Raw genomic sequence first — 57,671 nt, forward strand, 5'->3', positions numbered from 1 at the left:
CGCCCGAAGTTACGCAGTAATTTTTCTTTATCCGGCAAATCTGCCATCTTTCGCCTCTCCGTTAGCCCAGCAACTGGTGAATGCGTTTAAGCCCCGCCACCAGCCTGTCGACCTCTTCCGTTGTGTTGTACATCACCAGCGATGCGCGGCACATCGCCGGCACCTGGTAAAACGCCATCAACGGCATAGCACAGTGGTGTCCGGTGCGAACGGCCACGCCGTAATTATCGAGGAAACTGCCCACATCGTATGCATGGTGTTTACCCAGATTGAACGCAATTACCCCCTGGCGGTCCGCCGGGCCATACAGGGTCAGCGCCGGTACGCTGGCAAGCTCCTGCAGCGCGTAGTGCATCAGCAGTTGTTCGTACTCCTGAATCGCGTCAAGGCCAACAGACGTGACATAGGCGATGGCCGCTCCCAGCCCGATAATCCCGCCGGTATTCGGCGTGCCAGCTTCAAAGCGCCACGGCGCGCGTGCATAGGTGGTCCCTTCCGACAGACTGACGGTCGCGATCATCGAGCCGCCCCCTTCCCACGGTGGCATCGCCTGCAGAATATCTTCTTTCACGTACAGCACGCCAATCCCGGTCGGCCCATAGAGCTTGTGCCCGGAGAAGACGTAGAAATCGCAGTCCAGCGCCTGGACGTCGACCGCGTGGTGCATGACCGCCTGCGCACCATCAATCAGCACCTTCGCGCCAGCCTGGTGGGCTTTCTCAATAATCGCTGCCACCGGGTTCTCGGTTCCCAGCACGTTAGAAACCTGGGTCACGGCCACCAGCCGCGTACGCGCATCCAGCAACGCGTCAAGTTGCTCAAGCTGCAGGGTGCCATCAACGTTCAATGGGATCACCCTCAGTTGCGCACCGACACGCTCACAGAGCATCTGCCACGGCACGATATTGGCATGGTGCTCCATCTGGGTGATGATGATGTTATCCCCCGCGTGGACTTGTGCGTTGCCCCAGCTGTTGGCAACAAGGTTGATCCCCTCGGTGGTACCACGCACAAACACCAGTTCCTCTGGCGAGCGTGCATTGAGGAAAGTGGCGATTTGGGTACGCACATTTTCCATACGCTGGGTCGCCTCCGCACTCAGGGTGTGGATCCCCCGGTGCACGGCGGCATAACCGTGGCGGTAGAATTCCGCTTCCGCTTCGATCACCTGATTCGGTTTCTGCGCGCTGGCCGCACTGTCCAGATACGCCAGGGGCAGACCGTTCACTTCACGGGTCAGAACCGGAAAATCTGCCCGTACTTTCTCTACGGGAAAACTCATGCTTCGCCTCCAGGCAGACGCTGCCCGATACGGGCCAGCACCTGCTGTTTTAACAGGCCATCGTGCAGCGCTTCCGTCAGTTCAGCGGCAAACGCATAGATAATCATTTGCTGCGCCGCCTGCTGGTCGATACCGCGGGAGCGTAAATAGAACATCTGTTCGTCATCAATTCGCCCGACCGTCGCGCCATGGCTGCACTTCACGTCATCAGCATAGATTTCAAGCTGTGGTTTGGTGTCCACTTCCGCCAGGCGTCCCAACAGCAGGTTGTTGTTGGTCATCTGCCCGTCGGTTTTAATCGCGTGCTGCGCCACGTTAATCAGGCCGTTAAACACCGCCCGCCCTTTGTCGCTGACAATGGTTTTGTGCAGCTGGCGACTGTTACAGTAACCTTTGTTGTGCTCAAGCCAGGTGCGTGTATCGCACACTTGCGTTTTAACCGGCATCGCCAGGCTGTTGATGCGAAGCGTTGTATTCTCGCCGTTAAGCTGCGTGCTGGTGTTGTGGCGCAGTACTGCGCCGCCCAGCAAAAAGCTGTGGCTGTATACCGCGGCATCTTGTCCAAGCAGCATGTCGTTATGCGCAAAGTGGTGGCTTTGCGGGTTTTCAAACGCCAGTTTGATATGGTGAAGTTGGGCATTGGCGGCAACATGCATTGTCAAACGCGCCCCGGTAAAGTGCCGGGCCTCGTTGAGGCTGACGTAATGCTCAATCACCGTGGCCTCCGCCCCTTCCGCCAGCTCAAGGTGGTGGCGATAGTGAGCAGTGTTGATCTCGTCGCCGTCTGCTCCCTGAGTGATGTGCATCAGCAGCAGTGGTTTTACCGGACGCTGGTTACGCTTAACGCGAATATGCGTCACGCTCCGCGCCAGGCTTTCGGTGAGATGCAGGAAGACCTCGGGCTGTACCGGGGTGCTCAGGCTCTGACGGTCATCGTTAATGGCAATCTCAAACCCGCTGTCCTGGGTGCTGTCACTCAGCTCAGGGCGGAACTGACCATCGACGAAGACCAGACGCACGGCATCCACGGTCAATGCCAGGGCATCGCGCTGCGCCGGGCTGATGTCTGCCAGGCGGGTGACAAACTCGCCGTTCAGCAGGCCATCAAGCGGCGTGTATTTCCAGTTCTCCTGCTTGCGTGACGGCAAACCGAGACGCAGCATCTGCTGCAGGTGCTGTTGCGCCTGTTCCGAGCGCGTATTGCCCTGCGCTTCAAACAGACGGTGCCACTGCTGGAGCGCATTACTGCTGTTCGGTAAGCCAGCCATAACCCTGCTCCTCCAGTTGTTTAACCAGCGTGAAATCACCGGATTTCACAATACGCCCCTGGTAAAGCACATGGACGTAATCCGGCTTGATGTAATCCAGAATACGCTGGTAGTGAGTGACGATGATGAACGCGCGTTTGCCGTCGCGCAGGGAGTTCACCCCGTCGGCGACAATCTTCAGGGCATCGATATCCAGACCGGAGTCGGTTTCATCCAGAATGCACAGTTCAGGCTCAAGGACCGCCATCTGCAGAATGTCGTTACGCTTTTTCTCACCGCCTGAAAAACCGACGTTGACCGAGCGGGTCAGCAGGTCTTCCGGCATTTTCAGCAGCTTAATCTTCTCTTCCATCAGGTCCTGGAAATCAAAGCGGTCCAGCGCCTCCAGTCCGCGATATTTACGTACCGCGTTCAGCGCCGTTTGCAGAAAGAACTGGTTACTCACCCCCGGGATCTCCACCGGATACTGGAAGGCCATAAAAATACCTTCACCGGCCCGCTCTTCCACCGACATCTCCAGCAAATCTTTGCCGTTAAACTCGACCGACCCGTGGGTCACTTCGTAATCTTCGCGTCCTGCCAGCGTCGCGGAGAGCGTACTTTTCCCGGAGCCATTGGGCCCCATAATGGCGTGGACTTCACCCGGTTTGACGTCAAAATTGAGACCACGCAGGATCTCTTTGTCTTCCACGCTAACCTGTAAATCTTTAATACTTAACATGTGCTTTCCTTAACCGACGCTGTGTTCAAGACTAATGGCGAGGAGTTTCTGGGCTTCAACGGCAAATTCCAGCGGCAGTTCAGAGAACACATCCTTACAGAAGCCGTTCACAATCATTGAGATGGCATCTTCCTCACTGATCCCGCGCTGCAGGCAGTAGAAGAGCTGATCTTCCCCAATACGTGACGTCGTCGCCTCGTGCTCAAGCTGGGCGGTATTGTTACGGCATTCAACGTACGGGAAGGTGTGTGCCCCGCAGTCTGCGCCAATTAACATTGAGTCACACTGGGTAAAGTTTCGGGCATTGGTGGCCGTCGGCATGATTTTGACCAGCCCACGATAGCTGTTCTGACTGTGCCCGGCGGAGATGCCTTTGGAAATAATGGTCGATCGGGTGTTTTTACCGATGTGGATCATCTTGGTACCCGTATCTGCCTGCTGATGGCCGCTGGTCAACGCCACGGAGTAGAACTCACCGATCGAGTTATCCCCACGCAGAATACAGCTCGGGTATTTCCAGGTGATCGCAGAGCCGGTTTCCGACTGGGTCCAGGACATTTTGCTGTTTTCGCCTTCGCACAGCGCACGCTTGGTCACGAAGTTCAGAATACCACCGGTGTTGCCATCGCCCGGGAACCAGTTCTGCACCGTGGAGTATTTCACCTCGGCATCTTTATGGATGATGACTTCAACCACCGCGGCGTGAAGCTGGTAGCTGTCACGGACCGGTGCGGAGCACCCTTCAATGTAACTGACGTAGCTGCCTTCATCGGCCACCAGAATGGTGCGTTCGAACTGACCGGTTTTTTCGGCGTTGATGCGGAAATAGGTCGACAACTCCATCGGGCAGCGAACGCCTTTTGGCACGTAGATAAAGGTGCCATCAGACGCTACCGCCGCATTAAGCGCGGCAAAAAAGTTATCGTTACTTGGCACCACGGTGCCGATGTACTTTTTCACCAGCTCAGGGTGCTCGTGAATCGCTTCGCCGAAGGAGCAGAAAATAATCCCCTGCTCTGCCAGTTTTTCACGGTAGGTTGTCGCCACTGAGACGGAGTCAAAAATGGCGTCCACCGCCACCTCTTTCCCTTCGCGAACGGGCACACCCAGCTGGTTAAACGCCTCTTCCACTTCTTTGCTCAGGAAGCTGTTGTCCGCACCGGTTTGCTGCACAGCGCCAGGCTGTGAGGCGCAGGTGTCGTCGCAACTCCCGCAGGATGGCGCAGAGTAGTAGCTGTAATCCTGATAGTTCAGCTTGTCATAATGCGCTTTCAGCCAGTGAGGTTCTTCCATTTCCAGCCAGGCCCGGAAGGCGCTCAGACGAAACTCCAGCATCCATTCAGGTTCATTACGTTTGGCCGAGATCGCCCGGACGACATCTTCATTGATGCCTTTCGCCAGTTCATCGGTCTGCAGCTGGGTAAAGAACCCCTCTTTATAATTGAGGTGGCCGCCGCTCCAGGTGTTAACATCACTCGTTGCTTCAGTATTACGTGACATAGTACCGCCTATACCCCAAAGCTTTCGCCGCACCCACATTCGTTCTGGGCTTTCGGGTTATGAAATTTGAATAACTGGTTTAAACCTTCACGTACGTAGTCCACTTCCGTGCCGTCAATAAACGGCATGGCCTGCAGGGCGACATACAATTTTGCGCCGTCAGTTTCGAATACCAGATCATCTTTCTCGGGTTCTGTGACGGTATCGAGCACGTAACCGAATCCTGCGCAGCCGGTCTGTTTCACCCCCAGGCGCACGCCGAGGATATCTGGCTTTTTCGCCACCAGTTCGTGAATATGTGCCGCCGCCGCTGGCGTGAGCGTTAAGCCACGCCAGGCGAAGTCGGCAGGATTGAAGGTTTCTGAATGCAGTTCCATAGGTCCACCTCATCTAATAAGCCCCAGGGCATAACACCATGTTAGTGATAACGATTATCACTTCAACCCTCTGTCAGCAGGGGCATTGGGCTAAATCGCCCTTTTTGCATACTTTTATTAAGCATAGACCCTGTCAGCGGATGCGGGCGGGATGGATTTAATTGTGCAATACTTTGAAAAATAATGGGTTATCGAATCAGAAAAGCGGAGTAAAGGGGAAAAGTAAAATATGCATCGGAAATGCCTATTTTTAAGATAGATTTTATCCAGAGAAACGACGGGCAAAAAAAAGGCCTTCAAGGCCTGCGGAAATTAATGATGAAAGGAGACAACAAAACCCTGTTCACGCCAGTGGTCAAGCAGTTCCTGCTGACGCGGCGTCGGCGCTTTACCGGTCCAGACGAAAATTCTTTGCCCAGGAAAAAGTTCCGGACGAGGGGAATCAATCGGGTCGGCCAACACGTCAATATGCCACCCCTTTTGTGCCAGACGCGCAGCCTCAAGCCACAAGTGGGTGCGGTCATCGCACTCCCAGCCAATAAGCAGAGCATCTTTACCGGCTTTCTTACGTGACTCCGCCAGGCTTGCGACAGCAAACTCTATCAGCACACCGTCAAGCAGGCTCGCCATATGACGCACCGTATTTTGATCCTGATTCATTCGCTGACGAACGGGAGAAATAATATTATCGATAAGCGCATCCATCGCGTGATCGCGGCGGAACTCGCCTATTTTGGCGCGCAGCTTTGCCGGGCTGGCATAACGCAAAACCGTCATCATCTCTTCCTGGATTGATGCCCAGTTACCCTGAGTCATCACTTCTTTGTTTTCCAGCAAGCCTTTGACTTTGCCGACCGAAACGCCGCTTTTCATCAGGCGTTTGATCTCTTCAATACGCAGGATATCTTCATCGTCAAACTGACGATGGCCCCCTTCGCTTCGCTGCGGCTTCAACAATCCATAACGGCGCTGCCAGGCACGCAGCGTAACGGGGTTGATACCGCATCGTTCGGCCACTTCGCCGATACTGTAATAGGCCATTAACTCCCTCACGCTTAGAACTTCCATACCCAACCAGACCAACCTTATCAGATTGTACAAACCATTTGTATAACTAAGGCCTCTTTTTGAGCGGGTGAAGGGTATACAAGTTCCTTCACCCGTTAATGTATTGTTGTACAAATTTTGCCGCGCGTACAGTCAAGCTTGCAGGTTTATGTACAGCTTTCTCAAAATTCAAACTTCTTCTCTGGCCACGCGATCGCCGGAATTCCCCCGTGACGCGGGCTGGCAAACAGGTGCCCCTGGAACTGGGAAATGCCTGCAGACTCCAGCCACATCCACTCTTCAGGCTTCTCAACGCCGACGGCACAGAACTGGATCTCCAGCGAGGAACAGCAGGTGATAATCGCCTGAATGATGGCCTGCCGCGGGCCGCTTTTGTGCACATTCGCGACCAGATCGCGGTTAATCTTAATTCTGTCAGGCTGGAATTGCGCCAGTAACTGTAGACCGGCAAAACCGGCACCAAAGTGATCGATGGTTACGCTGATACCGGCACTTTTTAACTGCCTGACCGAATGGGTAAACTCTTCAAAACGGGAAATCGCTTCGCTCTCGGTGAATTCCACCACAATCTGCTCCGGCACAAAGCCATTTGCGTCAATGGCCGTCAGCAGGAAATCCACGGCGCCAGGCACGTTGACCAGCGTCATGGGCAGCAGGTTAATGGATAATGTCTGATCCTGTAATCCCAGAGCGCTCGCCATGGAGAGCGCAACCTGCTTGCTTTTCAAATCAGAGGCGTACACCTCTTCACGAGGAATTTGGGCAAAATAGGTTCCGGGCGATTCACCGGTGGGCGTGCGGATCAAGGCCTCCCAGGAGACGACCTGCTGCATAAACGGATCCACGATAGGCTGGAACGCAAAGCTGCAATCCGCACCTTTAGCCACCACCTCCGGTTGCGCCGATAAAGGCGTCTCTTCCGGGATAAAATCCCAGGCATCTGCAGGCGGCAGTTCAAAATAGTTGGCTTTCTCCGTGGCCTCCACGAAGGTGCGGAAAAACTGCAGGGCGCGATCGCTATATGTCAGTTGATACCTGCTGGTGCCTTTGTCAAGAACCTGCTGAAGCACCTCTTCCCTGTCGAACTGACGCAAGTCAAAAAGCTCCATGCCAACCTTGCCGAAGCGTCGGGAGGGGCCGTGATCGCGCATCAGCTCCACCACGTTATGGTGGCGCGTGTCCTGGCAAATCTGCTCGTAAATGGATGAAACGTTTTCCGCTGGGCCTTCGAGCAACTGAAAAAAATGCGTGCCGTTAAACAGCAAGATCCCCGTGACATTGGATTGCCGGTTTTTACTATTTGCAGCAGCTACCATGTTTTCCAGCGCTTTCACTGGAACGTCCTCGCAGATATGACTGCGGTATATGATGGTTGTAAGCATGCTTATCCTGAAGGGGGTTAGGGGTTGGCCACAAAAACACGTCGGTAAACATCTGTTATAGCATATTAATTACGTGACAAATAATTTACATCTCAACCATTTACGGCACCTAACGCATCCGTTTCCTGCGTTGTACAACTTATCCATCACCGTGCGTATTGTACAATATATTCTGTAACGAAAATGCTTCATTTTTATGACTCAACTGCCTGATAAACATAGAATTTATAAAATATATCACAATTATTTTAAAAAATTGTACATTTTCTATGTACAGATTTGGAAATTATGTATACCTTAAATGTAACGTTAGTGATTACATTTTTTTACAGGAGCGAAACATGCAGCAGAAGGATTATGTCGCAGATTCAGCAGCAGCGATCGCGCACTACTTCGAGAAGGCCGCGCTTCCTACCCAACAGGAGACGCTTGGTCAGGTCGTGGTTGAGATTCTTAGCGACGGGCGAAATCTGAATCGCAAATCGCTCTGTACCAAACTCTTAAGCCGCCTCGAAAAGGCCGATGGGCCTGAAGAGGAACAGCATTACCACATGCTGCTTGGTCTGCTTTTCGAACGGTAATGTTATGAACAGCAGTGATGCAGACCGACTGATTGACCAGCTTATCGGTGAAGCCGTTCTTTCTCTTTTGAAAGAGCGAGGCCCCGTCACAACCGAAGCTCTGGTCCAGCGTCTGCGTGATATGAAAGCGCATGAAAAGGATCCCCAGCGGCGGGAGACACTTGCGATGGTGATTGCCGACATCGGTTCAAACAACATCGCCCTGAAACGTCGCAGAACCGCGCAAGGACGAACCGATAGAGAGGGATCTCTCAACGTTAAAAGAGACAATGTAGTGCCGTTATTTGGAAATGGAAAACCGTCCGATCCCAGGAAAATACATTGACTGCAATTTTACAGCTACGGTGAGAACAAATGAGACAAAATATTCAGCTTCAACCCGAATACCATTCCGCTTTTTTAGAAAGCGCGCTGTCGGAATATTTCCGTCACGCAGGCGATCGTTTTGCTGAAGAGTCCGCTGTTTTTTCTACTGCAGTACGCTGTGTTCTGGCTTCTGAAGGACACCTGTCCAACAAAGCGATCATTTTGTGGCTGATCCAGACGCTGGAATCCACAAACGACGTTGTGCAGGCAGATGTCATTCGTAAGACCCTGGAAATCGTTGTGGGTCACACCATGGACGATCTCTAAAAACCCTCCCCTCTGTGAAGGCTAACGTGTCATCGTCAAAACTGACGATCGGGCTGACGATGACACGTTCCCTCCTCGTATAACACCCTGTAAAACCTACAAAGTAAATATGGCATGGTTCCTGCTTACTCCCGTTTACGGGACTGGGCTACCCAGTCAACTTTGCTTCATTTCTTAACAGGTCTGTTATTGATGAAAAAAATCGCCAGCGTCTGCCCCTACTGTGGTGCAGGCTGCAAATTAAACCTTGTCGTCGAAAATAACCGTATCCTCCGTGCCGAAGCGGCCGAAGGCGTAACAAACCAGTGCACCCTGTGCCTGAAAGGCTTTTATGGCTGGGACTTCCTGAACGATACGCGTCTGCTTACCCCCCGTCTGACTCAGCCCATGATCCGCTACCACAAGGGAGAGGCTTTTACCCCCGTCACCTGGGAAGAGGCTATCCGCTATACCGCCCATAAACTCAGGAGCATAAAAGAGCAGTATGGCCCACGGTCCATCATGACCACCGGTTCCTCCCGGGGAACAGGGAATGAAACGAACTATGTGATGCAAAAATTTGCCCGTGCGGTGCTGAATACCAACAACGTGGACTGCTGCGCGCGCGTCTGTCACGGCCCTTCTGTTGCCGGGTTACAGGAAACCCTCGGCAACGGTGCAATGAGCAATTCCATTAACGATATTGAAAACTCAAAATGTCTGCTGGTGTTTGGCTATAACTGCGCCGATTCGCACCCCATCGTCGCCCGTCGGGTCTTAAAAGCGCGCGAAAATGGCGCGAAAATCATCGTCTGCGATCCCCGTCGCATTGAAACCGCACGCATTGCCGACCAGCACCTGCAGCTGAAAAACGGCAGCAACATGGCGCTGGTCAATGCGTTTGGCTATGTCCTTCTGGAAGAGGAGCTGTACGACAAAAACTACGTCGCGCGCTTTACCGAAGGGCTTGACGCTTATCGGGAAACGGTCAAAGACTACGCGCCCGAAAACGTCGAACATCTCACCGGCATTCCAGCCCGGGATGTGCGTCAGGCGATGCGGACGTTCGCGGCTGCGCCTTCCGCCACCGTCATGTGGGGCATGGGCGTAACACAGTTTGGTCAGGCTGTAGACGTGGTCAAAGGTCTCTCCAGCCTGGCACTGCTGACCGGAAATCTTGGTCGACCTGCTGTCGGCGTTGGGCCAGTACGTGGTCAAAACAACGTTCAGGGCGCGTGTGATATGGGCGTTCTGCCCAATATGTTCCCGGGGTATCAGGACGTTACGAACCCGGCGGTCCGGCAGAAATTCGCCGCTGCCTGGGGAATCGATGTCGGGATTATGGACAAAGAGGTTGGAACGCGTATCACCGAAGTCCCTCACCTTGCGCTGGAAGGCAAGGTAAAAGCCTATTACATCATGGGCGAGGATCCGCTGCAGACTGAAGCCGATCTGGGGCTGGTGCGCCGCGGTTTTGAAGCACTCGATTTTGTGGTGGTTCAGGACATCTTTATGACGAAAACGGCGGAAGTGGCGGATGTTCTGTTACCTGCCACATCGTGGGGAGAACACGGTGGCGTCTTTACCTGTGCCGACCGTGGTTTCCAGCGTTTCGGTAAAGCCATTGAGGCCAGCGGCAACGTGAAACGTGACTGGGAGATCATCAGCCTGCTTGCTACCGAAATGGGCTATCCGATGCATTACGCATCCAACCAGCAGATCTGGGACGAGATGCGCGAGCTCTGTCCGCTATTCTATGGCGTGACATACGAAAAAATGGGTGAAATGGGCCATGTGCAATGGCCGTGTCCAACGCTCGATCACCCGGGGACGCCGTATCTCTATAAAGATAACCAGTTCGATACGCCGAGCGGCAAAGGCCAGCTTTTTGCGGCAGCCTGGCGCGCGCCTGCCGAGATCCCGGACGAAACGTATCCGCTGGTGCTCTGCACCGTGCGTGAGGTCGGCCACTACTCCTGCCGTTCAATGACCGGCAATTGCGCCGCGCTGCAAAGCCTTGCCGACGAACCAGGCCGTGTACAAATGAACCCCCTTGATGCGGACAACCTGGGCATTAAAGACGGACAGCTGGTGTGGGTGCATTCCCGTCGGGGCAAAGTCATTACCCGTGCCAGCATCAGCGAGCGCATCAACGCCGGTGCGGTTTATATGACCTACCAGTGGTGGATTGGTGCCTGTAACGAACTGACGCAGGATAACCTTGACCCGGTCTCCAAAACCCCAGAAACCAAGTATTGTGCGGTTAAGCTTGAGGCGATTGAAGACCAACGCTGGGCGGAAGACTTTGCGGCGTCGTCTTATCAGACCATGAAGACGCGGTTAATCACGGCGGTGAACGTCTGAGGAAAAAGAGGCTCGCCACGGCGAGCCTCTTTATACGTTAGCCAATCAGCAGCAGGCACGAGAGGTCGTCCCCACCGTTAATCTTATCGATAGCAAAATCCATACGGGCATCAATGGTCTGATTGTGCAGGGTCTTTTCTGAGAAGCTGGCGATGGTTTTCATGACCATCTGCTGGTCCAGTCGTTCATCCATTGATTTGACGCTCAGGAAAACTTTCAGGTAGAAAAAGTCCAGAACGATGCGATAAAACTGACGCATAATGGTGGCAGTATTCTTACCCGGAAAATAGCCGCTGTAGAGTTTGTACAACAGATAGTTGCGTAATACGTACGGCTCTGACAAACAGGATTCCTGGCAAAGTTTCCCCCACTGCTGGTTAATCGCGTCGAATTTCTGCGCCAGCCTGGCGGGATCGCTGTCATGGCTGAAATTCAAAAAGTCAGCAATTTGCCGATGCCCTTCGTTGATATACCCATCCCGTGCAGAATCTCGCGCCACATTCGTGCCGAGGATCGACAATGCCAGATATTTCATCGCATTTGATCGCCCGACATTGCTTTCAGAGAGCAGCGATTTACCGCTCTGCAACGCTTCCAGCAAGGCTTCGTAAAAGCGTTCAACCTGCTCATACTGATTGTGCAAATCGAAGTTCACATGCTGTAAGGTCAGGATCAACTGAGCCAGCGCCATCAAATTTTCTTCAACATTCCTCGCTGGCGACTGGATTATTTTCCACGCAAGGAGATGAATGACCTGGCTGCTTTGAGGCATAGACTGACGCTGACCAATCAGATTGGTTTTATAAACGGCCAGCAGTTCATCCTGCTCCTGCAATAACATCGCGTCGGGGTCGAAGAGAACCCGCCTGACCACTTCCGGACATGAAAGGGTCATGCTGTGGCGAGTTTCATCCAGATAGCGGGTTGAGCTTCGGGGATAAGTACTGCAGGTGTGCGATAAGGCACTTTCACCTAAATCACGGTGTACCATACAGAGCTTATTTTCATCGATAAACGGACACTCCCCTTTTTCATCCAGTTTAATACGGGAATAGTTTACTTTGCCTTTACGCTGCAGAATCAGATTGTCTTTGGCTATTGCAGCGATACCGGGATGCGTTGATGAAAGATATTTTTGATGTGTTTTTTTATCAATGGAAATTGTCCAGCCGCGGCAGCAGGAAATTAAACATTCCGGCCCCACACACTTGAACCTGGTCACAAAAATCGGTTTCAGGGTTTTATGAATTTGCATCGCTAATTAATCGTTATATAAAACGTAAAAATAACATGCTGCAGATGCAACTCTAAAGTTTCATAAACGAACACTTGTTTCCGTTATTCCTGTCATCAATAAAAGTGTCTTTACGCCTCCAGACAGGGGCGGTCCTGTAAACCCTGTCTCACAGAATCACGAAAAATATTGGGGGTGCCGTTTTTCTTCACCATCCTGTTGAGCAGCGCGATAAGCTCATAATCACTTCGCAGGTTAAATTTTTGCATGATCATGTATTTGTGCGCAAAAACGGTCTTATAGCCGATCTGTAACGCGTCTGCCGTCTGCATAACGGATAAGCCTTTATACAGGTTCATGACGATGCGTATTTGCTGCGGTGATAATATCTTATGCTCGCAATCGAAACAGGACGTTTTCTGCAGCACATGCCCCTTCAACTGCGCTTTACGCCACGCGCACCATACCGTCTCGCCAATCATGTCAAGAGAGGCCCTGCGGGAGATGAAAATAATATCCTGATAACAGGATTGCGACGCCGTAGACCGTTGCTCATCGTCAACCCAGCCGATCACAATGCCTTTTTGCCGTGACTGTAATTCCGGAAAACAGGTCAGGGTTTCTCCCTGGCATAAAGAGAGGACAATAATATCCGCCGTGCTGACGTTATGCGGCGTCATTTCATAATCAAAGTGAATACAGTCATTAAAATTACGCCAAAAGAAATCCATAAAAAAATACTGCAGACCAGACTGAAATAACGAATCCGTCTCGCTAATTAAAATATTCAACATAGACCACACCGACGGGAAGCAAAAATGCGCGTGAAATCCCGCGCGACTTAATTGTATTGCAGCGTAATGACCACCACTGCGCTGAGGGTGCCGGCCGTCGCCCTGCCTCCGGTGGATATAACCGCAGCCTGCATGGCCATCTTCGCCGTCCGGTCTGAGGCGACATATTCCGTCATGCTGGAGCCGTTCCCTTTCAGTATGCCACTTCCGGCCTCGCGCATTGCTATCGCCACGTGGGTGGCCGTACCGCGGTTAATGTAATAGTCGGCGCCGGCAACAGGGTCGGGTGTGCCCGTAAAGGTAGCGGTGACGCTACGCGTCCCCACCGGACATTGGGTAAATAACAGATCAAACGTAACCGGGTCAGAGGATGATCCTGGCGTCACCATATTACTCGCCTGGATATTGCCCAGATTAATATCGAGATTCGTATTGCCGTTATTAAACAGGCAGGGTGAGGCCACGATATTTCCGGTGACCCCGATATTTACGCTGTCTGCACATAGCGCTTTGCCGCACAGTAAACCCGACACAAGCAACGCCGCGGGAATTATTTTCATCATCTCACCGGTTATTGATAGGTTATCGTAAGCGTGGCTGACGCATTTGCCGAGCCTGATTCCACGGTGGTTAACGTCTGGTAATAGCGCGCGGTTAACGGGAGCGTCTCCTGTCCTCCCGCAGACTGTTTTAATAACAGGCGACCCGTTCATTACCAAAGGAGAACCGTTATAAAGTAGCTGAACCCCTACCCCTTTTGCCGTACCGGCATTCCCCTGACCGGTTAATGCCATGACGCTGGTATTGGCGCTGTCCGGATTTTGCATACCGCTGAGTGACACACTGATATTGGTGCCGGCACTGCAGGTTAACCCCAGATTTTGCGTATTTTGGGCGCCGGATGGCGTGGTTCCAATAACGGAGCCAAACGATGAGGCCGGAATATCGCCTATCGGGAACGTCAACTGCGCCGTCGTTATCGTGCATGCCAGCGCATTAATTGTGCCGTCAGTTAACTGGACCGTCAGACCGTCACGATAAACACCGTCACTTCCCTGAAGCGCCACGGTTCCGATAACCCCCGGCGTTAAAGCGCCCGACGTTACCGGGCCGGTCACCACCAGCTCAACTTTTCCACCAAACCAATCCACATACGACGTCACCGCGTTATACGAAAACGTGTAAGCCGGGTTTTCAAAATAATTCCCCGAGGAAAAGCGAATACCAATACCGCTGACATTGGTGGCATAAACATGGTTACCGTAGCTGCTCAGGTTCCCATTGTTATATCGCATACTGAATCCCAGCATCAGCGGGTTAGAACATCCCGTTAAATAGGTTCCCGTTGATGAGGCGGCGCGAGAAAAAATAATGGTGCCCACGGGGGCATCACGCTGCACGTTAATCGTGCCCACAGATATCGTCGATATTTGCGGCGTGATGGTTGTACAGGTGCCGGCACGGGCGCTATTCCACCCGCTCAGTAAACAGAGCAGGATCAGAGATAAAGCAAATTTCATTTTTAACCTTCCTGGCGGCAAAGCGCGTTAACGTCGGTTATTCCGCCGTAGGTGGGTTGTGCAGGCAGGCTAAATTGCGCGCGGCACTGCTGACCGGGTTGATTTCCCCAGGTTGCCACGATTTCTCCCTGTCCGGGCAGTCCCGTTAAATAGACCTGACCACGGTCGCCCACAATAAAGCTGCTGTTGCTGTCGCCTTTGAGCGTGACGACCGCACCAAACGGAACGGCATATTGCCCGTCGGACAGGGTCATTAACACCCGGCGCCCGATTTTAGACACATAATCGGCTTCCACTATCGCCCCGCGGGTCGGTGTTACGGTGCGCGTATTAATCTCAAGCTCCACGTCATCCGGCATAGTTTCCGGCTCAAGAGTGATGTCGTTTTTTCGGTATACCGACAGATTGTTAACCACTGTATACCCGCGGAAATCCGTACGAACCCCGGGTTGATTGCGAATATCGACACCGTGTGCACCCGGCGCTTTCACCAGGATATTGGTTTCACCGAGCGGCTGCGAAAGCGTGATGCCGTCACGGTGAGCAATGACGCCCCCCTGCAACCCGTAATTCAGGCGCTCGCTGTGTTTGTCGTAGCTGTAGCCCGCGACAATTTCGCCATAGGTGCCTTTATAGTCGCCGTTCAGGTTGCCGGTATTTCCCGTGCCCTGTGTGCCATAACCTTGCTGCACGTTCCAGTTCAGGGCGCTGTTTTCCAGAGACACGCCGTTCAGCCCGACCACATGCGTCGTGCCGTTGTGCTTACTGGCGTTCATGCCATAGTTAGCCCAGGTACGCGGCAAGAATTTGTCCAACGGTACGCTGACGTTAAAGGCCAGCAACCGATCGTGGTCCGCGTTTTGTGCGCTCCCGCGTCCATTCTTGCTGTAGGTCCAGGTCAAACCGTAACTGATGTTGTTCCAGTCATTGTTGTAGCCCACGCTCCAGGAGGCCATCGCCTGACCAGAATTCCAGTAATCTTCGCGTGCGGCGCTGAGCGTCAGTGAACCCAGCGCGCCGCCCAGCGTCTGGCTCATGGTCAGTTCAGCACGGTTACGCCGCCGGTCCTGCAGGGCGCTGCTGTCGCCGTAGGAATCCAGCACGTCCTGCATCCCGTAATAGCCACGGGTTGAATATCGGTATCCCGCAATTGAAAAGTTTGTCCCGGTCTTCGCCATATTTTTGCTGTAACGCGCGCGCAAGGACTGACCGGATGTTTTGTCGGTGTTATTCGGCGTTGACCAGGCCTGGGTCACGTCGGCAGAGATCGCGCCGATATCCCCCATGTTTTTACCGATGCCAAACGCCACTGAACGGTATTTATCAGACCCCTGCATCCCACCGTAAAGGGTGATGCCGTGCTGAATCCCATAAATACCGGTGATTTGACCAAAGGACGTTTTCTCCACGCGGCTGTTGTAGGCGCGATACTGCCCGGCCGTCACCGCATACTTCAGTCGTCCTTCCCGCTGCAGGACCGGCAGCGAGGCATAAGGCAGCGTGAAATGCTGCTCACTCCCGTCAGCCTCTTTAATGGTCACATCCAGATCGCCTGCGCCGCCGGTGGGATACATGTCCGAGATTTCAAACGCGCCTGGCGCCACGTAGCTCTGATAAATTTGATAACCATTCTGGCGGACCACCACCTGCGCATTGGTTCGCGCGATGCCGCGGACCACGGGCGCATAGCCTTTAAGAGAGTCCGGCAGCATGTCATCATCCGAGGCCAGTTGACCGCCGCGAAATGGCATACTGTCGAAAACATCCGCCGGTGCGGTACTGTCCCCGATAATCAGCTGTGCTTTCAGCGGAATAACGGCGCGCTGCGCATAGGTATATACGTTGTCCCACCGATCCTCACCGGTGGAATCCCGTGACCAGGTGGTGTAATTACGTAAGCACCACGGCCCGATATTGACCCCGGGGCGTAGGTTGGCGTACTGGCTATCATTCTGGCTGCCGCGAGTGTTCTTCGCCCACGCGTTTGCGCCGCTCAGACTGTAATTAAGCATGGCGGCATTAATCCCCTCATCCCACATCTCTGGCGGAACCGCGTCCCTGGCTGGCAGGTCGATGGCGGCCTGAGGAATGCTGATCACCAGCCGCTGTGCGCCAAACTGAAAATCGCTACTGGCCTGCGGGATCGCCTGAAGGTTTGCGCATTCACCGTTGTTCGCCGCCAGCTGCGGGAAAAGCGTGGTTCTTACGCCCCACTGTTTTAACTGGTCAAGACTCAGGCACGGCCGGAGGACGTCATTGCCCTTTTCGTCTTTTACTGCAGTAAAGGTGATATCGCGGGTCGCCATTAGCTGGTCATCAAGAACAATATCGACGTGATAGGTGCCGGGTGCCTGCGATCCGGATTCAAATGCCGATAAATCCGTTCTCCCTCTTCCTGGATTATCAAGTTCAACCAGTTCGGCATTAAATGTCTCACCGGCAAATAGCGCCTGCGATGAACCTGCAAGTATTAATCCGATCACTGTCGCCAGGGGTGCAGGTCGAGCCCGAAAATAGTGTATTGCCATCGCTTTTAACTCATTTATGACAGGCAATGCCCGCGTTTCACCGGTTATAAGGTTGCCTGATGCGCGCCCCCAGGGCTGCCGAAGTCATTAATCACTTTAAACGTCAGTACGCTGCCGCTGGCCCCTTGCGGTAACGTGAAACGGACTGAGCCACCGGGTAAGACATACGACACGTCATCGATTTTTTTACCCCCAAGGGTGATTTCATTAAAATTGATGACATACGCGGTCGGGTTATTAACCTGAAGTTCATTCCCGGTTCTGCGCCAGCGTAATTGACTGGCCTGTTCGTCAGGCGTGGACGCGTGCAGCTCAGCGGGCCGATAAATCAGTTTGATGCGCGTTTTAACCGCAATTTGTAATGCGTTCATCTGCGTTGAGGCAGACGGAATCGCTTTAATATTCAGCCAAAATAAACTTTCCCGATCCTGAGGCAGTGCCCCCGTCATCACGATGCGCTCAACGTTTTTTTGCCCGCCATCCAGACGATACAAAGGCGGCGTAATAATAAAAGGCACCTTGCCTGACGCCCCTTCCTGCACGTCGATCCATGACTGAATTAAATACGGCGTACCATCAGGGTTATTCACACTGAGTGACGTTTCCTTTTTAGCGCCATCAAAAATAATGCGCGTACCACCAATAATGACGCCGGCATGAGCCGTTGACAGCATCAGAGATAACAACGCTGTTGCCAGTAAAGGGGTTCTGAAAAAATACATTCTGTTCCTCATAAAATTGGGGGCCGGGGCGGCCCCGACGTTCAGGCAAAAGAGCTAGTTATAAACCACCGAGAAGTTGGCGACAGAATTCGCCGGGCCCGCCGTGACGCTGGCCGTGGTCGAAATATACTGGGCATAGAAATTGAGCGTATTGTCTGCGGAGCTGCTGAGCATGTAGGTGTAACCATTGCTGCCATGCAGAGGCAGGTCGGCTTTATCCGCGGTCATCAGGTTGATCGCCACGCCCGTTGCGGCACCCGCCACGGAGGTGTCAATTGCCAGAAGATTGCTATTAGACGCATCCGGAGTACCGTCAAAGCGCACTTTGGCATTCGTGACCGAGACCGGACAGTTTTTCAAAATAATATCGAATTTCGTTGCCGCGGTTCTCGCCCCCGTCGCGGTAAACTCTGTTTTATAATAATCCCCAAGTACAACCACCTGGTTCTGCGATGCCACATCAACATCACAGGCAGAATCCAGAATATTTCCGTTAAAATTAACGGTACCTGCAGCGGCAAACGCATTGGCCATTGTCAGTACGGAACCTGCTGCGATCGTTGCCAGAAGAAGTGTTTTTTTCATCATGCTATATCCTGTATCACTTTATTTATTATTAACATTCAGACAAAAAGACGCGTCGGTTTTTTCACCCGCTTAATGTTTTGCCTTTTACAGACAGCAGCGAAAAAAATGAAATAACTTTATTTCATTAAACGTCTGAAGACGCATATGACTTGCTGTCGATGAAATAAAATTTATACAACTCCGTTGACGTCGACAATCATTTTCGGAGTCTTTCCGTAGACCCGTAATTAACAAAAATAAAACATTGTAAATAAGGAATACCTTATGCATATAACAGGCAGTCTATTAATAGACCGGAGTGTTAAGATCATTAAATTCAAAATGTTAGTCAGGATAATATTGAAAGTCTACTTTTAGACCTGTGCTGCATATTCCCGTAGTCGCTGTTTTTTAAGATAATTCTCTACGCCGGTCACCCATGATCGCAATGAAAGCAGTGGAGCACCTTATGAACACGCGAATGACAGCGGTCCTCACCGATGTAAAATCTACCGTACTGGATTTAAAGCCGTATGCCCATATTGATAAGTTAATCAGTACTGTGCTGCCTTTTACGGAAAGGCATATTCTCGCGAAAGGCGAAATTATTCAGTATCACAATAATGATGTTCGCCTCTGTTTTTTGCTGTTACACGGCAGTGTTGCGCTGCATCGTCGTGGCGATGGTATTGTTTTAAACTCAGAGTCCTCGCCTTTTATTCTGGGTGTCAGCAGCCAGTTCTCCTCTGAACATCTGTACGTCAGAGCGCTTGAAACCTCCGAAATAGCGCATGTCTCTCTGGATAATTTTAATAAGATCGTGGCGGAAAAAAACTTATGGGAACACTTTTCAAAGCTACTCATCTATACCGCCTCCCGGGTATACGAGCACTGCGCGCAAATATCGCAGATGTCAGCCTATGACATTATCCGGTTTCAGCTGGTCGAACTGATGCAGGAGCCAGATGCCGTACGGAAAAACATCACGGCGGCAGCGTATATCAAGAGTCGAACCTACCTTTCACGCAGTGGGATTATGCGTATTCTCGCGGAACTGCGTACCGGAAAGTACATCACGATGGAGCGTGGCGTGCTGCTGGAAATCCGTCATTTACCACGTAAATACTGATTGGCCTCGTGTTTACGATAAGGAGTAACGCTATAATCAGGGGGGTTATCGCTACGGGTTATAGGTTATGTCCTCTACTGAAAAAACGCATCGTGGTTCTCCTTACGCGCGAGAACTGATTTCATTCCTGCAACCCTACTGTACCACGCGCAATGTTGCTCCCGGCGAACAGCTGGATCTCCAGATGAATGGCCAGAGCGTGTGCTATTTGATCCTCGAAGGCACCGTTGCTATCTACCGCAGAAGCGACAACATGATGCTCACCACCGCACGTAGCCCGGCGCTTTTTGGCCTCGCCAATCTGACAGACATCTACTTCAATGATTATCTTAAAACCGTGACCCCCTGCCTGACGGGTATGCTTACCACCGCTCAGGTAGAAGCCGTTATCAAAGAGAATGGGTTATGGGGGTTGTTGTCTAAGCACCTGATGTTTGTTTATAACCGGCTATACAATAATGTGATGCCTCAGGGCGCGCCCACGGCCTATGAGATGATTCGCCAGCAATTGATAAAGCTGATGGATGAAGATGAGAGTTATCGCAAAGCCATCACCGCAGAGCGGTATATTCGCGAAAAAACCCAGCTGTCGCGCAGTGGGGTAATGCGTATTCTGGCGGATTTAAAAACAGGCGGGTTCATTGAGATAGAAGATGGCAGGCTCGTTAAAATCAATAAACTGCCTGCCCGGTACTGAACGTCAGATACAAAAAAGACCGCTGACGCGGCCTTTTTTTTACTGTCACGATCAATGGACGTGAACGCCCAACCGCCAGGCAAAGTAGATCTCTTCTTTAAGCTCATTTGAAGAGAGCGCCAGCAAATCTGTGAACTCCAGTTCAAGCTGTTTCAGCTTTTTCAGGTACTGCGCCGGAGACAGGTTGCTTTTATCACGACGTAAATATTCAATTGCCAGCTGTGTTGGGGTTATTTCAGTATCCATGATGTCCTCGCTTATGTACAAAACCTGACCAGTATATCACAAGAGACTGGCTAGTTTTTGACCAAAGGCAAAACATCTGAAAACTTTACACGACCGCCGTCGTCAGTCGCGACGAGCAGCAGAGCCGATCCTGCTCGTCAAGAATGTCAATCTGCCACACCTGATGGCGGCTACCGGCGTGTAGCGCGCGACAAACGCCGCGCACCCGTCCACTTCGCACCGAGCGAATATGGTTCGCGTTCACCTCCAGCCCGACGACCTTTTGCTCCCCTTCGGTGCAAAGATAGCCCGCCACGGACCCCAGGGTTTCGGCCAGCACGACGGATGCACCGCCGTGCAATAAACCAAACGGCTGATGCGTGCGATGATCGACAGGCATCGTGGCCTCCAGTTCATCCTCGCCAATACGCGTGAACTGAATGTCCAGCAGCCCTACCATATTCCCCTCGCCCATGGCATTCAGCGCCTGCAGCGTCACGGCTCGTTTCCAGATCATCCAATTATCTCCAGTAAGGCCTGTAATGGGTGACGCACCCCGTTCCCTTCAACCCGTTTCACCTGGCTTCGGCAGGAGTAGCCCGTGGCCAGACAGCGGTTCCTCGGTAAACGCTGCATCGCCTGATGCCACGACAACTCATAGATACCGAGCGAGTTCGCGTGGTTTTTCACTTCGTGCCCGTAGGTACCTGCCATGCCGCAGCAGCCCACGTTGACGCTCTCAAGCTTCGCGCCGAAGCGGGCAAAGATGGACGCCCACTGCGCGGGTGCGCCCGGCAGTGCCGTCACTTCCGTGCAGTGGCCGAACAGATACCACGATTCACCGCTCACATCCTTCACGGTCGCCTGTTGCAGCGCCGCCGGCAGCCACTCGTGCACCAGCATGACGTGGAAATCACCGCGTTGCTCCCCCAGCGTCTGCTTATACTCATCGCGGTAGCAGAGCACCAGCGCCGGATCGACACCGACCATCGGCATCCCTAGCTGCGCCACCCGGTTGAGGAAGTCAGCGGTTTTCCGCGCCGTTTTCGCAAAACGGGTAAGGAAACCTTTAATGTGCTGCGCTTTGCCGTTTGGTGAGAACGGCAGTACCACCGGCTGATAGCCCAGTTTTTCTACCAAACGGATAAAATCGGCTACCACCTTGGCATCGTAGTAACTGGTAAACGGATCCTGCACCACCAGCACCACATTGGCTTTCTGCTCAGGGGTCAGCGCCTCAAGCTGCTCCAGCGTCATGTTCGCCGAGCGGTGCCCCACGAGCTGACGCTGTAGCGAAGGGACTGACAGCAGCGGCAGGTCCACCATCCCGATATGTTTTTCGGAAAGCTTTCGCACCAGCGGCTGATTGATGAAGAAGTTAAAGGTCTTCGGCGCACGCGCCATCAGCGGGGCATAGCTCTCCACCGTCGCCACCAGATGGTCACGCATTGGACGTAGATAGCGGGTATGGTAAAGCTGCAGGAAGCGTGAGCGAAACTCCGGCACATCAATCTTGATCGGACACTGGGTTGAGCAGGCTTTACAGGCCAGGCAGCCGGACATGGCCTCCTTCACCTCGTGGGAGAAATCATACTCGCCTTTGTTCGCATGCCAGCTGTTGCGGGTACGTTCAATCAGCGAGCGCAGACTGGCGCGTTTTTCCGGTAATTCCTGTTCCAGCTTCAGCGGATCAACCCCGCGGTCGGCCAGCAGACGCAGCCATTCGCGGACCAGCGTCGCGCGGCCTTTGGGCGAGTGAATGCGGTTACTGGTAATTTTCATCGACGGACACATTGGGCTTTTCACGTCGAAGTTGAAACACAGACCGTTACCGTTACACTCCATTGCACCGCGCCAGGAGGCGCGCACCGCAATCGGGATTTGTCTGTCATAGGTGCCGCGCTTGACGGCGTCCACCTGCAGCATTGGGGCATCGACGCCCTCTGGCGGGCAAATTTTACCCGGGTTGAGACGGTTATCCGGATCGAATGCCGCTTTGACCTTACGCAGCTCAGCGTAGAGCGCTTCACCGAAGAACGCCGGGCTGTACTCCGCGCGGAACCCTTTCCCGTGTTCTCCCCAGAGCAGGCCGCCATATTTCGCGGTCAACGCCACCACATCGTCGGAGATCTGCTTCATCAGGATCTCCTGCTGCGGATCGCACATGTCCAGCGCAGGACGCACGTGCAGCACCCCGGCATCCACGTGGCCGAACATGCCGTAGCTCAGACCGTGGCTGTCCAGCAGGGCGCGGAACTCAACGATGTAATCCGCCAGATGCTCAGGCGGGACGCAGGTGTCTTCAGCAAAGGGAATCGGTTTGGCCGCCCCCTTCGCGTTGCCCAGCAGCCCCACCGCTTTTTTACGCATCGCGTAAATACGCTCAATGCCGGAGAGTTCGCTGCAAAGCTGCCAGCCAATCACCCCACCTTCGCCTGCTGCAATCAGTTCGTCCAGCCGCTGACAGAGCGTGGTGACCTGGCTTTCAATCAGTGCTTCGTCATCGCCGGCAAATTCAACGATGTTAAGACCCAACATCTCTTTATCAGGTACATCGGTGATAAGCTCACTCACCGAGTGCCAGACGATGTCTTCCCGAGCCAGATTAAGCACTTTAGAGTCGACGGTTTCCACCGACAGCGCCCGCGCGTCAACCATAAAGGGCGCATTGCGCAGGGCAGAATCGAAGGAGTTGTATTTGACGTTCACCAGCCGACGCACTTTCGGCAGCGGCGTAATGTCCAGCCGCGCCTCGGTAATAAATGCCAGCGTCCCTTCGGAGCCGGTCAGCACGCGGGTTAAATCAAACTGCGTCAGGTCATCGTTAAAGACATGACGCAGATCGTAGCCGGTTAAGAAGCGGTTCAGTTTAGGGAATTTGTCGAGGATCAGCTGGCGGTTATCGCGACAGCGCTCAAGCACGGTGCGGTAAATCCGCCCGTTGGCCGTGTTGTCTTTACCCAGCGTTTCCGCCAGTTCGACCGGCATCGGCTGGGTATCCAGGATATCGCCGCCCAGCAGCACCGCGCGCACGCCAAGAACGTGATCGGAGGTTTTACCGTAGACCAGCGACCCCTGCCCGGAGGCATCGGTGTTAATCATCCCACCGATTGTCGCACGGTTGCTGGTAGAGAGCTCGGGGGCAAAGAAGTAACCATAAGGCTTGAGGTACTGGTTAAGCTGATCTTTGATGACGCCCGCTTCGACACGCACCCATCCTTCTTCGGGATTGATCTCAATGATGCGGTTCATATAGCGCGACATATCAATGATGATGCCCTGGTTCAGCGCCTGACCATTGGTGCCGGTGCCGCCGCCGCGTGGCGTGAACACCAGCGAGGTAAATCGCTCCTGCGTTGCCAGTCGCGCAATAAGCGCCACATCGGCCGTTGAACGGGGAAACACGACTGCATCGGGAAGAAGCTGGTAGATACTGTTGTCGGTCGCCATTGTCAGCCTGTCGGCATAATGTGTGGCGGTATCCCCTGTAAAACCCTGTTGCTCCAGTGCCTGCAAAAAATTAAGCACCAGCTGAACGACGCCAGGTGCCTGAGAAATCTGTGGGATCATTACTGTCGACCCTAATTAGAGGTGTGAAATCGTTTGCGTGTATCGTAAAAGTTTTATCACATTTTTTTCTTATACGCTCTGCAGAATTACAGGCAGAATTCGCCTGTCAAAAATCGCTGAAATCATTAATGATTAGAGAATCGCGGTTTTCCGTTCCCGCCAGCCACGCTGGTGTTCAATTAAGGAAAGTTTCATTTATGGTCAATCTTCGCCAGCCCAGGGATGTTGCGCAAATTTTGCTGTCGGTGCTGTTCCTGGCCCTCATGATTATTGCGTGTTTGTGGATCGTTCAACCCTTCATTCTCGGCTTCGCCTGGGCTGCAACCGTTGTGGTTGCCACCTGGCCTTTACTGTTACGGTTGCAGAAACTGCTCTTCGGACGTCGTGGGCTGGCGGTCCTGGTGATGACGTTGCTGTTGTTCCTGCTGTTCATTATTCCCGTTGCGCTGCTGGTCAACAGCCTTGTCGACTCCAGCGGCCCGGTGATTCGCGCCGTGACCAGTGGCGATCTGACGCCGCCGGATCTCGCCTGGCTTAACAGCATTCCGGTTGTTGGCGCAAAACTTTACAGCGGCTGGCATGGCCTGCTGGAGATGGGTGGCAGCGCGCTGATGGCGAAAGTGCGCCCGTATATTGGCACCACCACCACCTGGTTTGTGGGTCAGGCGGCGCACATTGGCCGCTTTATGATGCACTGTACGCTGATGCTGGTCTTTAGTGCCCTGCTGTACTGGCGCGGTGAGCAGGTGGCTTTGGGCGTTCGTCATTTTGCCACTCGCCTGGCGGGCAAACGGGGTGATGCCGCGGTTCTGCTGGCGGCGCAGGCCGTGCGCGCGGTTGCGCTTGGCGTCGTGGTAACGGCGCTGGTTCAGGCGGTGCTGGGCGGTATTGGTCTTGCGATTTCTGGCGTGCCGTACGCCACCGTCTTCACCGTGGTCATGCTGATGACCTGCCTTGCGCAACTGGGTCCGTTGCTGGTGCTGGTACCCAGCATTATCTGGCTGTACTGGACCGGCGATACCACGTGGGGCACCGTTCTGCTGGTCTGGAGCTGCGTGGTCGGCACCATGGATAACGTTATTCGTCCCATCCTTATTCGCATGGGCGCAGACCTGCCGCTGATCCTTATTCTCTCAGGCGTAATTGGTGGGTTGATTGCCTTTGGGATGATTGGTCTGTTTATTGGTCCGGTGCTTCTGGCCGTGACCTGGCGTCTGTTCTCCGCCTGGGTGCACGAAATCCCGCCTCCGGAAACGGACCCGGACGTGATTTTGAGCGAACTGGAAGAGCTGGAAGATAAGAACAAGCAGTAATGGACAGGCCGGGTAACGCAGTCGCGTACCCGGCCTACATATTCCCCTTTAATACTTAAACATTGCTAAAGTATTTATTCGTTGCGCACTGGTCATACCCGCTATTACGGCTCTAAGTCCCCTATTAACCTCAAGAAATCTTTACGTCTCTTTAACTATTGAGACGAATCTGATCGACGCTAAAAGCTGACATGCCTACTATTAGGACACGGTTATAAATCAACACCTTGATTTATAAGCATGGAAATCCCCTGAGTGAAACAACGAATTGCTGTGTGTAGTCTTTGCCCATCTCCCACGATGGGCTTTTTTTTATCCTGATTACGCGCGGCTGACGTCACAGGTGCTGAGCATCCGCCATTCCGTTGACAATACACGGGTTTCCCCGGTCACATTGACCGTCACCACCTCGCGAATATCCGCCGACGATGCACCAATCTGCAGCTCAAATTCACCCGGCTCGACGATCCGTTTGCCGTCACGACGGGTAAAGTTGAACATCTCAACGGGCAACGTAAAGGTGAGCGTGGCGGTTTCACCCGGTGAGAGCGTGACGCGCTGGAACGCCTTCAACTCCTGCAGGGGCCGCACCTGCGTGGCGACGTTATCCCGCACATAGACCTGTACCACCTCGCTGCCGCTGCGCTCACCGCTATTGGTGATATCCAGGCTTACGACCACCTCGCCGTCGATCGGAACGCGGGGTTCAGCCACGCGCGCCGCTCCCCAGCTAAACTGCGTCCAGCCGAGACCGAAGCCAAAGGGATAGCGGGAGCCGAAATGGAAAGCGAACGGTGTGCCGCCACTTTTGAGCTTGTGGTTGTAGTAATAGGGCATTGCTCCCGCGCTTTTCGGCACGCTGACCACCAGACGTCCCTGCGGTTCAGCGCGGCCCGTTAATACATCCGCAATCGCCCAGCCGCCCTCCTGCCCTGGTGCCCAGGCCATCATCAGCGCGGCGACGTTATCTTCCAGCCCCTGAAGGTTGTAAGGCCTCCCGCCGGTCATGACCACGATAACCGGCTTGCCGGTGGCCACCAGCGCAGCCAGCAATTGTTGCTGTACGCCCGGCAGATTCAGAGAGTCGGTATCAGAGCCCTCCCCGACGGTTCCGCTCTGGAACAGCCCGGCGAGATCGCCAACGCAGGCCACCACCACGTCACTCTCCTGTGCGGCTTTTACGGCTTCAGGGATCAGGTCGGTACGCTGCGAGACCGGAGATTGCTGCATGGGTTTACCGCCGCTGTCACCCGGAAACACCGGCGCACCCGCCATCCGTTTTTCGATAATGTGACAGCCTTTGGCATAACGTACCCGCGAGGCCCCCAGATACTGCTCAAGCGCCGCGCGCGGTGTCGTGACCTGCGAGGTCTCTTCCACCATGTCGCTAATAATTAAGTGCACCGGAAAGCTGTAACCGCTGAGGAGCGCCAGCGGATCGTCTGCCGTTGGCCCGACGACCGCCACGCGAGGGTTGCCGCCGAGGGGCAAAATGCCGTTATTCTCAAGCAGCGTCAGCGAACGGGTCGCCACTTCCCTTGCAACCTGACGCGTTGCCTCATTTTGCAAATCGATGCCCTGTTCATCGGCATACGGTTTTTCAAACAAGCCAAGACGGAATTTTTCGGTCAGGACGCGTGCCACTATTTCATTGACTTTCGCCATGGAAATCAGTCCGCGCTCAACGGCTTGTGCCAGATGACGCGCGCAGTCATCTTTTGGTAGTTCGACATCCAGCCCGGCATTGAAGGCCAGCGCTGCAGATTCGGCGGCATCGTGCGAGATGCCATGATGCTGGTGCAGCAGGCTCACGCCGCCGTAGTCCGCAACGATGATCCCATCGAACCCCCACTGTTCACGCAGCACGGTTGTCATCAGGAAGTGGTCGCTGTGTCCGGGCTGGTTATCGATATCGTGATAGGCAGGCATCACCGAACCGGCATTGGCCAGCTTCACCGCCATCTCAAACGGCAGCAGGAAGGTGTCGTTCAGTTCGCTAAAGCCCAGATGCACCGGCGCGTGGTTGCGTGCCCCTTCGCTGAAGGAGTGGCCCACATAATGTTTGAGCGTTGCCAGAAGATCGCGCTTATCGCCCTGCAAACCCTTCACGTATGCCGTAGCCATCACCCCCACCAGCCACGGGTCTTCTCCGAAGGTCTCTTCGGTGCGTCCCCAGCGAACGTCGCGAGAGACATCCAGCACCGGGGCCAGCCCCTGCTGGCAGCCAACAGAGCGTGCTTCTTTGCCAATCTGTTCTGCCGCACGCTGCACCAGCTGCGGATCCCAGGTCGAACCGTAGTTCAGCGACGACGGGAACAGCGTGGCATCTTTGCACAACAGCCCCACCAGGCACTCTTCATGGAACAGCGCCGGAATACCGAGGCGCGTCTCTTCCATCATCATGCGCTGCAGGCGGTTAGCGGCACGCACGCCTGTTTTCGCATCAACGATATGGGTGCCCAGTGGACGCGTAATCTGTCCCACCCCCAGTTTCAGCCGTTCGCTAAGCGCAGCCTGTTCGCTCACGCCCGCGAATTCATCGCTCAGATCGCTGCGTTCGCGGTGGTTACCGTTTTCATCGAGGATCAACCAGTAGGCATGCATCTGGGCGAACTTCTCTTCCGGGGTCATGCGTGCCAGTAGGTCGACGACGCGTTCATGCACGGGACGTCCCGCGTCCTTATAAATCGCAGTCATGTGTTACTCCTGTATTGCGGAATGGGTGGCCGGGGTGAGTTGTCCTGTCTCGTCTCGCACCTCGCGTTTGCTGGCCAGCTCGCGGGCGATGGAATTGACGAGTTTGCTGTTGAGTTTGTAAATGGTCAGCAGCGCGATCATACAGAGGAACAGAATGCAGGGGATGAGAGTGAAGAGCGCATTAATGGTAGAGAGCACGTGCGGTGCCTGGGTTGCCTGACCGGGCGCATAATCCACCATCCCGAGAACCCAACCGACCACCGCTCCGCCCAGCGCCAGACCAAATTTGATGGCAAACAGCGCGGTAGAAAAGACCAGACCATCCAGACGACGGCCGCTGCGATGCTCCTCATAATCGACCACATCAGAGAACATGGTCCACTGAAGCGGCGTGGTCAGGTTCTGAATAAAGCTAAAGATAATATTGAGGCCAAAAATCAGCCAGATCTGCGAAGGCGGCAGGAAGAAAATCAGCGCGCCGAAAATCACGAAGGAAATAATGGTCCACTGATAGGCGCGGACGCGGTCAAATTTCCCCAACAGACGTTCAGATAATAATGCCCCCGTTAAGGACGCCACCATCCCGGAAACAATAAAGGCAAATACCAGCTCCGGGCGCAGAAGCACATATTTCACGTAATACATGGTGGCAGAACCACGCGTCACCACTGCGGTTAACAGCAAAATATTAAACAGGAAAACAATTCGCCACTGGCTATTTCCGGCCAGCAGTTTTAAATCGCCGATCATCGAACCCGAGGTGTCATTGCGCGGGGAATAACGCTCGCGGGTCATCAGGAAACAGCAGAAGAAGAGAATAATACCCAGCAGGCCCATCATGCTCATGGCATAGAAATAGCCTTTCTGAACGTTGCCCTGGCCTAACAGCGAGACCAGCGGTAAGGCGATCACCGTCACAATCAACCCGCCGATGAACGACAGGCCAAAGCGCCACGACTGCAGCGAGTGACGCTCACGCGGATCCAGCGTCAGCGCCCCGGGCATGGCGCAATACGGGACGTTAATCGCGGAATAAATAAGGCTTAAGATGGCGTAAGTGACGCATGCATACACGATTTTTGCCGTCGGCCCGACGTCCGGTACATAGAAGGTGATAAGGCAGCTTACGCCAAATGGGATGGCAAACCACAATAGCCAGGGACGAAAGCGACCGTGCCGCGTCTGGGTGCGGTCGACCAGCGCGCCAATGCAGGGGTCGACAAAAGCATCCACCACGCGCACCACTAAAAACATGGTTCCCATGATGGCCGCTGGCAAACCGAAAACATCCGTATAAAAATAGGCGAGAAATAAGGTTGCCGTTTGCCAGACCAGCGCACTGGCCATATCACCTAAGCCATAACCTATTTTATCTTTGGTACGCAATACAGAGGAGATTGTCATTGTTATTTGCCTTTTTATCAGGTTAAAACGTATTTCAACCAGTTGCGCATCAGTGAGGGAAATGCGCGGTAAGGCTCAAGTATTAGCAACGCTTTGCGCGCTAACAATTGTCTAAATTAACAGACAAATTATGATATTTGGTTTTTTACTTTATTTGTGATGGGGAGCAAATAAGGCATGAAATAAAAAAAGGCGAGGAATATATCCTCACCTTTTTCTGGTGCTGATGGCGTTACTTGTTGAGTTCGGCCAGGCTCAGCCAGGTTTGCACCACGGTGTCCGGGTTCAGGGACAGGCTGTCAATCCCCTCTTCCATCAGCCATGCGGCAAAGTCTTCATGGTCAGACGGACCCTGACCGCAAATCCCGACATATTTACCCTGTTTCTTCGCGGCGCGGATGGACATCGACAGCAGCGCTTTCACCGCCTCGTTACGCTCATCAAACAGTTCAGAGACCACGCCGGAGTCACGGTCAAGACCGAGCGTCAGTTGCGTCATGTCGTTCGAGCCGATAGAGAAGCCGTCGAAGTACTCCAGGAACTGCTCAGCCAGCAGGGCGTTAGACGGAATTTCACACATCATGATAATCTTCAGCCCGTTTTCGCCGCGCTTCAGACCCTGACGTGCCAGCTCCTCCACCACCGCTTTCGCCTGATCCACGGTACGCACGAACGGGATCATGATCTCAACGTTGGTCAGTCCCATGTCGTTGCGCACGCGCTTCACGGCGTCACATTCCAGCGCGAAGCAGGCACGGAAGCTGTCAGAAACATAACGTCCGGCGCCACGGAAGCCGAGCATTGGGTTCTCTTCTTCTGGCTCGTAACGCTCACCCCCCACCAGATTCGCGTATTCGTTTGACTTAAAGTCGGACAGACGCACGATCACGCGCTTCGGATAAAACGCCGCGCCCAGCGTGGCGATCCCCTCGGTCAGACGACCGACGTAGAACTCTTTTGGCGAGTCGTAACCTTTCATCATCTCGCGGATTTCGTTCTGCAGCTTCGCGTCCTGGTCGTCAAATTCCAGCAGCGCGCGCGGGTGAACGCCAATCATACGGTTGATGATAAATTCCAGACGCGCCAGGCCAACGCCTTCGTTCGGCAGGCAGGCAAAGTCAAACGCACGATCCGGGTTACCAACGTTCATCATGATCTTCAGCGGCAGATCCGGCATGGTATCGACGCTTGAACTCTTCACGCTGAAGTCGAGAATATCGGCATACACGTAACCGGTATCGCCTTCCGCACAGGAGACGGTCACTTTCTGATCGTCCTTCATGCGCTCGGTCGCGTCACCGCAACCGACAACGGCAGGGATCCCCAGCTCACGAGCGATGATTGCCGCATGGCAGGTACGGCCACCGCGGTTGGTGACGATGGCCGCCGCTTTCTTCATGATCGGTTCCCAGTCCGGGTCGGTCATGTCGGTCACCAGCACGTCGCCTGGCTGAATGCGGTTCATCTCGCTGATGTCATGGATCACTTTGACAGGACCGGCACCGATGCGATGGCCAATCGCGCGGCCTTCCGCCACGATTTTGCCCTGTGCGTGCAGGGTATAACGCTCCATCACCTGACCGCGGGAGCGGACAGTTTCCGGACGCGCCTGCACGATAAACAGCTTGCCGGTGTTGCCATCTTTGGCCCATTCGATATCCATCGGACGGCCGTAGTGTTTTTCGATCTGTACCGCCTGTTTCGCCAGCTCCTGCACTTCTGCATCGGTCAGGGAGAAACGGTCTCGCATTTCCTGCGGTACGTCTTCAATCTTAACCTGCTTACCATGCTCCTGCGTCGGGGCATAGATCATGCGGATTTTTTTCGAGCCCATCGTGCGGCGAACGACCGCCGGACGGTTTGCGGCCAGCGTCGGCTTATGAACGTAGAATTCGTCAGGGTTCACCGCGCCCTGTACTACCATCTCACCCAGACCCCACGCCGAGGTGATGAACACCACCTGGTCGAAGCCGGATTCGGTGTCGATGGAGAACATCACGCCGGAAGAGCCCACGTCGGAGCGCACCATGCGCTGTACGCCAGCAGAAAGCGCCACGCCGCGATGGTCATAGCCCTGGTGCACGCGGTAAGAGATGGCGCGGTCATTGAACAGGGACGCGAAGACGTGTTTCACCGCCACCAGCACGGCGTCATAACCCTGGACGTTAAGGAAGGTTTCCTGCTGTCCGGCGAATGACGCATCGGGCATATCTTCCGCGGTGGCAGAAGAACGCACGGCAAACGACGCCTGGGCATCATCTGCTGAGAGCTGGTTATAGGCTTCGTGAATGGCTTGTTCCAGTTCCGGCTGGAAAGGTGTGTCGATAATCCACTGGCGGATTTGGGCACCGGCTTTCGCAAGCTCGGTCACATCATCAATATCCGTTTTATCCAGCAGGTCATAAATGCGCTGGTTTACACCGCTCTGGTCTAAAAACAGGTTAAAGGCATCGGCGGTTGTGGCAAACCCGTTCGGTACGGAGACACCCATACCCGACAGATTTGTAATCATTTCACCCAGGGAGGCATTTTTGCCCCCAACTCTGTCTACATCATTCATGCCGAGTTGGTTATACCAAAGCACCAGCGGTGACGAGCCATTGTTGGACATCGAAACAATCCTTTTGTGATATTTGATCGGAGTAAGAAACACCTGACTACGTATTTATACTGGCATAATTATTTCCGCTAAAAAAACGGTGAATCGTGTAAGCAATTTAAATTTTCAACTTTTCGGATACTTTCCCACCATCCGCTAACCCGATGATTCCTATATATTCAGCCAAAAACCCTAAAAATAAAGTCGTTAATTGAAAAATGAAATCCACTTTTCAGGAAAATCAAAAACACCGTTTCATTTATAATTAGGGTAAGTTCTTTGCTGTGTAATTTACTTTTTTAATTTATGCTTTCAGACAATTACGTACGATATTCAGGGTGGGTAAAATGGATAATGCTGTCGATCGCCACGTTTTTTATATTTCTGATGGTACTGCGATTACCGCTGAAGTGCTGGGACATGCGGTGATGTCGCAGTTCCCCGTTTCGATTAACAGTATCACGCTGCCGTTTGTGGAAAATGAGAGCCGTGCAAAGGCGGTGAAGGACCAGATTGACGCCATCTTCCAGCAGACGGGGGTCCGCCCGCTGGTCTTCTACTCCATCGTGATCCCTGAAATTCGCGCGATTATTTTGCAAAGTGAAGGGTTCTGTCAGGATATCGTCCAGGCGCTGGTGGCCCCGCTGCAGAGCGAACTGAAACTCGACCCGACGCCTATCGCCCACCGAACGCACGGGCTGAACCCCGGCAACCTGACCAAATACGATGCGCGTATCGCCGCCATTGATTACACCCTGGCGCACGACGACGGTATTTCGCTGCGTAACCTCGACCAGGCGCAGGTGATACTGCTTGGCGTCTCGCGTTGCGGGAAAACCCCGACCAGCCTTTACCTGGCGATGCAGTTCGGTATCCGCGCCGCCAACTACCCCTTTATTGCTGACGACATGGACAATCTGGTGCTGCCGGCCGCCCTTAAGCCGCTCCAGCACAAGCTGTTTGGCCTGACCATCAACCCGGAACGGCTAGCGGCAATACGTGAAGAACGCCGAGAGAACAGCCGCTACGCCTCAATGCGCCAGTGTCGAATGGAGGTTTCCGAAGTGGAAGCGCTGTACCGCAAAAACCAGATCCCGTGGCTAAACAGCACTAACTATTCGGTAGAAGAGATCGCCACCAAAATCCTCGATATCATGGGACTCAACCGCCGCATGTACTAACATGCTAGTACAATAACTCAGAATCGGGTATCATCACCACATCCTCGGCGCGCAGACGCGCCGAACTTGAATTCAGCAGGGATTGGTTTAAGGTGATGCCCATCACTTCCCGGTAGTCTGCCGATGAAGCAAAAATTTTTCTGAGACATTTCATGAATAAAACCGATGAACTCCGCACTGCGCGCATTGACAGCCTGGTCACACCGGCTGAACTGGCACTGCGGCATCCTGTTTCCGCGGGTGTAGCGGAACATGTCACGGCATCCCGCCGTCGCATTGAAAAAATCCTTAATGGTAAAGACAAACGTCTTCTGGTGGTGATTGGACCTTGCTCCATCCACGATCTGGATGCCGCAATGGATTACGCAAAACGGCTTCAGAGACTGCGGGACAAGTACCAGCATCGCCTTGAAATTGTCATGCGCACCTACTTTGAAAAACCGCGCACCGTCGTGGGCTGGAAAGGGCTGATTTCCGACCCGGACCTGAACGGCAGCTACCGTGTTAATTATGGCATTGAGCTGGCGCGTAAACTGCTTTTGCAGGTCAATGAGCTGGGCGTACCGACGGCCACCGAGTTTCTCGATATGGTGACCGGACAGTTTATCGCCGATCTCATCAGTTGGGGCGCTATCGGTGCGCGCACCACGGAAAGCCAGATCCACCGTGAGATGGCCTCTGCCCTCTCCTGCCCGGTTGGTTTTAAAAACGGTACCGATGGCAACACGCGAATTGCCGTTGACGCGATCCGTGCATCGCGTGCCAGCCATATGTTCCTGTCGCCGGATAAGCGCGGTCAGATGACCATTTATCAGACCAGCGGCAACCCATACGGGCATATCATCATGCGTGGCGGGAAAAAGCCTAATTACCACGCGCAAGATATTGCTGCGGCGTGTGAAACGCTGGCCGAGTTCGACCTGCCGGAACACCTGGTGGTGGATTTCAGCCACGGCAATTGCCAGAAACAGCATCGCCGCCAGCTGGATGTGTGTGATGAGATCTGCCAGCAGATCGTCAGCGGTTCAACCGCCATCGCGGGCATTATGGCCGAAAGTTTTATCCGGGAAGGCACGCAAAAAATCGTAGCCGGACAGCCAATGGTTTACGGCCAGTCGATCACCGACCCGTGCCTGAGCTGGGAAGACAGCGAACTGCTGCTGGAGAAACTGGCGGCAGCGGTCGATTCACGTTTTTAGTCCTTGCCTTTTACCCTCTCCTGCGGGAGAGGGTCTACGTTCGCGCACAGCCACATCCTCTTCTGTTTTGATCCCATCACAGTTTTTTCACAAAAACGCTTGCCGTGAATTTTCACTTTGTTGATAATGATTATCATTGTTACATTGATTGTTATTTATAAACATTATGTCACGTACGGATAACAACGCGGCAACGCCCGAAAACACACACACAGCACCTGTCCCAGCGCGCACCGATCGTCGGATCGACAGTAAAAGCCTGCTGGGGGACGAGGGACGCGTGATCATCGAGCATGACGGCCAGCTTTATCTGTTGCGCCAGACCCATGCCGGGAAGCTGATCCTCACCAAATAAAATACCACAATACCTTCGCCAGCCACCCAGGTGATCCCCAGGCAGCCAGCGCTTTCGATTCTTTATGGAGAGTTGCTATGCCACACCTGCATTCCGCATTTTTGCGCCCGTCCTGTCTTGCGCTATCCATTGTCAGCGCCCTGCCGGGCGTCGCGTTTGCGGCCACAGATGACATGACCGTTATCGCCACCGGCAACGCACGCAGCGCCTTCGAAGCCCCGATGATGGTCAGCGTGATTGACACCGCAGCCCCGGAAAATCAGACCGCCAGCTCGGCCGCCGACCTGCTGCGCTACGTCCCAGGCCTGATGCTTGACGGCACCGGGCGCACCAACGGTCAGGACGTCAACCTGCGCGGTTACGACCGCCGCGGCGTGCTGGTGCTGGTGGATGGCGTGCGCCAGGGGACCGACACTGGCCACCTGAACAGCACGTTCCTCGACCCGGCCCTGATTAAACGTATCGAAGTGGTTCGCGGCCCGTCAGCCTTACTGTACGGCAGCGGCGCGCTGGGGGGCGTGATCGCGTATGACACCGCCGATGCAAATGACCTGCTGGAACCGGGAAAAAACAGCGGCTACCGCGTGTTTGGTACGGGCGCGACGGGCGATCACAGTCTGGGCATGGGGGCCAGCGCTTACGGGCGTACCGAAACCCTGGACGGACTGGTTGCCTGGTCGAGCCGCGATCGCGGCGATCTGCGCCAGAGCGACGGTGGAACAGCACCGAATGACGAATCCATCAACAACATGCTGGCAAAAGGCCGCTGGGCCATCGACCCGGCCCAGACGCTGAGCGGATCCCTGCGCTATTACAATAACGCGGCGCAGGAGCCAAAAAACCCGCAAACCCCCGCCGCAGACGCCAGCAGCAATCCCATGACCGATCGCTCCACCATTCAGCGAGACGCTCAGCTGGGCTATCACCTGGCTCCCCAGGGCAACGACTGGCTGAATGCCGATGCGAAACTCTACTGGTCTGAAGCGCGCATTAACGCCCAAAACATTGACGGCACCGGCGAGTTTCGCAAGCAGACCACCCAAGGTGGCAAAGTGGAAAACCGCACCCGTCTGTTCAGCGACACGTTTGCCTCACATCTTCTGACCTATGGCGGCGAATACTACCGTCAGGAGCAACATCCGGGGGGCACCACCACCGGCTTCCCGGAGGCTAAAATCGATTTCAGCTCCGGCTGGCTGCAGGACGAGATCACCCTGCGCGACCTGCCGGTCACGCTTCTCGGCGGTACCCGTTACGATAATTACCGCGGGAGCAGCGAAGGATACGACGATGTGAACGCGGACAGATGGTCCTCCCGTGCCGGACTGACCGTCAGCCCGACCGACTGGCTGATGCTGTTCGGCTCTTACGCACAGGCCTTCCGTGCGCCGACCATGGGTGAAATGTATAACGACGCCAAACACTTCTCCATCGGCCGCTTTTACACTAACTACTGGGTACCGAACCCGAACCTGCGTCCGGAAACCAATGAAACGCAGGAGTTTGGCTTCGGGCTACGCTTTGACGACGTCATGCTTGCTAACGATGCGCTGGAATTCAAGGCCAGCTACTTCGACACCAAAGCCAAAGACTACATCTCCACCAGCGTCGATTTTGCGGCTGCGACCACCATGTCCATGAACGTTCCCCACGCCAAAATCTGGGGCTGGGACGTGATGGCGAAATACACGGCCGACCTGTTCAACCTCGACGTCGCCTATAACCGCACCCGGGGAAAAGATACCGATACGGGCGAGTATATCTCCAGCATCAACCCGGATACCGTCACCAGCAAGCTGGATATCCCGGTGGCGCAAAGCGGTTTCTCCGTCGGCTGGATCGGCACCTTCGTCGATCGCTCAACCCATATCAGCAGTAGCTACAGCGAACAGCCTGGCTATGCGGTTAACGATTTCTACGTAAGCTATAAAGGCCAGGAGCAGCTCAAAGGAGTAACCACGACGCTGGTGCTGGGTAACGCGTTCGACAAGGCGTACTGGTCTCCTCAGGGCATTCCTCAGGACGGACGCAACGGTAAGATTTTTGTGAGTTACCAGTGGTAATCCCCACGCCCCGGCCTGCCGGGGCCCTTATTCGAAAGGAAGAGACAATGAATCACTACACACGCTGGCTTGCGCTGAAAGAAGAAAACCCGGGTCAATACGCACGTGACATCGCAGGCTTAATGAACATCAGCGAAGCAGAGCTGACCTTCGCCCGCGTGGGCCACGACGCCTGGCGCCTGCACGGCGACATCCGCGAAATCATCGGCGCGCTGGAAGCCGTGGGCGAGACCAAATGCATCTGTCGTAACGACTATGCAGTTCACGAGCAGGTGGGCGCGTTTACGCATCAACACCTTGGCGGCCACGCCGGGCTGGTACTGAATCCGCGGGCGCTGGATCTGCGCCTGTTTCTCAACCAGTGGGCGAGCGCGTTCCACATCAGTGAAACCACCGCCCGCGGTGAGCGTCAGAGCATTCAGTTCTTCGACCTTCAGGGCGATGCCCTGCTGAAAGTTTACACGACCGATAACACCGATATTTCTGCCTGGGGCGACCTGCTTACGCGCTTTATCTTTGCCGATAATCCGCCACTGGCACTGAAGCATGCCGATGTCCCTGCCCACAACGAAAAGGCTGATGCCGCCCTCGTTGATCAGGAGTGGCGCGCCATGACCGACGTGCATCAGTTCTTCGGCCTGCTGAAGCGCCACAATCTGAGCCGCCAGCAGGCGTTTCGTCTGGTGGGTGACGATCTGGCCTGCAGGGTAGACAACACCGCTCTGGCACAGCTGCTGGAAACGGTCCGCCTGGAGGGGAATGAAATGATGATCTTCGTCGGCAACCGCGGCTGCGTGCAGATCTTTACCGGCGTGGTGGAAAACGTCGTCTCGATGAAAGGCTGGCTCAACATCTTCAACCCAACCTTTACCCTGCATCTGCGGGATACGTCCATCGCCGAAACATGGGTGACGCGTAAACCCACCGCTGACGGGCACGTCACCAGCCTGGAGCTCTTCGCCGCCGACGGGACGCAAATCGCTCAACTGTACGGTCAACGCAGCGAAGGTGAACCAGAGCAGCGTCAGTGGCGCAGCCAGGTCGACGCCCTGACCCGAAAAGGGCTGGCCGCATGAAAAAATGGCTCGCCCTGCTCTGCGCCCTGCCGCTGGTGACGTTCGCGGCCACACCGCAGAAAATTGTCGCCCTGGGGGGTGACGTGACTGAGATTGTTTATGCCCTTGGCGCGGGATCGTCACTGGTTGCCCGCGACAGCACCAGCCAGTGGCCGCAGGCGGCGAACACCCTGCCCGACGTCGGCTATTTGCGCCAGCTTAACGCGGAGGGGATCTTATCCATGCGCCCGACGCTGGTGCTGGCCAGTGCCCAGGCGCAGCCCTCGCTGGCGTTAAAACAGGTCGAGCAAAATCACGTCAGTGTCGTCACCGTTCCCGGCAGTCATGACCTGAGCGTGATTGACGACAAGGTGCGAGTCATTGCCGAAGCGACGCATCGCGAAGCACAGGGTGACGCATTGCGCGCCAGGCTGCGCCAGGCGCTGGCAGCCCTGCCCACCTCGCCACTCGACAAACGGGTACTGTTTATCCTCAACCACGGCGGGATGACCGCGATGGCTGCCGGACAACAGACCGCCGCGGATGCAGCCATTCGCGCAGCGGGTTTGCAAAACGCGATGCAGGGCTTTACCCGTTATCAGCCGCTGTCCCAGGAAGGCGTGATTGCCAGCCAGCCTGACCTTGTCGTGATTTCACAGGATGGCATAAAGGCATTGGGTGGCGAAGCGAATGTGTGGACACTTCCCGGCCTGGCGCAAACGCCGGCGGGACGGAACAGGCAGGTGCTGACCATCGACGATATGGCGCTGCTGGGCTTTAGCGTGCGCACGCCGCAGGCCATACAGCAATTGCGCACCCGGGCGGAGCAACTGCCCTGATGTCCCGACGGATCGCGTTGTCGCTGTGGATGCTGGCCGCCATCCTGACGGTCATGACGCTGGCGGCCTCCGGGGCTGGCGCACTGCATCTGCCGGTCAGTCTGCTGTGGCGCGGCAGTGATGAAACCCTGCGTCAGATCTGGCTGACCATTCGCCTCCCCCGGGTTCTGCTGGCGCTGGTCACCGGCGGCTCGCTGGCGCTGGCAGGCTGCGTAATGCAGGGGCTTTTTCGTAATCCGCTGGCAGACCCGGGACTGCTTGGGATCAGCAGCGGCGCGGCGCTGGCCGTGGCGCTGTGGGTGGTCATTCCCCTCTCGCTCCCCGCGCTGATGATGCTTTACGCTCCCATGATCGCGGCATTTGGGGGTGCGCTGGCGGCCACTTTCGTCATTTTTGTCCTAAGCCAACAGCGTAACAGCACACTTTCACGGCTGTTACTGGTAGGCATTGCCCTCAATGCCCTGTGCGGTGCGGCAGTCGGCGTACTGTCATGGCTCAGCAATGATGCCCAGCTTCGCCAGCTCTCCCTCTGGGGCATGGGCAGCCTGGGTCAGGCGCAGTGGTCTACGCTGCTGGCCGTCACCTCGCTGATGGTGCCAGGCGTTCTGATTATCTGGCGTCTTGCCTGCACGCTCAATTTACTGCAGCTGGGTGAAGAAGAAGCGCACTACCTTGGCGTGGCGGTAGCAAAGGTACAGCGGATCCTGTTGCTGTGCAGCGCCTTACTGGTTGCCGCCGCGGTTGCCGTCAGCGGGGTGATTGGTTTTGTCGGTCTGGTGGTGCCGCACCTGATACGGATGTGGCTGGGCGCCGATCACCGGGCCGTGATCCCTGGCTCCGTACTGGCCGGGGCGTCGCTGCTGCTGGTTGCCGATACGGTGGCGCGCACGCTGGTCGCGCCGGCTGAAATGCCGGTCGGTTTACTGACCAGTCTCTTCGGCGCGCCGTGGTTCCTGTGGCTCATTTTTCGTCGTGGAGGCGCACATGGCTGAACGCTACTGCGCGGAACGTCTTGTTTATCAGGTCGGGCAACGGACGCTTATCAACGACGTGTCGCTGGCGTTATCTCCGGGGGAAATGGTGGCGTTGATTGGGCCTAACGGTGCCGGAAAATCGACGTTACTGCGCCTGCTCACGGGCTATCTCACGCCTTCTGGCGGGCAATGCAGCCTGGCGGGTACGCCGCTTGAGGCGTGGCACCCGCAAAAGCTTTCACGCCGCCGCGCAGTGATGCGCCAGAATACGCAGCTCGGTTTCGACTGGCCGGTCGACGCGGTGGTGGGTATGGGCCGCGCGCCCTGGACGCGCTACCCGGAAGCCCCGGTTGTCGAAGCCGTAATGGCGATAACGGGCTGCCTGCCCCTCGCAGACCGACACTTTTCGGCCCTCTCCGGTGGCGAGCAACAACGGATCCAGCTCGCCCGCGCCCTGGCGCAGCTCTGGCATGACGGCGGGCCACGCGGCTGGCTGTTTCTCGATGAACCCACTTCCGCGCTGGATCTTTACCACCAGCAGCATCTGCTGCGGCTGTTGAAATCCCTGACCCGTCAGGGCGATTTTCACGTGTGCGTGGTGCTGCACGACCTCAATCTGGCAGCGCTGTGGGCGGACCGGATCCTGCTGCTGCATAACGGCACGCTGGTTTCTCAGGGCACGCCGGAAATGGTTTTACAGGCCGACGCGCTGGCCCGGTGGTATGGCGCTCAGGTATACGTTGGCCCACATCCGGTTCACGCCTCACCGCAGGTGTTTCTCGCCCCCTGACCGGGCTGATAAAAATCTTTCAGCGTCTCAAGCAGGGCATGCGCCGCTTTTGAAAGCTGCGTATGCCCGGGGTGGATCACGCCGATGCATTTTTCAATCGGCGGGTTATCGAGTGGAATACAGACCGCGCCTAACGAGGTCATCTGCGCCTCACACAGTGCCGGGACCGCACTGCCGCCCAGGCCGCTGGCGACCATTCTGCCCACCGTCACCAACTGATGGCTCTCCAGCGCCACATCCAGTTTACGACCGCTGCGGGCCAGTTCTTCTTCCATCATCAGACGAACGGCCGAAGGGCGCTGCAGGGTAATGAAATCCAGCGTCAGTAGCGCTTCCCATGACAGGCGTTTTTTGGCTGCCAGAGCGGATGATTTCGGCACAATGGCGACAAATCGATCGAGACCCAGCGGCGTAAAAAGCAGGTTATGGGTCGGCGCCGGTTCAAACGCGATCCCCATCTCGACCCGCCCTTCCCGCACCATTTCAATTACCTGCTCGTTGATAACATCATGGACGGTGACGTTGACCCCGGCGTGGCGATCGCGAAATGCCTTGAGCACCTCCGGCAGGACATTCGCCGCAAATGACGGCATCGCCGCGACTGAGATTTTGCCGCGCTGCAGCGTAAAGCACTGATGCATGGCCTCTTCGGCGTTATCCCAGTCCGCCAGCAGCTGCCGCGCCATCGGTAAAAAGGTTTCCCCCTCCTGCGTCAGCGCCACCTTGCGGGTGCTGCGCTGCAACAGCGGTCCCCCCAGCGCCTCCTCCAGACCCTTGATCGTCAGGCTGAGCGCCGGCTGGGAAAGATTCAGCCGTTCACTGGCATGCGCGAAATTCAGAGTGTGAGCTACCGCTAAAAACGCGCGTAACTGTTTGACACTCATTCTCATTTTTCACCTTGTTAACTAATTGAAAAAATTTAGTTAACAGGAAATTAATAAAAAAACCAAATGAGTGGGTCACAAATTCAAAATTAACAAATGAGTCGCCGCCCCTAATGATACCGGCACGGATAACGGGAGGGATGATTATGGCGGGACTGGATAAGCGCGTCGGCAGCTATGCGCAGGCGCTGGACGGGCTGACGGACGGAATGACATTGCTGGCAGGCGGCTTCGGCCTGTGCGGCATTCCTGAGAACCTGATTGCCGAAGTCAGACGCCGTCAGGTGCAGGGGCTGACGGTGGTTTCAAACAACTGCGGCGTCGATGGTTTTGGTCTCGGGATACTCCTTGAGACGCGCCAGGTACGAAAAGTGGTGGCGTCGTACGTGGGCGAAAACGCGCTGTTTGAGCAACAGGTGTTGAGCGGCGAGCTGGAAGTGGAACTCACCCCACAGGGAACCCTGGCAGAAAAGGTTCGCGCTGGCGGAGCGGGTATTCCGGCGTTTTACACGGCCACCGGCTATGGCACCCCCGTGGCTGCTGGCAAGGAAGTTCGCCAGTTTGCCGGCAAGCATTATGTCCTCGAAGAGGCCATCACCGGCGATTTTGCGCTGATCAAGGGCTGGAAAGCGGACTGGTACGGCAACGTTATCTATCGCCATACCGCGCAAAACTTTAACCCGCTGATGGCCACCGCGGGCCGGATAACGGTAGTGGAAGTGGAAGAGATCGTCGCCCCGGGCGAACTGCCCCCGTCGGCCATTCATACCCCGGGGATCTACGTCGACAGGCTGATTGTCGGCCAGTTCGAGAAACGCATTGAACAGCGCACGCTGCGCGCAGAGGGAGTCTGAAGATGTTAACCCGTGAACAGATGGCCATGCGCGTCGCCCGAGAACTGCGCGACGGTTACTACGTCAACCTGGGGATAGGGATCCCGACCCTTGTGGCGAACTATATTCCGGCGGGAATGGACGTGATGCTCCAGTCTGAAAACGGCCTGCTGGGGATGGGAGCCTTTCCGGATGAGCAGAGCCTTGACGCCGACATGATCAACGCCGGTAAGCAGACCGTCACCGCGAGGATCGGTGCCGCCATTTTCGACTCGGCCCAGTCGTTCGCCATGATCCGGGGCGGTCATGTTGACCTGACCGTACTCGGGGCGTTCGAAGTGGATGTCGAAGGCAACATCGCCTCGTGGATGATCCCGGGCAAGATGGTGAAAGGGATGGGAGGCGCGATGGATCTGGTCGCCGGGGCGCAGAACATCATTGTGGTGATGACCCATGCCGCAAAAAACGGCGAGTCAAAACTGCTGCCGCGCTGCACGCTGCCGTTGACCGGCGCTGGCTGTATCCGTCGGGTGTTAACCGACCTTGCGTTGCTGGAGATTGAAGACGGCGCGTTCATTCTGCGGGAATACGCCCCCGGCGTCAGTATTGACGACATCGTCAGTAAAACAGCCGGGAAAATCATCGTGGCGGACGACGTGCGCGAGATGCGCTTCAACTGAGGAGTGAACATGAATGAGGTCATGATTGTCGGGGCCACGCGAACCCCTGTAGGCAGTTTTCGCGGATCGCTCTCCTCCCTTTCCGCGGTTGAACTGGGTGCCGTAGCGGTTCGTCGCCTGCTTGAGAACAGCCAGCTGTGCGCAGATCAGGTAGACGAACTGATTTTCGGTCAGGTGCTGACGGCAGGGTGTGGACAAAACCCCGCTCGTCAGACCGCTCTCACGGCCGGATTGCCCGTCAGTACGCCCGCAACAACCGTCAATCTGGTGTGCGGTGCCGGCTTAAAAGCGGTGCAGCTCGCCGCGCAGGCTATCCGCTGCGGCGATGCCGACGTGGTTATCGCTGGCGGCCAGGAGAGCATGAGCAATGCCCCTTACCTGCTGGACGGTGCGCGGTCAGGGTTGCGTTTTGGTCATACAGGGTTGCAGGACAGCATGATAACGGACGGCCTGTGGGACGCATTTAACGATTATCACATGGGCATCACCGCGGAAAACGTTGCCCGCCAGTATGGCATCTCCCGCGAGCAGCAGGACGCTTTTGCCGCCCGGTCGCAGCAAAAAGCGGCGTCGGCCATTGAGCACGGTCTGTTTGACGCGGAGATAGCTCCGGTCACGGTGAGCGAGGGTAAAAAGCCGCCGCGCCTGATCAACAGTGATGAACAACCCCGGCCGGGAACCACCGCTGAGCAACTCGCTCAGTTGCGCCCTGCCTTTCGTCGTGAAGATGGAACGGTCACGGCGGGTAATGCCTCAACCCTGAACGATGGTGCCGCTGCGGTGCTGTTGATGAGCGGTGAAAAAGCGCGGGAAAGCGGATTACCGATCCTGGGACGGGTCGTGAGTTATGCCGTGACCGGCGTTGATCCATCGGTGATGGGCCATCGGGCCGGTCAGCGCCTGCCAGACGGCTCTGGCCCGGGCAGGCTGGGCGCTGGATGAGGTGGACGTCATTGAAGCGAATGAAGCCTTTGCCGCGCAGGCGCTGGCCGTTGGCAAACTGCTCGGCTGGGATGAACGTAAGGTGAACGTTAACGGTGGTGCGATTGCGATTGGCCATCCCATCGGCGCCTCTGGCTGTCGGATCCTCGTCACGCTGCTGCATGAGATGCAACGCCGCGACGCGAAAAAAGGGCTCGTCACCCTGTGTGTGGGAGGTGGGCAAGGCATTGCATTAACCCTTGCGCGCTAACCGCGCCCGGACATCTCGTTGGTACCCGAATATAACAATGATAGTGAGGAGTCATAATGAGTGTGTTGATTGCCCTGGCGGCGCTGGCATTGCTGATGCTTGCGGCCTATCGCGGATACAGCGTTATTCTGTTTGCCCCCATCGCGGCGCTGGGTGCCGTGTTGCTGACCGACCCGGGTGCCGTCGGCCCGACGTTTACCGGTCTGTTTATGGAAAAGATGGTCGGCTTCGTCAAGCTCTACTTCCCGGTGTTCCTGCTGGGTGCCGTGTTTGGCAAGCTGATTGAGCTTTCCGGTTTCTCACGCGCTATCGTCGCTGCAGCGATCCAGATCCTCGGGCGCCGCCATGCGATTCCGGTCATTGTGCTGGTGTGTGCATTGTTAACGTACGGCGGCGTTTCGCTCTTCGTGGTGGCCTTTGCCGTCTATCCTTTTGCGGCCGAACTGTTCCGCCAGAGCGGCATCCCCAAACGTCTTATCCCGGCGACCGTGGCTCTGGGTGCGTTCTCGTTTACCATGGACGCCCTGCCCGGTACGCCGCAGATCCAGAACATTATCCCCACCAGCTTCTTTGGCACTAACGCCTGGGCCGCGCCGTGGCTTGGGCTGATTGGCTCGCTGTTTATCCTCTGTTTTGGCCTGCTCTGGCTGGAGCGTCAGCGGCGAAAGGCGCTCAACAACAATGAGGGCTACGGTTTCGATCTGAAAAATGAACCTGAAACGCCGGACAACATTAACCTGCCCCATCCGCTGATCGCCATTTCCCCTCTGCTGCTGGTGGGGATCCTCAACCTGCTGTTTACCCGCTGGATCCCCGGCTGGTACGGGACGCAACATGAGCTTATCCTGCCCGGACTGGCGAAGCCGATTGTCACCGAGGTCAGCAAAATCACCGCCATCTGGGCCGTGGAAGCGGCGCTGATCGCGGGTATTGTCATGGTACTGCTTTTTGGATTTCGCAATATCCGGGGACGGCTGGCAGAAGGCAGCCGGACGGCGGTCAGCGGCGCCATTCTGGCGGCAATGAATACCGCGTCTGAATACGGTTTCGGGGCGGTGATCGCTGCGCTGCCCGGTTTTCTGGTCTTATCCAAAGCGCTCGCCGCTATCCCGAACCCGTTGCTCAACGAAGCCATCAGCGTGACCGTGCTTGCCGGGATCACCGGTTCGGCGTCGGGCGGAATGAGCATCGCCCTTGCGGCCATGGCCGATACGTTTGTCGCGGCCGCCCACGCAGCCAATATCCCTCTGGAGGTTCTCCACCGCGTGGCCTCGATGGCCAGCGGCGGCATGGATACGCTTCCCCATAACGGGGCCGTGATTACGTTGCTTGCCATTACGGGTCTGAGCCATCGTCAGGCGTATGGCGGCATTTTCGCTATCACCCTCATCAAAAGTCTGGCGGTGCTTTTTGTCATTGCCGTGTTCTATCTCACCGGCATTGTGTAAGGAGAATAAAATGAATCTGAACGGTAAAACCGCACTGGTGACCGGCTCGACCAGCGGTATTGGACTTGGGATCGCTGGCGTGCTGGCGAAGGCCGGCGCGCAGTTGATTCTTAACGGTTTCGGCGACAGTGAATCGGCAAGAGACGAAATCGCGAAACGGGGTAAAACGCCGGGCTATCACGATGCGGACCTGCGTGACGTCCAGCAGATTGAAGCCATGATGCACTACGCCGAAACCCGGTATGGCGGAGTCGATATTCTGATCAACAACGCCGGTATACAGCACGTCGCACCTGTTGATGCGTTCCCGGTGGAGAAATGGAACGACATTATTGCCATCAACCTCTCTTCCGTCTTTCACACCAGCCGGCTGGCGCTGCCTGCGATGCAGGCGAAAAACTGGGGACGCATCATTAATATCGCCTCCGTGCATGGGCTGGTCGCGTCGAAAGAGAAATCCGCCTATGTTGCCGCCAAGCATGGCGTGGTGGGCTTTACCAAATCCCTGGCGCTGGAGACCGCCCGCACCGGTATTACCGCCAATGCCATCTGCCCAGGCTGGGTGCTGACCCCGCTGGTGCAGCAGCAAATCGACAGACGTATTGCCGATGGCGTCGCACCGGATGTCGCTCGTGAGCAACTGCTGGCAGAGAAACAGCCCGCCGGTGAGTTTGTTACGCCGGAACAGCTAGGCGAGCTGGCGTTGTTTTTGTGCAGTGACAGCGCCGTACAGGTCCGCGGCGCCGCCTGGAATATGGATGGCGGATGGGTCGCACAGTGACCGCGGTATCGGCATAAAAAAACCTGGCACCGCAAGGTGTCAGGTTTTGTCCGCCCGGGCTAGCTCGAACAGCTCACTTCCAGGCGTTTTCCCCAGTCCGGCGGACGGCTGACATAGTCGTCATCACGGTCAGCAAACGGCGTACGCAGAGCCACATGCAGGCGATGTAGTTCGTCATACTCCCCCTGCTCTGCCTGTTCAATGGCCCGCTGCGCCAGCCAGTTGCGCAACACCATCGCCGGGTTCGCCGCGTTCATTTGCGCCTGCCGGGTTGCGTCGTCGACCTGCTCTTGCTGCAACCGCGCACGGTAAAGCGCAAACCAGTCGTCAAAGCCCTGCCTGTCAATGAACTCGTCGCGCAGCGGTGAGGCACTACTGTGTTGCTCAGTCTGGCTCAGCATCCGGAAGGTGCGAGTGTAATCGCTGCCTTCACGTTCCATGAGGGCAAACAGAGCGTTCAGGATGTCGTTATCGCCCCTCTCCTGCGTCACCAGCCCCAGCTTGTTGCGCATCAACGCGCCGTATTCGCGCAGTAAAATGTCCTGGTAGCTGTCGAGCGCATCATTCAGGGCATCAACGTCGATAAACGGCGACAGAGTTTGCGCAAGGCGCTGCAGGTTCCACAGGCCAACAGCCGGCTGATTGTCGAAACTGTAACGTCCCTGATAGTCAGAATGGTTGCAGATGTACCCCGGCTGATAGTCATCAAGAAAGCCGAACGGACCGTAATCAAAGGTCAACCCGAGAAGCGACATGTTGTCCGTGTTCATCACCCCATGGGCAAACCCGACCGTCTGCCAGCGGGCAATCATGGTTGCGGTACGGGCTACCACATCGCGGAACCAGAGAATGTATTTATCGGCCTCGTCCTGGAAATGAGACCAGTGATGACGAATGGCATAATCCGCAAGCTGGCGGACTTTTTCCGGCTCACGACGATAATAAAAGTGTTCAAAGTGGCCAAAACGCAGATGGCTTTGCGCAACGCGCATAAGCATCGCCCCTTTTTCCATCGTTTCACGCGCCACCGGGGTGTCACTGGTTACAATCGACAGTGCGCGGGTGGTGGGGATCCCCAGCGCATGCATCGCTTCTGATGCCAGACATTCGCGAATAGTCGAACGCAATACCGCGCGCCCGTCGCCCATTCGAGAGTAAGGGGTCAGGCCGGCCCCCTTCAGGTGCCAGTCCACCGTCTCCCCGTTGGGCAGCCGTTGTTCGCCCAGCAGAATCCCCCGGCCATCGCCCAGTTGTCCTGCCCAGACGCCAAACTGATGTCCGCTATAGACCTGAGCCAGAGGCTGCATACCGGCAAGCAGCGTTTCGCCTCCCCAGACGCCAGCGCCGTCGGAGGGCTGAAACATCTCAGGTGGAACAGCCAGCTCATCTGCCAGCCGATCGTTATGCCAGATAAGACGGGAATTTTGTAACGGTGTGGGTTTGAGTGCGGTATAAAAACCCGGCAACTCGTCATGCCAGTGAGCAGTAAAAGACAGGGTCATAGGTCCTCCTGCTTTTAGTGTAGAGGGTTTACCCGGACTTAAACACGGGCGAAAGAGAGGGTTATCACTGAACGAGCGTGGTGACGTGCTCTGCAGAGACGGCTGGCCAGAGCGCCCCCTGCATTGCGCCAAAGTTAAAGGACAAGACGCGCTGCAATAAACCGTGGTCATCAATGCCGCCGACGAGCACGGACTGACAGTGAGGCGTTATTTGCCAGAGGATTGCGCGCATAAAAGGCTCAAAAGAGAGTTCAGAAGCACGCTGCTGGATAAATCCCTTGTCGAGAATGACCCGTTTAAACAATCCATCATAAACGGCTTTCAACGACGCTGCGCCTGCGCCAAAGTTTGCCAGCACCAGCGGAAAATGGATTGCCATTCTCGCCAGTTGCAGATCGTCCTTCCCGTTATTTAAACCTGGATAATTCTCATTAACAGTAAACTCAAGAAACGGATAACGCTCAAGTATTGAAACAGCGTTCTCATTACTTAATAAAAATTCAACAATTACAGGTGTAATATTGATCCATGCAATTAACTGATGCTGAATAAAAAACAGTTTACAGGTATCAAGCAATTGCAATTTCTCGTTAAACAACGCTAACTCTTCTTCAGCCGAAAGCCGCGGGATAACGAGTTCGGTGGGGATCCGAACGTGGGTACCGACGCCAGTAAAGTTAACCAGAACCTCTAAACCTTTAAGCTCGCCGGCGCTATTACGGGCAGGCAGAAGCATCAGTTCAGACTGGTAAGCATTATCTAGCGTAATAATCATTGCACTCGCCCCGCATTAAAGATGAGAGAGGACATCCTGGAGCAATTGCCGACACAATTCCACTGTCTTGATTTTAATAAGATTAATTTCATTAGTTCCGTATTATTTTTCAGATTTATCCCTGAATCTAAAATAATCTTATCCTGGTTACTCAGTAATAGCCAGTTTTAGATAAAACAGACACCTGAGGAGATAAGTCATTTTTCGTAAATTTAACTTTAAACCTCTTATTTGAGAAAAAATGGCATGATTTATTAGTTATCATGCCATCATAAGAGACTGCTCTTTGACAGACTAAATACGTCGTGCCTGCCAGAAGTTTTTACGCCAGTAAACATTATCGAGCGACGAGCGCATCACCCCACGACTGGTCGAGGCGTGAATAAACTGATTATCGGTATCATAAATACCGACGTGAAGCCCACTGTCACCCGAGCCGGTTTTGAAAAAAACCAGGTCGCCGGGCAGCAAATCATCTTTATCGATTTCCGTGCCAATTTCCGCCTGTTTGCGCGTTTCGCGCGGAAGCTGTAAATCAAACTTATCGCGAAACGTCATCAGAACAAAGCCAGAACAATCTACGCCCCCACGGCTCATGCCGCCATAGCGATAGGGCGTGCCGCGCCAGTTGCTCAGCTGATCGTTGAGGCTCGCAATGACGGTAATAGAATCTGAAAGCCGCGGGTTAGGCGGCGGCGCACGATGGCTACTGCATCCCGCAAGAAATAACGCGGCCATCAGGAGAAACCAGAATCGCATTTTCAGACGAATCCTCTGCTTTTTTTGTTCTTTTCGTAATTTAGCGTGCAACGGCGTTAACAGGCAAGAAACGGTTACGCCTGCGCGGTAGAAATCAGCATCTTATGCCCTTCTATATCCAGCCTGCGGAAAGACATATTGTACGCGCGGGCAAGATTTGGCGGCGTCAATACCGCATCGCGCGTGCCGCTGGCAATCATCTTTCCTCGCGCCAACAGCCACACTCGGTGGGCGTGACGCAGCGTATGGTTCAGGTCATGACTGCTCATGACCACGCCGATCCCTTTTTTGCTCAGGGAGCTTAACAGGGTGTCCAGCGCGGCCTGCTGTGCCACATCCAGACCGCTCATCGGTTCATCCAGAAGCAGCAGTCTGCCATGTGGATTGCCGGCCGGGTGAATCTGTAAAATGACGGCCGCCAGACGCACGCGCTGCCACTCGCCCCCCGAAAGCTGGCTGGCATTCCGGGACAATTTATCTTCTAGCCCTAATCCCGTCGCCACCTCAGTGAGCAGCGACGTATGCTGTTTATCGTGCAGATGCAGCATCAGGTAGTGCCAGACGGGCATCGCAAAGGGCGGGACCTGCTGCTGCACCAGATAGCTGCGCCTGTGCGCCAGTGAGACTGGCGACCAGTCAGCAAGGTTATGCTCCAGCAGGGTTATCTCCCCCGCGCCGGCGGTCAGCCCCGCCATGCGCGCCAGTAAGGTGCTCTTTCCTGCGCCGTTCGGCCCGACAAGATGCAGGATTTCGCCTGCATTGATGGCACCGGTTATCGGCTCCAGACGCCCCGTATCGGCGACGTCCGTGAGCTGCATCAGCAACGTCATTATTTCGCCAGCGCCAGCTTGATAGACTCCATCACAATCGGATCTTCAGGCGTCATGTCCGGTGAAAAACGCTGCACCACCTGTCCGTCACGACCGATAAGGAATTTTTCAAAATTCCACAGGATATCGTCCGGATAGAGCGGCGCGCGTCCTTTACTGGCCATGCGCTCATAAAAACCGCTGCCTTCCGGCGCAACGGCGGTCGGCGCGGCCGCCACCAGCTTCGCATACAGGGGATGGCGATGTTCACCGTTAACGTCGATTTTGCTGAACATCGGGAACGTCACACCGTAGGTGGTGCTGCAAAACGTTTTGATTTCGTCTTCGCTGCCCGGCTCCTGGCCCAGGAACTGGTTGCACGGGAAGCCCAGTACGGTGAAACCGTCTTTCTCCCAGGCTTTTTGAATGTTTTCCAGCTGCTCGTACTGTGGCGTCAGGCCACATTTGGAGGCCACATTCACGATGAGCAGCACGTTGCCTTTATAGCTTTCCAGCGTGGTTTTCTCACCCTCAATGGTGGTCACTTCGGTATTCAAAATATCAGACTGCATAGCATTCCCTCAGGTTATCTTACGGGTAGTGATTTAACGTCCGGATTTTAATAGTAGCCAGATAAATACCGGCGCGCCCAGCGTGGCGGTCACCACGCCTATTGGCAGCTCAGCGGCTGTCAGGGCGAGCCGGGCGATGATATCCGCCACCAGCAGCGTTACCGCCCCGGCAACCGCCGAGGCCGGCAGTAAGGTTCGATGGTCGGTGATACCGCACAGACGCAGCATGTGCGGGATAACCAGCCCAATAAAGCCAATCGCCCCGGCCAGTGCCACGCTCACACCAACCAGCCAGCCAATGGCAATGACCAGCACGTTACGCCAGAAGCCTATCGGCATGCCAAGCTGGCGGGCCGAGGTTTCCCCCAGCGCGAGAATATTCAGCGGCTGTGCCTGCAGGCCTGCCCACAGCAAGACCGGTATCAGCAGTGCCATCAGCCAGCCCTGGCGCCAGTCTACGCCCCCGAAGCCGCCCATCATCCAGTACATCAACTGACGCAAGTCAAAGGACGTGGAGAAGTACACCGCCCAGGTCATCAGCGCGCTACAGATGATCCCCAGAGCCACCCCGGCAAGCAGCAGCCGACTGGTTGATAAGTGCCGTCTGGCAAAGCGCAAAAGGATTACCGTTATCAGCAACGCGCCGATAATGGCGCTGAGGCTAATCCCCCATGAGGAGAGTTCCCCCCCGCCCAACATCACCGCCGCCACCAGCCCTACGCCCGCGCCATTCGACACACCGAGCAGCCCGGGCTCCGCCAACGGGTTATCAAATAATGCCTGCATAATGGTGCCGCACAGTGCCAGCGCGGCGCCCACCAGGATCACCGCCAGCGTGCGCGGCAGACGGATTTGCCAGACGAAAAGCTGCCCCTCAGGCTCAAACCAGTGTTCAGGCCCTATCCACTGTTCTCCGGCGCACAGGCTGACGCCTGCGGTAACAATGAGCAGCAGCACGAGCAAAAGCAGGTGTCGTTGATCTAAACGGTGCTGGCGATGGGCATAATCAAGCATGGACATGGTTTTAGTAGCGTGTGATGTAATTGATTTTACGGCGGGTTTGCCAGAGAGCGCAAAGAAAAAAGGCCGCGTGAGCGGCCTTTTTAGTTAGTTCATATTACTCTGCTTTGGGCGTTGCGTTTTCGACACGGCTTTTTAACTTCTGGCCGGGTCTGAAGGTCACCACGCGGCGGGCTGTAATCGGAATATCTTCCCCCGTCTTCGGGTTACGGCCCGGACGTTGGTTTTTGTCACGCAAATCAAAATTGCCAAAACCGGAGAGTTTTACCTGCTCACCATTTTCCAGAGCACGACGGATCTCTTCGAAAAACAGCTCTACCAGCTCTTTGGCATCTCGTTTGCTAAGCCCAAGCTTATCAAACAGATATTCTGACATTTCAGCTTTTGTAAGCGCCATAGGTTCAATCCCTCAATGATGCCTGGAATCGCTCTTTTAATGCCTCTACACATTTGGCGACGGTAGCGGCAATCTCCTCTTCTTCGAGTGTACGGCTGGTATCCTGAAGGATAAGGCTAATAGCGAGGCTCTTGAAACCTTCTGCTACGCCCTTGCCGCGGTACACGTCAAATAAGTTTACGCCAACTACCTGATTTACGCCAACTTTCTTACATTCGGCCAAAATATCTGCTGCGGGCACATTTTCCGCGACCACAACCGCGATATCACGGCGGTTTGCCGGGAAGCGTGAGACGTCACGGGCCTGAGGAATGACGCGATCTGCAACCGGGCTCCATTCCAGCTCGAACACGATAGTACGGCCGTTCAGGTCCAGCTTGCGCTCCAGCTCAGGATGAACAACGCCAATGAAACCAATGCGTTTGCCGTCTAAATAGATAGCCGCGCTTTGGCCTGGATGCAGCGCAGGGATCGCTTCTGCACGGAATTCAATTTCAGATAATTTACCGGTCAGATCGAGAATTGCTTCCAGATCTCCCTTCATATCGTAGAAATCAACCGTGCCTTTTGCCAGGTCCCAGTGCTCTTCGTAACGGTTACCGCTGATGGCACCAGCCAGCATGAGATCCTGACGGATGCCTAAATTTGCCTGATTATCCGGTACAAAGCGTAAACCACTTTCGAAAATTCGCACGCGGTTTTGCTGACGATTCTGGTTGTAAACGATAGTTCCCAGCAGACCGGTCCACAGGGACAGGCGCATCGCGGACATTTCGCTGGAGATTGGGCTTGGCAGGATCAGCGCCTCCAGGCCCGGATGGATCATCTGCTGCAGTTTTGGATCAACAAAGCTGTAGGTGATCACTTCCTGATAACCTTTGTCGTTCAGCATGGTTTTCACACGCTTAAGAGACAAATCTGCTTCACGGTGGCTTCCCATCACCAGACCCGCCTGAACAGGCTCATCCGGGATGTTGTTATAGCCGTATACGCGAGCCACTTCTTCCACCAGATCTTCTTCGATCTCCATGTCGAAACGCCAGGATGGCGCAACGGCTTTCCACTCGTCCTGCCCTTCGGTCACGTCACAACCCAGGCGGCGAAGGATATCGCTGACCTGTGCGTCAGCAACATGGTGACCAATCAGACGATCCAGCTTGCTACGACGCAGGGTAATGGTCGCACGCTTCGGCAACGTCGCTTCGTGGGTGACGTCGATAACCGGGCCCGCTTCACCGCCGCAGATGTCGATCAGCAGACGCGTCGCACGCTCCATCGCTTTGTGCTGCAGTGCCGGATCGACGCCACGCTCATAACGGTGAGAGGCATCGGTATGCAGGCCGTGACGACGTGCGCGACCGGTGATAGAGAGCGGGCTGAAAAACGCACACTCCAGCAGAACGTTTTGCGTTGCATCGTTTACACCGGAGTGTTCGCCACCGAAGATACCGCCCATCGCCAGCGCTTTAACGTGGTCCGCTATCACCAGCGTATCAGCATTCAGTTTTGCTTCGCTGCCGTCGAGCAGAACCAGGGTTTCGCCCTCTTTCGCCATACGCACCACAATACCGCCTTCGATACGATCTTTATCGAACGCGTGCATCGGCTGACCCAGCTCCAGCAGAACATAGTTGGTCACGTCAACGACGGCGTCGATAGAACGAATACCGCAGCGACGCAGCTTCTCTTTCATCCACAGCGGGGTTGGCGCTTTTACGTTGATGCCTTTCACCACACGACCAAGGTAGCGTGGGCACGCATCAGCGGCTTCAACCTGAATCGGCAGTGTGTCACTGATGGTAGCGTCAACCGGTACGATTTCCGGTACGTTCAGTTCAGTCTGGTTCAGCACGGCCACATCGCGGGCCACGCCGATAATGCCTAAGCAGTCCGCACGGTTTGGCGTCACGCTGATTTCAATGGTGTTGTCATCGAGTTTCAGGTATTCGCGGATGTCGGTACCAATAGGCGCATCAAGCGGCAGCTCAATGATGCCATTGTGATCGTCGGAAATACCCAGCTCAGAGAACGAACACAGCATGCCTTCAGACGGCTCACCGCGCAGTTTCGCTGCTTTAATTTTAAAATCGCCCGGCAGTACAGCCCCCACGGTCGCCACGGCCACTTTCAGGCCCTGACGGCAGTTTGGCGCGCCACAGACGATATCCAGCAGGCGATCGCCGCCTACGTTAACTTTTGTCACACGCAGTTTGTCAGCGTTAGGGTGCTGACCGCACTCAACCACTTCGCCCACAACGACGCCATTGAAAGTGCCAGAAACCGGCTCAACACCGTCAACTTCCAGACCCGCCATGGTGATCTGGTTGGAAAGCGCTTCGCTATCAAGCGTGGTGTTCACCCATTCGCGTAACCACAGTTCACTGAATTTCATTGTTCTGTCCTGCCCTTATTTAAACTGTTTGAGGAAACGCAGATCGTTTTCGAAGAATGCACGCAAATCGGTCACGCCATAGCGCAGCATTGTCAGACGCTCCATGCCCATACCGAACGCAAAGCCGGAGTAGACTTCTGGATCGATACCCACGTTGCGCAGAACGTTTGGATGCACCATGCCGCAGCCCAGCACTTCCAGCCATTTGCCGTTTTTACCCATCACGTCAACTTCCGCAGACGGTTCAGTGAACGGGAAGTAGGACGGACGGAAACGAACCTGCAGGTCTTCCTCAAAGAAGTTGTTCAGGAAATCGTGCAGCGTACCTTTCAGGTTGGTAAAGCTGATGTTCTTATCAACAATCAGGCCTTCCATCTGATGGAACATCGGGGTATGGGTCTGATCGTAGTCGTTACGGTACACGCGGCCCGGTGCGATGATGCGGATCGGGGGCTCCTGTTCCTTCATGGTACGGATCTGAACGCCCGAGGTCTGAGTACGCAGCAGACGGGTGGCGTCGAACCAGAAAGTGTCGTGGTCAGCACGTGCCGGATGATGGCCTGGAATATTGAGGGCGTCGAAGTTGTGGTAATCATCTTCGATTTCCGGGCCAGTCGCCACGGTAAAGCCGAGCTCACCGAAGAAACTTTCAATGCGATCAATGGTGCGGGTAACCGGATGCAGGCCACCATTTTCAATACGGCGACCCGGCAGGGAGACATCGATAGTCTCTGCCGCCAGACGCGCATTCAGCACCGCGCTTTCCAGCTCAGCTTTGCGCGCGTTCAGTGCCTGTTGCACCTGCTCTTTGGCTTCGTTAATGACCGCACCCGCTGCCGGGCGTTCCTCTGGCGGCAGTTCACGCAGGGTTGTCATTTGAAGGGTCAAATGCCCTTTCTTACCGAGATATTCGACGCGGACATTGTCTAACGCGGCAACATCTGAGGCCTGATTAATGGCGGCTGTTGCACTGGCAACCAGCTCTGCGAGATGTGACATGATTTTCCTCATTATGTCGGTGCAGACACCGATTTGGTGGAGTTATTCTCTCGAATTTAGACACAAAAAAAGCCTCCATCAGGAGGCTTATCTGGCGCTGTTTTTCGTTTCATCTTTCACGCGCTAGCCTCCTGAATTCAGGTGCTAAAGTAAAAGAAGAAGCGGAAAATAGCAGCATTCATGCTTGCGTTACCTTATGTGGTAAAAAACCGTTGAGACCTTATTGAAAAGGTTGCACGGGTAAAAGTCAATCTTCTGATGGTGTTAAATGAAAAGAGGGAGCGAAGCCCCCTCTTTCAACTGGCTTATGCCAGTGCTGCTTTCGCTTTTTCGACCAGAGCGGTGAACGCTACTTTGTCGAATACTGCGATGTCAGCCAGAATCTTACGGTCGATTTCAACAGAGGCTTTTTTCAGGCCGTTGATGAATTTGCTGTAAGAAATACCGTTCTGACGTGCTGCTGCGTTGATACGCGCAATCCACAGTTGACGGAACTGACGCTTACGTTGACGACGGTCACGGTAAGCGTACTGACCTGCTTTGATAACAGCCTGGAAGGCAACGCGGTATACGCGTGAACGCGCACCGTAGTAGCCTTTAGCTTGTTTCAAAATTTTCTTGTGACGTGCACGTGCAATTACACCACGTTTTACGCGAGCCATATGTGCTCTCCTGTATCTATATTCTTAGTAAAAAATTAAACGTTAACGGCTTATGCGTACGGCAGGCACGCGATAACCAGACCCAGATCGCCTTTAGAAACAAGGCCTTTTGGACGCAGGTGACGTTTACGCTTAGTAGATTTTTTGGTCAGAATATGACGCAGGTTTGCGTGCTTACGCTTAAATCCACCACCACCGGTTTTTTTGAAGCGCTTAGCAGCACCGCGTACGGTCTTAATTTTTGGCATCTTAATTACTTCCACTTCGCATTGTTAAATAAACGAAACATAGGCGAACAAAACCTATGAGACCCGAAGGCTCCACAGGTTTTGCTGCTTGAAGGCCTTACTGTTTCTTCTTAGGAGCGAGCACCATGATCATCTGGCGGCCTTCGATCTTCGTAGGGAAGGATTCGACTACTGCCAGTTCACTCAGATCGTCACGGACGCGGTTAAGCACTTCCATACCAATCTGTTGGTGGGCCATCTCACGACCGCGGAAACGCAGTGTGATCTTGGCCTTATCGCCATCTTCCAGAAAGCGAATCAGGCTGCGGAGTTTTACCTGATAATCGCCATCGTCGGTACCAGGACGGAATTTAATTTCCTTAACCTGGATAACTTTTTGCTTTTTCTTCTGTTCCTTAGAAGACTTACTCTTTTCATAAAGGAACTTGCCGTAGTCCATGATACGACAAACTGGCGGTTCGGCGTTAGGGCTGATTTCAACTAAATCTACTCCAGCTTCTTCAGCCTTTTCGATCGCTTCTCTCAGACTCACAATCCCCAGCTGCTCGCCTTCCAGACCTGTTAAGCGAACTTCCTGGGCGCGAATCTCGCCATTGATACGATTCGGACGTGCCGTTTGAACTCGTTTTCCGCCTTTAATACCTTATTCCTCCAGTTGTTGAAGACTGCGGCTGCGAATCTCTTGTTGCAGCTTCTCAATCACTTCACTTACGTCCAGGCTCCCCAGGTCTTTACCACGGCGGGTGCGAACGGCAACTTTGCCTGCTTCCACCTCTTTATCACCACAGACCAACATATACGGGACACGACGTAAAGTGTGCTCGCGGATTTTAAAGCCAATCTTCTCATTTCTCAAGTCTGCTTTTACGCGAATGCCCGCATTTTGTAGTTTCTGCGTCAATTCTTTAACGTATTCAGCCTGAGAATCGGTAATGTTCATCACCACGACCTGCACTGGCGCAAGCCAGGTTGGGAAGAAGCCGGCAAACTCTTCAGTCAGGATGCCGATGAAGCGCTCCAGAGAACCGAGGATTGCACGGTGAATCATAACCGGTACCTGACGTTCGTTATCTTCGCCAACATAAGAGGCGCTTAAACGCTGCGGCAG

The 57,671-nt window shown here is 54.9% G+C and carries 54 protein-coding genes, 1 other RNA gene, 2 pseudogenes and 1 other annotated feature (2 of these 58 cut by a window edge); of the genes and pseudogenes, 21 read left to right on the forward strand and 36 right to left on the reverse strand.

Annotation, left to right across the window (positions count from 1 at the left end):
• From sufE to QE396_RS07405, 8 genes are all read right to left on the reverse strand, one after another.
• On the reverse strand, positions 1–47 hold the 5' end (the start) of the coding sequence (sufE, locus tag QE396_RS07370) for a cysteine desulfuration protein SufE (protein ID WP_020884362.1). It extends 370 nt beyond the left edge of the window; 47 of the gene's 417 nt are visible here — the first part of the coding sequence; the start codon lies at positions 45–47; the stop codon falls past the left edge of the window.
• Between the two features lie 14 nt (positions 48–61).
• Positions 62–1,282, reverse strand: a complete 1,221-nt coding sequence (sufS, locus tag QE396_RS07375; protein ID WP_020884363.1) for a cysteine desulfurase SufS — start codon at positions 1,280–1,282, stop codon at positions 62–64.
• Positions 1,279–2,550, reverse strand: a complete 1,272-nt coding sequence (gene sufD / locus QE396_RS07380; RefSeq protein WP_020884364.1) for a Fe-S cluster assembly protein SufD — start codon at positions 2,548–2,550, stop codon at positions 1,279–1,281. Before sufD ends, sufS begins: the two co-directional genes overlap by 4 nt.
• Positions 2,525–3,271 carry a Fe-S cluster assembly ATPase SufC gene (gene sufC / locus QE396_RS07385; RefSeq protein WP_020884365.1) on the reverse strand — a complete coding sequence of 249 codons (747 nt, stop codon included), beginning with the start codon at positions 3,269–3,271 and terminating at the stop codon, positions 2,525–2,527. Before sufC ends, sufD begins: the two co-directional genes overlap by 26 nt.
• Positions 3,272–3,280: 9 nt before the next feature.
• Positions 3,281–4,771, reverse strand: coding sequence for a Fe-S cluster assembly protein SufB (sufB, locus tag QE396_RS07390; RefSeq protein ID WP_020884366.1), 1,491 nt, complete (start codon positions 4,769–4,771; stop codon positions 3,281–3,283).
• Between the two features lie 8 nt (positions 4,772–4,779).
• Positions 4,780–5,148, reverse strand: coding sequence for a Fe-S cluster assembly scaffold SufA (sufA, locus tag QE396_RS07395; RefSeq protein ID WP_014169736.1), 369 nt, complete (start codon positions 5,146–5,148; stop codon positions 4,780–4,782).
• Between the two features lie 312 nt (positions 5,149–5,460).
• Positions 5,461–6,189: a MerR family transcriptional regulator gene (locus QE396_RS07400; RefSeq protein ID WP_020884367.1), complete on the reverse strand. Its 729-nt coding sequence runs from the start codon at positions 6,187–6,189 to the stop codon at positions 5,461–5,463.
• A gap of 188 nt (positions 6,190–6,377) precedes the next feature.
• Positions 6,378–7,598 (reverse strand): diguanylate phosphodiesterase, encoded by a 1,221-nt coding sequence (locus QE396_RS07405; protein ID WP_014169734.1) that lies wholly within the window; start codon positions 7,596–7,598, stop codon positions 6,378–6,380.
• Between the two features lie 341 nt (positions 7,599–7,939).
• Here QE396_RS07405 and ycgZ point away from each other — a divergent pair, with 341 nt between their 5' ends.
• The 4 genes from ycgZ (at position 7,940) to fdhF (ending at position 11,155) form a co-directional block, all read left to right on the forward strand.
• Positions 7,940–8,179, forward strand: coding sequence for a regulatory protein YcgZ (gene ycgZ / locus QE396_RS07410; protein ID WP_020884368.1), 240 nt, complete (start codon positions 7,940–7,942; stop codon positions 8,177–8,179).
• A 4-nt stretch (positions 8,180–8,183) separates the two neighbouring features.
• Positions 8,184–8,504, forward strand: a complete 321-nt coding sequence (locus QE396_RS07415) for a hypothetical protein (RefSeq protein WP_020884369.1) — start codon at positions 8,184–8,186, stop codon at positions 8,502–8,504.
• A 29-nt stretch (positions 8,505–8,533) separates the two neighbouring features.
• Complete coding sequence (locus QE396_RS07420) at positions 8,534–8,812, forward strand: biofilm development regulator YmgB/AriR family protein (protein WP_014169732.1); 279 nt, start codon at positions 8,534–8,536, stop codon at positions 8,810–8,812.
• Between the two features lie 192 nt (positions 8,813–9,004).
• The gene (gene fdhF, locus QE396_RS07425; protein WP_309950535.1) at positions 9,005–11,155 is read left to right on the forward strand and encodes a formate dehydrogenase subunit alpha; all 2,151 of its coding nucleotides are present in this window, start codon (positions 9,005–9,007) and stop codon (positions 11,153–11,155) included.
• Between the two features lie 37 nt (positions 11,156–11,192).
• Here the strand turns inward: fdhF and fliB are convergent, their stop codons facing one another.
• The 7 genes and pseudogenes from fliB to QE396_RS07460 all read right to left on the reverse strand — a co-directional run bounded on the left by fliB (position 11,193) and on the right by QE396_RS07460 (position 18,538).
• Positions 11,193–12,410, reverse strand: a complete 1,218-nt coding sequence (gene fliB, locus QE396_RS07430) for a flagellin lysine-N-methylase (RefSeq protein ID WP_020884371.1) — start codon at positions 12,408–12,410, stop codon at positions 11,193–11,195.
• 110 nt (positions 12,411–12,520) lie between these two features.
• Positions 12,521–13,183 (reverse strand): LuxR C-terminal-related transcriptional regulator, encoded by a 663-nt coding sequence (locus QE396_RS07435; protein WP_020884372.1) that lies wholly within the window; start codon positions 13,181–13,183, stop codon positions 12,521–12,523.
• 47 nt (positions 13,184–13,230) lie between these two features.
• Positions 13,231–13,743, reverse strand: a complete 513-nt coding sequence (locus tag QE396_RS07440) for a fimbrial protein (protein ID WP_032670431.1) — start codon at positions 13,741–13,743, stop codon at positions 13,231–13,233.
• A gap of 11 nt (positions 13,744–13,754) precedes the next feature.
• Positions 13,755–14,703, reverse strand: a pseudogene (locus QE396_RS07445) (fimbrial protein).
• Between the two features lie 2 nt (positions 14,704–14,705).
• The gene (locus tag QE396_RS07450; protein ID WP_309950540.1) at positions 14,706–17,231 is read right to left on the reverse strand and encodes a fimbria/pilus outer membrane usher protein; all 2,526 of its coding nucleotides are present in this window, start codon (positions 17,229–17,231) and stop codon (positions 14,706–14,708) included.
• 44 nt (positions 17,232–17,275) lie between these two features.
• Positions 17,276–17,953, reverse strand: coding sequence for a molecular chaperone (locus QE396_RS07455; protein WP_020884376.1), 678 nt, complete (start codon positions 17,951–17,953; stop codon positions 17,276–17,278).
• Between the two features lie 54 nt (positions 17,954–18,007).
• Positions 18,008–18,538 carry a fimbrial protein gene (locus QE396_RS07460; protein WP_020884377.1) on the reverse strand — a complete coding sequence of 177 codons (531 nt, stop codon included), beginning with the start codon at positions 18,536–18,538 and terminating at the stop codon, positions 18,008–18,010.
• A 451-nt stretch (positions 18,539–18,989) separates the two neighbouring features.
• Here QE396_RS07460 and QE396_RS07465 point away from each other — a divergent pair, with 451 nt between their 5' ends.
• Positions 18,990–19,649, forward strand: coding sequence for a winged helix-turn-helix transcriptional regulator (locus QE396_RS07465; protein ID WP_025204381.1), 660 nt, complete (start codon positions 18,990–18,992; stop codon positions 19,647–19,649).
• Between the two features lie 67 nt (positions 19,650–19,716).
• A complete protein-coding gene (locus QE396_RS07470; protein WP_309950543.1) occupies positions 19,717–20,346 on the forward strand; it encodes a helix-turn-helix domain-containing protein in 630 nt (209 codons plus the stop codon).
• Between the two features lie 51 nt (positions 20,347–20,397).
• Here the strand turns inward: QE396_RS07470 and QE396_RS07475 are convergent, their stop codons facing one another.
• From QE396_RS07475 to QE396_RS07485, 3 genes are all read right to left on the reverse strand, one after another.
• The gene (locus QE396_RS07475; RefSeq protein ID WP_003857766.1) at positions 20,398–20,592 is read right to left on the reverse strand and encodes a YdiH family protein; all 195 of its coding nucleotides are present in this window, start codon (positions 20,590–20,592) and stop codon (positions 20,398–20,400) included.
• Positions 20,593–20,677: 85 nt separating this feature from the next.
• Positions 20,678–21,088, reverse strand: a complete 411-nt coding sequence (gene menI / locus QE396_RS07480) for a 1,4-dihydroxy-2-naphthoyl-CoA hydrolase (protein WP_020884381.1) — start codon at positions 21,086–21,088, stop codon at positions 20,678–20,680.
• The gene (locus tag QE396_RS07485) at positions 21,085–24,141 is read right to left on the reverse strand and encodes an FAD-binding and (Fe-S)-binding domain-containing protein (protein ID WP_153853327.1); all 3,057 of its coding nucleotides are present in this window, start codon (positions 24,139–24,141) and stop codon (positions 21,085–21,087) included. The genes menI and QE396_RS07485 overlap by 4 nt, the downstream gene beginning before the upstream one ends.
• Positions 24,142–24,338: 197 nt before the next feature.
• Between QE396_RS07485 and ydiK the strand changes: the two genes are divergently transcribed.
• Together ydiK and rprA are read left to right on the forward strand one after the other, a co-directional pair.
• The gene (gene ydiK, locus QE396_RS07490; RefSeq protein WP_309950545.1) at positions 24,339–25,454 is read left to right on the forward strand and encodes an AI-2E family transporter YdiK; all 1,116 of its coding nucleotides are present in this window, start codon (positions 24,339–24,341) and stop codon (positions 25,452–25,454) included.
• Between the two features lie 208 nt (positions 25,455–25,662).
• An RNA gene (rprA, locus tag QE396_RS07495) (antisense sRNA RprA) lies at positions 25,663–25,770 on the forward strand.
• A gap of 5 nt (positions 25,771–25,775) precedes the next feature.
• Here the strand turns inward: rprA and QE396_RS07500 are convergent.
• From QE396_RS07500 to ppsA, 3 genes are all read right to left on the reverse strand, one after another.
• On the reverse strand, positions 25,776–28,151 hold the full coding sequence (locus QE396_RS07500; protein ID WP_309950548.1) for a glycoside hydrolase family 3 N-terminal domain-containing protein: 2,376 nt from the start codon (positions 28,149–28,151) through the stop codon (positions 25,776–25,778).
• A gap of 3 nt (positions 28,152–28,154) precedes the next feature.
• The gene (locus QE396_RS07505) at positions 28,155–29,555 is read right to left on the reverse strand and encodes an MFS transporter (RefSeq protein WP_309950552.1); all 1,401 of its coding nucleotides are present in this window, start codon (positions 29,553–29,555) and stop codon (positions 28,155–28,157) included.
• A gap of 232 nt (positions 29,556–29,787) precedes the next feature.
• Positions 29,788–32,166 (reverse strand): phosphoenolpyruvate synthase, encoded by a 2,379-nt coding sequence (gene ppsA / locus QE396_RS07510; protein ID WP_309950556.1) that lies wholly within the window; start codon positions 32,164–32,166, stop codon positions 29,788–29,790.
• 335 nt (positions 32,167–32,501) lie between these two features.
• On the opposite strand from ppsA, the gene ppsR reads away from it, so the two are divergent.
• The 8 genes from ppsR (at position 32,502) to QE396_RS07550 (ending at position 40,610) form a co-directional block, all read left to right on the forward strand.
• The gene (gene ppsR / locus QE396_RS07515; RefSeq protein ID WP_020884387.1) at positions 32,502–33,335 is read left to right on the forward strand and encodes a posphoenolpyruvate synthetase regulatory kinase/phosphorylase PpsR; all 834 of its coding nucleotides are present in this window, start codon (positions 32,502–32,504) and stop codon (positions 33,333–33,335) included.
• A 152-nt stretch (positions 33,336–33,487) separates the two neighbouring features.
• The gene (gene aroH, locus QE396_RS07520; protein WP_279256852.1) at positions 33,488–34,534 is read left to right on the forward strand and encodes a 3-deoxy-7-phosphoheptulonate synthase AroH; all 1,047 of its coding nucleotides are present in this window, start codon (positions 33,488–33,490) and stop codon (positions 34,532–34,534) included.
• A gap of 166 nt (positions 34,535–34,700) precedes the next feature.
• Positions 34,701–34,889: a hemin uptake protein HemP gene (gene hemP, locus QE396_RS07525; RefSeq protein ID WP_138613801.1), complete on the forward strand. Its 189-nt coding sequence runs from the start codon at positions 34,701–34,703 to the stop codon at positions 34,887–34,889.
• Positions 34,890–34,966: 77 nt separating this feature from the next.
• Positions 34,967–36,952, forward strand: a complete 1,986-nt coding sequence (locus tag QE396_RS07530; RefSeq protein WP_309950562.1) for a TonB-dependent hemoglobin/transferrin/lactoferrin family receptor — start codon at positions 34,967–34,969, stop codon at positions 36,950–36,952.
• A gap of 47 nt (positions 36,953–36,999) precedes the next feature.
• Positions 37,000–38,028 (forward strand): hemin-degrading factor, encoded by a 1,029-nt coding sequence (locus tag QE396_RS07535; protein WP_041162552.1) that lies wholly within the window; start codon positions 37,000–37,002, stop codon positions 38,026–38,028.
• Positions 38,025–38,846, forward strand: a complete 822-nt coding sequence (locus QE396_RS07540; RefSeq protein ID WP_041162551.1) for a hemin ABC transporter substrate-binding protein — start codon at positions 38,025–38,027, stop codon at positions 38,844–38,846. The genes QE396_RS07535 and QE396_RS07540 overlap by 4 nt, the downstream gene beginning before the upstream one ends.
• On the forward strand, positions 38,846–39,838 hold the full coding sequence (locus QE396_RS07545) for an iron ABC transporter permease (RefSeq protein ID WP_014169708.1): 993 nt from the start codon (positions 38,846–38,848) through the stop codon (positions 39,836–39,838). Before QE396_RS07540 ends, QE396_RS07545 begins: the two co-directional genes overlap by 1 nt.
• On the forward strand, positions 39,831–40,610 hold the full coding sequence (locus tag QE396_RS07550; RefSeq protein WP_041162550.1) for a heme ABC transporter ATP-binding protein: 780 nt from the start codon (positions 39,831–39,833) through the stop codon (positions 40,608–40,610). The genes QE396_RS07545 and QE396_RS07550 overlap by 8 nt, the downstream gene beginning before the upstream one ends.
• Here the strand turns inward: QE396_RS07550 and QE396_RS07555 are convergent.
• On the reverse strand, positions 40,577–41,500 hold the full coding sequence (locus QE396_RS07555; protein ID WP_014169706.1) for a LysR family transcriptional regulator: 924 nt from the start codon (positions 41,498–41,500) through the stop codon (positions 40,577–40,579). The genes QE396_RS07550 and QE396_RS07555 overlap by 34 nt on opposite strands.
• 140 nt (positions 41,501–41,640) lie before the next feature.
• On the opposite strand from QE396_RS07555, the gene QE396_RS07560 reads away from it, so the two are divergent.
• The 5 genes and pseudogenes from QE396_RS07560 (at position 41,641) to QE396_RS07580 (ending at position 46,428) form a co-directional block, all read left to right on the forward strand.
• Positions 41,641–42,348, forward strand: coding sequence for a CoA transferase subunit A (locus QE396_RS07560; RefSeq protein WP_032677981.1), 708 nt, complete (start codon positions 41,641–41,643; stop codon positions 42,346–42,348).
• A 2-nt stretch (positions 42,349–42,350) separates the two neighbouring features.
• Entirely contained in the window at positions 42,351–43,007 is a 657-nt protein-coding gene (locus QE396_RS07565) for a CoA transferase subunit B (RefSeq protein WP_014169704.1), read from the forward strand.
• Between the two features lie 9 nt (positions 43,008–43,016).
• Positions 43,017–44,199, forward strand: a pseudogene (locus tag QE396_RS07570) (acetyl-CoA C-acetyltransferase).
• A gap of 53 nt (positions 44,200–44,252) precedes the next feature.
• Entirely contained in the window at positions 44,253–45,647 is a 1,395-nt protein-coding gene (locus QE396_RS07575) for a GntP family permease (protein WP_176399550.1), read from the forward strand.
• Positions 45,648–45,657: 10 nt separating this feature from the next.
• Positions 45,658–46,428: a 3-hydroxybutyrate dehydrogenase gene (locus tag QE396_RS07580; RefSeq protein WP_032681201.1), complete on the forward strand. Its 771-nt coding sequence runs from the start codon at positions 45,658–45,660 to the stop codon at positions 46,426–46,428.
• A gap of 59 nt (positions 46,429–46,487) precedes the next feature.
• On the opposite strand, the gene selO is transcribed toward QE396_RS07580, so the two are convergent.
• The 14 genes from selO to thrS all read right to left on the reverse strand — a co-directional run.
• A complete protein-coding gene (gene selO, locus QE396_RS07585) occupies positions 46,488–47,930 on the reverse strand; it encodes a protein adenylyltransferase SelO (protein WP_041162548.1) in 1,443 nt (480 codons plus the stop codon).
• Between the two features lie 64 nt (positions 47,931–47,994).
• Complete coding sequence (locus QE396_RS07590; RefSeq protein ID WP_014169699.1) at positions 47,995–48,705, reverse strand: EAL domain-containing protein; 711 nt, start codon at positions 48,703–48,705, stop codon at positions 47,995–47,997.
• A 294-nt stretch (positions 48,706–48,999) separates the two neighbouring features.
• Positions 49,000–49,464, reverse strand: a complete 465-nt coding sequence (locus tag QE396_RS07595; protein ID WP_020884403.1) for an NlpC/P60 family protein — start codon at positions 49,462–49,464, stop codon at positions 49,000–49,002.
• 74 nt (positions 49,465–49,538) lie between these two features.
• On the reverse strand, positions 49,539–50,294 hold the full coding sequence (btuD, locus tag QE396_RS07600) for a vitamin B12 ABC transporter ATP-binding protein BtuD (protein ID WP_014169697.1): 756 nt from the start codon (positions 50,292–50,294) through the stop codon (positions 49,539–49,541).
• Entirely contained in the window at positions 50,294–50,845 is a 552-nt protein-coding gene (locus tag QE396_RS07605; RefSeq protein WP_014169696.1) for a glutathione peroxidase, read from the reverse strand. Before QE396_RS07605 ends, btuD begins: the two co-directional genes overlap by 1 nt.
• A 33-nt stretch (positions 50,846–50,878) precedes the next feature.
• Entirely contained in the window at positions 50,879–51,859 is a 981-nt protein-coding gene (gene btuC, locus QE396_RS07610) for a vitamin B12 ABC transporter permease BtuC (protein WP_025204397.1), read from the reverse strand.
• 103 nt (positions 51,860–51,962) lie between these two features.
• Complete coding sequence (ihfA, locus tag QE396_RS07615) at positions 51,963–52,262, reverse strand: integration host factor subunit alpha (protein WP_003857805.1); 300 nt, start codon at positions 52,260–52,262, stop codon at positions 51,963–51,965.
• A gap of 4 nt (positions 52,263–52,266) precedes the next feature.
• Positions 52,267–54,654 (reverse strand): phenylalanine--tRNA ligase subunit beta, encoded by a 2,388-nt coding sequence (pheT, locus tag QE396_RS07620; protein WP_309950569.1) that lies wholly within the window; start codon positions 54,652–54,654, stop codon positions 52,267–52,269.
• 15 nt (positions 54,655–54,669) lie between these two features.
• Positions 54,670–55,653 carry a phenylalanine--tRNA ligase subunit alpha gene (gene pheS, locus QE396_RS07625; RefSeq protein WP_020884406.1) on the reverse strand — a complete coding sequence of 328 codons (984 nt, stop codon included), beginning with the start codon at positions 55,651–55,653 and terminating at the stop codon, positions 54,670–54,672.
• Between the two features lie 62 nt (positions 55,654–55,715).
• Positions 55,716–55,840: a sequence feature (Phe leader region), on the reverse strand.
• Positions 55,791–55,835: a pheST operon leader peptide PheM gene (pheM, locus tag QE396_RS07630; protein WP_001386830.1), complete on the reverse strand. Its 45-nt coding sequence runs from the start codon at positions 55,833–55,835 to the stop codon at positions 55,791–55,793. (Overlaps the previous feature by 45 nt.)
• 118 nt (positions 55,841–55,958) lie before the next feature.
• Complete coding sequence (gene rplT / locus QE396_RS07635; RefSeq protein WP_000124850.1) at positions 55,959–56,315, reverse strand: 50S ribosomal protein L20; 357 nt, start codon at positions 56,313–56,315, stop codon at positions 55,959–55,961.
• Between the two features lie 50 nt (positions 56,316–56,365).
• Positions 56,366–56,563, reverse strand: coding sequence for a 50S ribosomal protein L35 (rpmI, locus tag QE396_RS07640; protein ID WP_003030583.1), 198 nt, complete (start codon positions 56,561–56,563; stop codon positions 56,366–56,368).
• 97 nt (positions 56,564–56,660) lie between these two features.
• Complete coding sequence (infC, locus tag QE396_RS07645; RefSeq protein WP_023616141.1) at positions 56,661–57,203, reverse strand: translation initiation factor IF-3; 543 nt, start codon at positions 57,201–57,203, stop codon at positions 56,661–56,663.
• 3 nt (positions 57,204–57,206) lie between these two features.
• A protein-coding gene (thrS, locus tag QE396_RS07650; RefSeq protein WP_014169692.1) for a threonine--tRNA ligase crosses the window boundary here: on the reverse strand, positions 57,207–57,671 show its 3' portion. It continues 1,464 nt past the right edge of the window; the window shows 465 of its 1,929 coding nt (coding positions 1,465–1,929); the start codon falls outside the window, past its right edge; its stop codon occupies positions 57,207–57,209.

This window comes from Enterobacter sp. SORGH_AS_0287 (genome assembly GCF_031453695.1).
Lineage (GTDB): Bacteria > Pseudomonadota > Gammaproteobacteria > Enterobacterales > Enterobacteriaceae > Enterobacter > Enterobacter ludwigii.

Coding starts and splice junctions, on each gene's coding strand:
- QE396_RS07605 (WP_014169696.1), bottom strand. CDS start 50,845: ATGCAGTCTGATATTTTGAATACCGAAGTGACCACCATTGAGGGTGAG.
- QE396_RS07560 (WP_032677981.1), top strand. CDS start 41,641: ATGGCGGGACTGGATAAGCGCGTCGGCAGCTATGCGCAGGCGCTGGAC.
- QE396_RS07500 (WP_309950548.1), bottom strand. CDS start 28,151: ATGACTGCGATTTATAAGGACGCGGGACGTCCCGTGCATGAACGCGTC.
- QE396_RS07540 (WP_041162551.1), top strand. CDS start 38,025: ATGAAAAAATGGCTCGCCCTGCTCTGCGCCCTGCCGCTGGTGACGTTC.
- ydiK (WP_309950545.1), top strand. CDS start 24,339: ATGGTCAATCTTCGCCAGCCCAGGGATGTTGCGCAAATTTTGCTGTCG.
- aroH (WP_279256852.1), top strand. CDS start 33,488: ATGAATAAAACCGATGAACTCCGCACTGCGCGCATTGACAGCCTGGTC.
- QE396_RS07535 (WP_041162552.1), top strand. CDS start 37,000: ATGAATCACTACACACGCTGGCTTGCGCTGAAAGAAGAAAACCCGGGT.
- btuC (WP_025204397.1), bottom strand. CDS start 51,859: ATGCTTGATTATGCCCATCGCCAGCACCGTTTAGATCAACGACACCTG.
- QE396_RS07565 (WP_014169704.1), top strand. CDS start 42,351: ATGTTAACCCGTGAACAGATGGCCATGCGCGTCGCCCGAGAACTGCGC.
- QE396_RS07485 (WP_153853327.1), bottom strand. CDS start 24,141: ATGATCCCACAGATTTCTCAGGCACCTGGCGTCGTTCAGCTGGTGCTT.
- QE396_RS07435 (WP_020884372.1), bottom strand. CDS start 13,183: ATGTTGAATATTTTAATTAGCGAGACGGATTCGTTATTTCAGTCTGGT.
- QE396_RS07440 (WP_032670431.1), bottom strand. CDS start 13,743: ATGAAAATAATTCCCGCGGCGTTGCTTGTGTCGGGTTTACTGTGCGGC.
- menI (WP_020884381.1), bottom strand. CDS start 21,088: ATGATCTGGAAACGAGCCGTGACGCTGCAGGCGCTGAATGCCATGGGC.
- sufC (WP_020884365.1), bottom strand. CDS start 3,271: ATGTTAAGTATTAAAGATTTACAGGTTAGCGTGGAAGACAAAGAGATC.
- QE396_RS07530 (WP_309950562.1), top strand. CDS start 34,967: ATGCCACACCTGCATTCCGCATTTTTGCGCCCGTCCTGTCTTGCGCTA.
- QE396_RS07590 (WP_014169699.1), bottom strand. CDS start 48,705: ATGATTATTACGCTAGATAATGCTTACCAGTCTGAACTGATGCTTCTG.
- QE396_RS07595 (WP_020884403.1), bottom strand. CDS start 49,464: ATGCGATTCTGGTTTCTCCTGATGGCCGCGTTATTTCTTGCGGGATGC.
- pheS (WP_020884406.1), bottom strand. CDS start 55,653: ATGTCACATCTCGCAGAGCTGGTTGCCAGTGCAACAGCCGCCATTAAT.
- QE396_RS07555 (WP_014169706.1), bottom strand. CDS start 41,500: ATGAGAATGAGTGTCAAACAGTTACGCGCGTTTTTAGCGGTAGCTCAC.
- sufB (WP_020884366.1), bottom strand. CDS start 4,771: ATGTCACGTAATACTGAAGCAACGAGTGATGTTAACACCTGGAGCGGC.
- fdhF (WP_309950535.1), top strand. CDS start 9,005: ATGAAAAAAATCGCCAGCGTCTGCCCCTACTGTGGTGCAGGCTGCAAA.
- QE396_RS07470 (WP_309950543.1), top strand. CDS start 19,717: ATGTCCTCTACTGAAAAAACGCATCGTGGTTCTCCTTACGCGCGAGAA.
- QE396_RS07415 (WP_020884369.1), top strand. CDS start 8,184: ATGAACAGCAGTGATGCAGACCGACTGATTGACCAGCTTATCGGTGAA.
- ycgZ (WP_020884368.1), top strand. CDS start 7,940: ATGCAGCAGAAGGATTATGTCGCAGATTCAGCAGCAGCGATCGCGCAC.
- QE396_RS07420 (WP_014169732.1), top strand. CDS start 8,534: ATGAGACAAAATATTCAGCTTCAACCCGAATACCATTCCGCTTTTTTA.
- QE396_RS07455 (WP_020884376.1), bottom strand. CDS start 17,953: ATGTATTTTTTCAGAACCCCTTTACTGGCAACAGCGTTGTTATCTCTG.
- hemP (WP_138613801.1), top strand. CDS start 34,701: ATGTCACGTACGGATAACAACGCGGCAACGCCCGAAAACACACACACA.
- QE396_RS07460 (WP_020884377.1), bottom strand. CDS start 18,538: ATGAAAAAAACACTTCTTCTGGCAACGATCGCAGCAGGTTCCGTACTG.
- sufD (WP_020884364.1), bottom strand. CDS start 2,550: ATGGCTGGCTTACCGAACAGCAGTAATGCGCTCCAGCAGTGGCACCGT.
- QE396_RS07545 (WP_014169708.1), top strand. CDS start 38,846: ATGTCCCGACGGATCGCGTTGTCGCTGTGGATGCTGGCCGCCATCCTG.
- btuD (WP_014169697.1), bottom strand. CDS start 50,294: ATGACGTTGCTGATGCAGCTCACGGACGTCGCCGATACGGGGCGTCTG.
- QE396_RS07465 (WP_025204381.1), top strand. CDS start 18,990: ATGAACACGCGAATGACAGCGGTCCTCACCGATGTAAAATCTACCGTA.
- QE396_RS07405 (WP_014169734.1), bottom strand. CDS start 7,598: ATGCTTACAACCATCATATACCGCAGTCATATCTGCGAGGACGTTCCA.
- QE396_RS07550 (WP_041162550.1), top strand. CDS start 39,831: ATGGCTGAACGCTACTGCGCGGAACGTCTTGTTTATCAGGTCGGGCAA.
- rplT (WP_000124850.1), bottom strand. CDS start 56,315: ATGGCTCGCGTAAAACGTGGTGTAATTGCACGTGCACGTCACAAGAAA.
- QE396_RS07475 (WP_003857766.1), bottom strand. CDS start 20,592: ATGGATACTGAAATAACCCCAACACAGCTGGCAATTGAATATTTACGT.
- QE396_RS07580 (WP_032681201.1), top strand. CDS start 45,658: ATGAATCTGAACGGTAAAACCGCACTGGTGACCGGCTCGACCAGCGGT.
- QE396_RS07400 (WP_020884367.1), bottom strand. CDS start 6,189: ATGGCCTATTACAGTATCGGCGAAGTGGCCGAACGATGCGGTATCAAC.
- fliB (WP_020884371.1), bottom strand. CDS start 12,410: ATGCAAATTCATAAAACCCTGAAACCGATTTTTGTGACCAGGTTCAAG.
- ppsR (WP_020884387.1), top strand. CDS start 32,502: ATGGATAATGCTGTCGATCGCCACGTTTTTTATATTTCTGATGGTACT.
- pheT (WP_309950569.1), bottom strand. CDS start 54,654: ATGAAATTCAGTGAACTGTGGTTACGCGAATGGGTGAACACCACGCTT.
- selO (WP_041162548.1), bottom strand. CDS start 47,930: ATGACCCTGTCTTTTACTGCTCACTGGCATGACGAGTTGCCGGGTTTT.
- ppsA (WP_309950556.1), bottom strand. CDS start 32,166: ATGTCCAACAATGGCTCGTCACCGCTGGTGCTTTGGTATAACCAACTC.
- QE396_RS07505 (WP_309950552.1), bottom strand. CDS start 29,555: ATGACAATCTCCTCTGTATTGCGTACCAAAGATAAAATAGGTTATGGC.
- rpmI (WP_003030583.1), bottom strand. CDS start 56,563: ATGCCAAAAATTAAGACCGTACGCGGTGCTGCTAAGCGCTTCAAAAAA.
- sufA (WP_014169736.1), bottom strand. CDS start 5,148: ATGGAACTGCATTCAGAAACCTTCAATCCTGCCGACTTCGCCTGGCGT.
- ihfA (WP_003857805.1), bottom strand. CDS start 52,262: ATGGCGCTTACAAAAGCTGAAATGTCAGAATATCTGTTTGATAAGCTT.
- QE396_RS07450 (WP_309950540.1), bottom strand. CDS start 17,231: ATGGCAATACACTATTTTCGGGCTCGACCTGCACCCCTGGCGACAGTG.
- sufS (WP_020884363.1), bottom strand. CDS start 1,282: ATGAGTTTTCCCGTAGAGAAAGTACGGGCAGATTTTCCGGTTCTGACC.